At 51.2% G+C, this 41,492-nt stretch carries 62 protein-coding genes; 8 read left to right on the top strand and 54 right to left on the bottom strand.

The annotated features are described in order from the left end of the window. From QZ305_RS07400 to QZ305_RS07190, 44 genes are all read right to left on the bottom strand, one after another. Positions 1-676, bottom strand: a 676-nt coding sequence (locus QZ305_RS07400; protein ID WP_294731088.1) for a distal tail protein Dit, incomplete at its 3' end; no start/stop codon positions are given. Next, positions 676-4,992: a tape measure protein gene (locus tag QZ305_RS07395; RefSeq protein ID WP_294731087.1), complete on the bottom strand. Its 4,317-nt coding sequence runs from the start codon at positions 4,990-4,992 to the stop codon at positions 676-678. The genes QZ305_RS07395 and QZ305_RS07400, both read right to left, overlap by 1 nt. Further along, positions 4,982-5,281: a hypothetical protein gene (locus QZ305_RS07390; RefSeq protein ID WP_294731086.1), complete on the bottom strand. Its 300-nt coding sequence runs from the start codon at positions 5,279-5,281 to the stop codon at positions 4,982-4,984. The genes QZ305_RS07395 and QZ305_RS07390 overlap by 11 nt, the downstream gene beginning before the upstream one ends. Positions 5,282-5,337: 56 nt before the next feature. Beyond that, positions 5,338-5,727 carry a tail assembly chaperone gene (locus QZ305_RS07385; RefSeq protein ID WP_294731085.1) on the bottom strand — a complete coding sequence of 130 codons (390 nt, stop codon included), beginning with the start codon at positions 5,725-5,727 and terminating at the stop codon, positions 5,338-5,340. A 70-nt stretch (positions 5,728-5,797) separates the two neighbouring features. Further along, positions 5,798-6,346, bottom strand: coding sequence for a phage major tail protein, TP901-1 family (locus tag QZ305_RS07380; protein ID WP_294731084.1), 549 nt, complete (start codon positions 6,344-6,346; stop codon positions 5,798-5,800). Further along, the gene (locus QZ305_RS07375; RefSeq protein WP_294731083.1) at positions 6,343-6,717 is read right to left on the bottom strand and encodes a hypothetical protein; all 375 of its coding nucleotides are present in this window, start codon (positions 6,715-6,717) and stop codon (positions 6,343-6,345) included. The genes QZ305_RS07380 and QZ305_RS07375 overlap by 4 nt, the downstream gene beginning before the upstream one ends. Before the next feature lie 42 nt (positions 6,718-6,759). Then, positions 6,760-7,110 carry an HK97-gp10 family putative phage morphogenesis protein gene (locus QZ305_RS07370; RefSeq protein WP_294731082.1) on the bottom strand — a complete coding sequence of 117 codons (351 nt, stop codon included), beginning with the start codon at positions 7,108-7,110 and terminating at the stop codon, positions 6,760-6,762. After that, a complete protein-coding gene (locus QZ305_RS07365) occupies positions 7,107-7,394 on the bottom strand; it encodes a head-tail adaptor protein (RefSeq protein ID WP_294731081.1) in 288 nt (95 codons plus the stop codon). Before QZ305_RS07365 ends, QZ305_RS07370 begins: the two co-directional genes overlap by 4 nt. A 14-nt stretch (positions 7,395-7,408) precedes the next feature. Beyond that, positions 7,409-7,744: a phage head-tail connector protein gene (locus QZ305_RS07360; protein WP_294731080.1), complete on the bottom strand. Its 336-nt coding sequence runs from the start codon at positions 7,742-7,744 to the stop codon at positions 7,409-7,411. 3 nt (positions 7,745-7,747) lie between these two features. Beyond that, positions 7,748-8,704, bottom strand: a complete 957-nt coding sequence (locus QZ305_RS07355; protein ID WP_294731079.1) for a hypothetical protein — start codon at positions 8,702-8,704, stop codon at positions 7,748-7,750. 6 nt (positions 8,705-8,710) lie between these two features. Further along, complete coding sequence (locus tag QZ305_RS07350; RefSeq protein ID WP_294731078.1) at positions 8,711-9,319, bottom strand: DUF4355 domain-containing protein; 609 nt, start codon at positions 9,317-9,319, stop codon at positions 8,711-8,713. 87 nt (positions 9,320-9,406) lie between these two features. Next, positions 9,407-9,724 (bottom strand): ribosomal-processing cysteine protease Prp, encoded by a 318-nt coding sequence (locus tag QZ305_RS11800; RefSeq protein ID WP_367268824.1) that lies wholly within the window; start codon positions 9,722-9,724, stop codon positions 9,407-9,409. Continuing rightward, entirely contained in the window at positions 9,721-10,032 is a 312-nt protein-coding gene (locus QZ305_RS07345) for a hypothetical protein (protein ID WP_294731077.1), read from the bottom strand. The genes QZ305_RS11800 and QZ305_RS07345 overlap by 4 nt, the downstream gene beginning before the upstream one ends. A gap of 36 nt (positions 10,033-10,068) precedes the next feature. Continuing rightward, the gene (locus QZ305_RS07340) at positions 10,069-10,401 is read right to left on the bottom strand and encodes a YjcQ family protein (RefSeq protein WP_294731076.1); all 333 of its coding nucleotides are present in this window, start codon (positions 10,399-10,401) and stop codon (positions 10,069-10,071) included. A gap of 442 nt (positions 10,402-10,843) precedes the next feature. Beyond that, positions 10,844-11,002, bottom strand: coding sequence for a hypothetical protein (locus tag QZ305_RS07335; RefSeq protein WP_294731075.1), 159 nt, complete (start codon positions 11,000-11,002; stop codon positions 10,844-10,846). Between the two features lie 2 nt (positions 11,003-11,004). Then, the gene (locus QZ305_RS07330) at positions 11,005-12,360 is read right to left on the bottom strand and encodes a minor capsid protein (RefSeq protein ID WP_294731074.1); all 1,356 of its coding nucleotides are present in this window, start codon (positions 12,358-12,360) and stop codon (positions 11,005-11,007) included. Beyond that, on the bottom strand, positions 12,347-13,762 hold the full coding sequence (locus QZ305_RS07325; protein ID WP_294731073.1) for a phage portal protein: 1,416 nt from the start codon (positions 13,760-13,762) through the stop codon (positions 12,347-12,349). Before QZ305_RS07325 ends, QZ305_RS07330 begins: the two co-directional genes overlap by 14 nt. Positions 13,763-13,775: 13 nt before the next feature. Continuing rightward, positions 13,776-14,726 carry a PBSX family phage terminase large subunit gene (locus QZ305_RS07320; RefSeq protein WP_294731072.1) on the bottom strand — a complete coding sequence of 317 codons (951 nt, stop codon included), beginning with the start codon at positions 14,724-14,726 and terminating at the stop codon, positions 13,776-13,778. 131 nt (positions 14,727-14,857) lie between these two features. After that, positions 14,858-15,406 (bottom strand): NUMOD4 motif-containing HNH endonuclease, encoded by a 549-nt coding sequence (locus tag QZ305_RS07315; protein WP_294731071.1) that lies wholly within the window; start codon positions 15,404-15,406, stop codon positions 14,858-14,860. 83 nt (positions 15,407-15,489) lie between these two features. Then, complete coding sequence (locus QZ305_RS07310; RefSeq protein ID WP_294731070.1) at positions 15,490-15,915, bottom strand: phage terminase large subunit; 426 nt, start codon at positions 15,913-15,915, stop codon at positions 15,490-15,492. Continuing rightward, complete coding sequence (locus tag QZ305_RS07305; RefSeq protein WP_294731069.1) at positions 15,905-16,324, bottom strand: terminase small subunit; 420 nt, start codon at positions 16,322-16,324, stop codon at positions 15,905-15,907. Before QZ305_RS07305 ends, QZ305_RS07310 begins: the two co-directional genes overlap by 11 nt. Positions 16,325-16,607: 283 nt before the next feature. Beyond that, positions 16,608-17,423: a hypothetical protein gene (locus QZ305_RS07300; protein ID WP_294731068.1), complete on the bottom strand. Its 816-nt coding sequence runs from the start codon at positions 17,421-17,423 to the stop codon at positions 16,608-16,610. A gap of 88 nt (positions 17,424-17,511) precedes the next feature. After that, positions 17,512-17,946, bottom strand: a complete 435-nt coding sequence (locus QZ305_RS07295; protein ID WP_294731067.1) for a hypothetical protein — start codon at positions 17,944-17,946, stop codon at positions 17,512-17,514. A gap of 160 nt (positions 17,947-18,106) precedes the next feature. Then, entirely contained in the window at positions 18,107-18,307 is a 201-nt protein-coding gene (locus QZ305_RS07290) for a hypothetical protein (RefSeq protein ID WP_294731066.1), read from the bottom strand. Continuing rightward, a complete protein-coding gene (locus tag QZ305_RS07285) occupies positions 18,294-18,485 on the bottom strand; it encodes a hypothetical protein (protein ID WP_294731065.1) in 192 nt (63 codons plus the stop codon). The genes QZ305_RS07290 and QZ305_RS07285 overlap by 14 nt, the downstream gene beginning before the upstream one ends. Before the next feature lie 32 nt (positions 18,486-18,517). Beyond that, positions 18,518-18,688: a hypothetical protein gene (locus QZ305_RS07280; protein ID WP_294731064.1), complete on the bottom strand. Its 171-nt coding sequence runs from the start codon at positions 18,686-18,688 to the stop codon at positions 18,518-18,520. Between the two features lie 10 nt (positions 18,689-18,698). Continuing rightward, positions 18,699-20,054 (bottom strand): DEAD/DEAH box helicase, encoded by a 1,356-nt coding sequence (locus QZ305_RS07275; RefSeq protein ID WP_294731063.1) that lies wholly within the window; start codon positions 20,052-20,054, stop codon positions 18,699-18,701. Then, positions 20,041-20,367, bottom strand: coding sequence for a VRR-NUC domain-containing protein (locus tag QZ305_RS07270; RefSeq protein ID WP_294731062.1), 327 nt, complete (start codon positions 20,365-20,367; stop codon positions 20,041-20,043). Before QZ305_RS07270 ends, QZ305_RS07275 begins: the two co-directional genes overlap by 14 nt. 312 nt (positions 20,368-20,679) lie before the next feature. Beyond that, positions 20,680-22,944, bottom strand: coding sequence for a virulence-associated E family protein (locus QZ305_RS07265; RefSeq protein ID WP_294731061.1), 2,265 nt, complete (start codon positions 22,942-22,944; stop codon positions 20,680-20,682). A gap of 161 nt (positions 22,945-23,105) precedes the next feature. Next, positions 23,106-26,069, bottom strand: a complete 2,964-nt coding sequence (locus tag QZ305_RS07260; RefSeq protein WP_294731060.1) for a DNA polymerase — start codon at positions 26,067-26,069, stop codon at positions 23,106-23,108. After that, positions 26,062-26,616: an ssDNA-binding protein gene (locus QZ305_RS07255; RefSeq protein WP_294731059.1), complete on the bottom strand. Its 555-nt coding sequence runs from the start codon at positions 26,614-26,616 to the stop codon at positions 26,062-26,064. The genes QZ305_RS07260 and QZ305_RS07255 overlap by 8 nt, the downstream gene beginning before the upstream one ends. A 4-nt stretch (positions 26,617-26,620) precedes the next feature. Next, entirely contained in the window at positions 26,621-27,745 is a 1,125-nt protein-coding gene (locus QZ305_RS07250; protein WP_294731058.1) for a DUF2800 domain-containing protein, read from the bottom strand. Continuing rightward, on the bottom strand, positions 27,738-28,181 hold the full coding sequence (locus QZ305_RS07245) for a hypothetical protein (RefSeq protein ID WP_294731057.1): 444 nt from the start codon (positions 28,179-28,181) through the stop codon (positions 27,738-27,740). Before QZ305_RS07245 ends, QZ305_RS07250 begins: the two co-directional genes overlap by 8 nt. Before the next feature lie 14 nt (positions 28,182-28,195). Then, entirely contained in the window at positions 28,196-28,549 is a 354-nt protein-coding gene (locus QZ305_RS07240; RefSeq protein WP_294731056.1) for a DUF3310 domain-containing protein, read from the bottom strand. Continuing rightward, on the bottom strand, positions 28,546-28,827 hold the full coding sequence (locus QZ305_RS07235; RefSeq protein WP_294731055.1) for a hypothetical protein: 282 nt from the start codon (positions 28,825-28,827) through the stop codon (positions 28,546-28,548). The genes QZ305_RS07240 and QZ305_RS07235 overlap by 4 nt, the downstream gene beginning before the upstream one ends. 21 nt (positions 28,828-28,848) lie before the next feature. Next, a complete protein-coding gene (locus QZ305_RS07230) occupies positions 28,849-29,124 on the bottom strand; it encodes a helix-turn-helix transcriptional regulator (protein WP_294731054.1) in 276 nt (91 codons plus the stop codon). 23 nt (positions 29,125-29,147) lie between these two features. Continuing rightward, positions 29,148-29,387: a hypothetical protein gene (locus QZ305_RS07225; RefSeq protein WP_294731053.1), complete on the bottom strand. Its 240-nt coding sequence runs from the start codon at positions 29,385-29,387 to the stop codon at positions 29,148-29,150. Then, positions 29,371-29,772, bottom strand: a complete 402-nt coding sequence (locus tag QZ305_RS07220) for a hypothetical protein (RefSeq protein ID WP_294731052.1) — start codon at positions 29,770-29,772, stop codon at positions 29,371-29,373. Before QZ305_RS07220 ends, QZ305_RS07225 begins: the two co-directional genes overlap by 17 nt. Positions 29,773-29,999: 227 nt before the next feature. Beyond that, a complete protein-coding gene (locus tag QZ305_RS07215) occupies positions 30,000-30,173 on the bottom strand; it encodes a hypothetical protein (protein WP_294731051.1) in 174 nt (57 codons plus the stop codon). Beyond that, positions 30,170-30,361, bottom strand: a complete 192-nt coding sequence (locus QZ305_RS07210; protein WP_294731050.1) for a hypothetical protein — start codon at positions 30,359-30,361, stop codon at positions 30,170-30,172. Before QZ305_RS07210 ends, QZ305_RS07215 begins: the two co-directional genes overlap by 4 nt. Beyond that, on the bottom strand, positions 30,354-30,554 hold the full coding sequence (locus tag QZ305_RS07205; RefSeq protein WP_294731049.1) for a hypothetical protein: 201 nt from the start codon (positions 30,552-30,554) through the stop codon (positions 30,354-30,356). Before QZ305_RS07205 ends, QZ305_RS07210 begins: the two co-directional genes overlap by 8 nt. Before the next feature lie 3 nt (positions 30,555-30,557). Then, on the bottom strand, positions 30,558-30,746 hold the full coding sequence (locus QZ305_RS07200; protein WP_294731048.1) for a hypothetical protein: 189 nt from the start codon (positions 30,744-30,746) through the stop codon (positions 30,558-30,560). Next, positions 30,743-30,952, bottom strand: a complete 210-nt coding sequence (locus QZ305_RS07195) for a hypothetical protein (protein ID WP_294731047.1) — start codon at positions 30,950-30,952, stop codon at positions 30,743-30,745. Before QZ305_RS07195 ends, QZ305_RS07200 begins: the two co-directional genes overlap by 4 nt. Continuing rightward, entirely contained in the window at positions 30,945-31,094 is a 150-nt protein-coding gene (locus tag QZ305_RS07190) for a hypothetical protein (RefSeq protein WP_294731046.1), read from the bottom strand. Before QZ305_RS07190 ends, QZ305_RS07195 begins: the two co-directional genes overlap by 8 nt. A gap of 47 nt (positions 31,095-31,141) precedes the next feature. Between QZ305_RS07190 and QZ305_RS07185 the strand changes: the two genes are divergently transcribed. Further along, positions 31,142-31,570, top strand: a complete 429-nt coding sequence (locus QZ305_RS07185; RefSeq protein ID WP_294731045.1) for a hypothetical protein — start codon at positions 31,142-31,144, stop codon at positions 31,568-31,570. Here QZ305_RS07185 and QZ305_RS07180 read toward each other — a convergent pair. From QZ305_RS07180 to QZ305_RS07170, 3 genes are read right to left on the bottom strand one after another with little or no spacing between them, the layout of a single operon-like run. After that, positions 31,535-31,921 (bottom strand): hypothetical protein, encoded by a 387-nt coding sequence (locus QZ305_RS07180; protein WP_294731044.1) that lies wholly within the window; start codon positions 31,919-31,921, stop codon positions 31,535-31,537. The two genes, QZ305_RS07185 and QZ305_RS07180, sit on opposite strands and share 36 nt — an antisense overlap. Next, positions 31,918-32,085 (bottom strand): hypothetical protein, encoded by a 168-nt coding sequence (locus QZ305_RS07175; RefSeq protein ID WP_294731043.1) that lies wholly within the window; start codon positions 32,083-32,085, stop codon positions 31,918-31,920. The genes QZ305_RS07180 and QZ305_RS07175 overlap by 4 nt, the downstream gene beginning before the upstream one ends. Further along, entirely contained in the window at positions 32,082-32,339 is a 258-nt protein-coding gene (locus QZ305_RS07170) for a helix-turn-helix domain-containing protein (protein ID WP_294731042.1), read from the bottom strand. Before QZ305_RS07170 ends, QZ305_RS07175 begins: the two co-directional genes overlap by 4 nt. A 46-nt stretch (positions 32,340-32,385) precedes the next feature. Here QZ305_RS07170 and QZ305_RS07165 point away from each other — a divergent pair, with 46 nt between their 5' ends. Next, a complete protein-coding gene (locus tag QZ305_RS07165; protein ID WP_294731041.1) occupies positions 32,386-32,748 on the top strand; it encodes a hypothetical protein in 363 nt (120 codons plus the stop codon). Positions 32,749-32,972: 224 nt separating this feature from the next. Further along, a complete protein-coding gene (locus tag QZ305_RS07160) occupies positions 32,973-33,476 on the top strand; it encodes a hypothetical protein (RefSeq protein WP_294731040.1) in 504 nt (167 codons plus the stop codon). On the opposite strand, the gene QZ305_RS07155 is transcribed toward QZ305_RS07160, so the two are convergent. From QZ305_RS07155 to QZ305_RS07140, 4 genes are all read right to left on the bottom strand, one after another. Next, the gene (locus QZ305_RS07155; RefSeq protein ID WP_294731039.1) at positions 33,463-33,639 is read right to left on the bottom strand and encodes a hypothetical protein; all 177 of its coding nucleotides are present in this window, start codon (positions 33,637-33,639) and stop codon (positions 33,463-33,465) included. The genes QZ305_RS07160 and QZ305_RS07155 overlap by 14 nt on opposite strands. A gap of 77 nt (positions 33,640-33,716) precedes the next feature. Beyond that, positions 33,717-33,908 (bottom strand): hypothetical protein, encoded by a 192-nt coding sequence (locus QZ305_RS07150; protein WP_294731038.1) that lies wholly within the window; start codon positions 33,906-33,908, stop codon positions 33,717-33,719. After that, positions 33,905-34,684, bottom strand: a complete 780-nt coding sequence (locus QZ305_RS07145) for a phage antirepressor KilAC domain-containing protein (protein ID WP_294731037.1) — start codon at positions 34,682-34,684, stop codon at positions 33,905-33,907. The genes QZ305_RS07150 and QZ305_RS07145 overlap by 4 nt, the downstream gene beginning before the upstream one ends. A gap of 30 nt (positions 34,685-34,714) precedes the next feature. Next, entirely contained in the window at positions 34,715-34,915 is a 201-nt protein-coding gene (locus QZ305_RS07140) for a helix-turn-helix transcriptional regulator (protein ID WP_294731036.1), read from the bottom strand. Between the two features lie 130 nt (positions 34,916-35,045). Between QZ305_RS07140 and QZ305_RS07135 the strand changes: the two genes are divergently transcribed. Both QZ305_RS07135 and QZ305_RS07130 read left to right on the top strand, forming a co-directional pair. Continuing rightward, positions 35,046-35,690 carry a LexA family transcriptional regulator gene (locus tag QZ305_RS07135; RefSeq protein WP_294731035.1) on the top strand — a complete coding sequence of 215 codons (645 nt, stop codon included), beginning with the start codon at positions 35,046-35,048 and terminating at the stop codon, positions 35,688-35,690. Between the two features lie 622 nt (positions 35,691-36,312). Further along, positions 36,313-36,522, top strand: coding sequence for a hypothetical protein (locus QZ305_RS07130; RefSeq protein WP_294731034.1), 210 nt, complete (start codon positions 36,313-36,315; stop codon positions 36,520-36,522). 533 nt (positions 36,523-37,055) lie between these two features. Here the strand turns inward: QZ305_RS07130 and QZ305_RS07125 are convergent. The 3 genes from QZ305_RS07125 to QZ305_RS07115 are packed head-to-tail and all read right to left on the bottom strand — an operon-like array spanning position 37,056 to position 37,977. Next, entirely contained in the window at positions 37,056-37,343 is a 288-nt protein-coding gene (locus QZ305_RS07125) for a type II toxin-antitoxin system HicA family toxin (RefSeq protein WP_294731033.1), read from the bottom strand. A 3-nt stretch (positions 37,344-37,346) separates the two neighbouring features. After that, positions 37,347-37,757, bottom strand: coding sequence for a hypothetical protein (locus QZ305_RS07120; protein WP_294731032.1), 411 nt, complete (start codon positions 37,755-37,757; stop codon positions 37,347-37,349). Beyond that, positions 37,744-37,977: a hypothetical protein gene (locus tag QZ305_RS07115; RefSeq protein WP_294731031.1), complete on the bottom strand. Its 234-nt coding sequence runs from the start codon at positions 37,975-37,977 to the stop codon at positions 37,744-37,746. Before QZ305_RS07115 ends, QZ305_RS07120 begins: the two co-directional genes overlap by 14 nt. A gap of 153 nt (positions 37,978-38,130) precedes the next feature. Between QZ305_RS07115 and QZ305_RS07110 the strand changes: the two genes are divergently transcribed. From QZ305_RS07110 to QZ305_RS07100, 3 genes are all read left to right on the top strand, one after another. Then, complete coding sequence (locus QZ305_RS07110; RefSeq protein ID WP_294731030.1) at positions 38,131-39,264, top strand: tyrosine-type recombinase/integrase; 1,134 nt, start codon at positions 38,131-38,133, stop codon at positions 39,262-39,264. Positions 39,265-39,401: 137 nt separating this feature from the next. Then, positions 39,402-40,439: a peptidylprolyl isomerase gene (locus QZ305_RS07105; protein WP_294731029.1), complete on the top strand. Its 1,038-nt coding sequence runs from the start codon at positions 39,402-39,404 to the stop codon at positions 40,437-40,439. Further along, entirely contained in the window at positions 40,429-41,340 is a 912-nt protein-coding gene (locus tag QZ305_RS07100; RefSeq protein ID WP_294731028.1) for a hypothetical protein, read from the top strand. Before QZ305_RS07105 ends, QZ305_RS07100 begins: the two co-directional genes overlap by 11 nt. Positions 41,341-41,492: the final 152 nt, after the last annotated feature.

Here is a 41,492-nt window from a genome sequence, read left to right as displayed (position 1 = left end):
TATCATCCGGGGCAGCAATGAAATCAGGCAGCCCCAGCAGATACTCCGTCTGCTGGTAAGTCTGTCCGTCAGCTTCCTCCCGCTTTCCAAACTCCATTGCGCCATGTTCGGAGGCGATGCCGAGATATCCGTTTTCCTGATTCAGCTTGATTTCGTATCTGACCGATGCCGGGACGGTCCCGTTGTTGGTGATGGTCAGAGTGTTACCCGTGATGGGGATGGATTTTTCTGTGGTGGAGTACTTGAATGGGTCAGAGCAGTAGATTTCAATCTCACCCACCACTGACAGTCTGCCGGGGTCTGGATTCTCTCCGCCGATGGCAGTGCCGATGAAGTATTTATCAGGTTCATCATTGAAAATCACCTGCACCTGCTCGGCGTTGAGGATAGACATCAGTTTGTTATATCTTTCCCGGAACATCAAAGCTGTGGGAGCTGTCAGGGCATAGCGAACGGTAATGGTCCGGGAAGGGACATCCCTTCCCAGATAGGTATTACCGTCAATGCCAGGGATGGATTTCTCCCTGACTTCTTTTGTCAGCAGTTCCCTGCCGGAGACGTTCAGTGTCCGAAAGCCCGGGACCGTAGTATCCAGCCAGGTGCCGTTATACTTCACGGCCTCCGCCGGCACTGACTCTGTACCGGGCAGCTCGTTGATATCCACGAATTCGTACATCAATACTCTCCTTTCAGTTTCCTGCTCATCATGCTCTGTTTATCCAGTTCCTTCTGCATCGGCTTGGCTGTCGCCCGGGCGATTTCCCGACCGTCAACCTGCACAGATACAACTGGATTCACTTCCAGCTTCAGGCCATAGTTTTCATCCAGGCTCATGCTTCCGCCGCCTGCCATTGCAAGGCGCATCGGATCCGCAAGGCCGGAATAGTCCATCAGGTCACGGGCCGCACCAGTCACCCGTTTGGACATATCTTCAATACCGATTGCCAGACCCTCGCCCATGTAGCCACCGATTTCCATGAACACACGGGATGGTGACCTTACCACCGCTGCTTTTCTGGTAGCTTCGGCAGCGGCGTCGGCAAGTTGCGCTGCGATGCTGCGAACTCTGCCAAGCTGACTGGCCATACCGTTGGCAAGACCCATACCGATGTAGGCACCGGCGGAATACGCCGCGCCGTAGTAGCCGGATATTGCCGCAACCGCAGAAGCGCAGGCTGCTCTGGCGATGGAAGGCATTGGAGCCACGCCAGACCGAAGCCCATTGGCTGCACCAGTTCCAGCTGCTCTGCCGGCGGCTGTCATTGCCGATACACTGGCGGTCATGGCAGACACCATAGATCTGCAACCCGTCTGTACAGCTTTGGCAGCCCTGCTCATGCCGGAGGTGATGGAAGATACAACGCCGGACATTGCAGACCGGACAGCGGAGGTCATACCGCTCATCGCGGATACAGCTGCAGCTGTCAGAGAAGCAAAGGATACTGCGACTCTGGAAGCTGCGGAAGCCACAGCGCCGAGCCCGGAGGCGGAGCTGGAAGCTGCGGCACCTATGGCTGTAAATGCTGCAGATGCGGTCAGAACACCGGCGCCAGCAGCCTGGACAGCTGCCGTTGTCGTTGTCATGGCGCTGGTAAAGGCTGTCAGACCAACCATTGCCCCCATGAGTCCGGTCATGGCTGCTACAGCTGATGCAGAGAACTGTGTGATTGCATTGGCTGCCAGTGTCACCTGCGGTGCGCAGGCACCAACCTGCTGCAGCTGTGTGGTGATGCTGCTGAAATTCTGCATGGCCGCAATAGCACCAGTGGCAGAAGCCTGGATCATCATCAGACCTGTACCCAGCGCCTGCATCTGAGTTCCAGTGTCTCCGAGAGTCGCTCCGGCAGCGCCGATGGCCACAAGCTGCCCTGCAAGGGCTCCGAGACTTGCAACCATATCGAGCAGGTTCAGACTGGTGATCTTGACGACTCCATCTGCAAGCTTGTCGAATCCTCTGCCCGCATTCAGACAGGCGGTTCCAATCGAATCAATGACGCCAGCCACACCGGAAAGAATGTTGTTCACAGCATCCCCGAAGGACTGAATGACGTCGGCTACACCATCGAAGGCTGTTTTGATGCCTTCGCCGCACTTCTGGGCTGCCTCTCCAAAACTGTCCAGTGTTCCCTGGATCCCTCCGAAAATGGACTCAATGACTCCCTGTAGTCCTGACAGGATGGCAGGAACCTGAGCCACCAGGGTACTGAATGCCGCACAAACCGCCTGCACTCCCTGGGAGATGGATTCAACCATCTGTGCGAAAGCAGGAGCCGCGGGCATGATTGCCTGAACGATCTGTACGATGGCGTCTGTAATGATCTGCACCAGAGCGGTGATAATTCCACCAACCACTTCCACAAGCGGTGTGACTGCCTGGATGATGATGGCTACACTCTCTGCAATTGCTGTGGAGCAGATAGCAAACGCTTCAGCCAGCTGCGTAGCGAAAGGTGCGATAGCTACCAGAATGTTGGCGATGGCAACACCAACGGCTTCAACCACTGTGCCGATGGCATCACCCACAGCCTCAATACCCGGAGCTGCAGCAGCAAAGGCTGTTCCAAATGATTCAATGATCTGTGCGAAACCTTCGCCCTGGGAACCAATCAGCGCGATCCCGGCCGAAACCATGAACAGTGCTGCGCCAAATGCCAGCAGGTTGACAGGGTTGGCCATCTTCATAGCCTCACCGAAGCCTTCGAATGCCACCCCAATAGAAGCCCCGATAGACTCAATCACAGAACCAACGCCCTGCAGGGCAGACTTGATTCCATCGCCCAGGCCCATGAACAGGTCACCGAATGATGAAAGAATCTGAGCCACCTTGCTTTTCATAGCCTGTGTCTGCTTGACTGGTTCACCAGTGCCCTTTTTAAACAGTTTCAGGAAGCCTTCGAGGGGATTGAAGCTCTTCAGGAAGGAGAAGCCCTTGAAAGCTGCGATAGCCCCAGCCACACCTGTAACGACGTTGCCCAGAAAGTCTTGGTCCAGCCCGGCAATGAAATCCGCGACTGCAGAAGTCACATCCGCCAGTACGCTGATCAGCTGAACAAACAGATCCAGCAGCTTATCCATAGCTCCTGACCGGGCCATGCACATGAACATGTCATTAACGCATTGGCCAATCTTGCCGAAAGCCTCCGCCAGTTTGTTGGCAGTGCCTGTCTCCTTGAGCTTCTGGAACAGCTGACCGGCTATATCCAGCAGAGCCCGGAATTTGGCGGTCAAACCATTGACAATACCGGAAAGAAAGGACATGTCAATGGAACCGAGCATGTCCCCGAACTGCCCTGCAACCTTGCCAATAAGATTTCCCATATTCGCCAGCTGCATGGTCAGGTTCGGGAGGGCATTGTTCAGAAAGCTGTCAAAGGCACCCGAAAGTCCGGCTTTCAGTTTCTGTGCCCCTGTGATAAGGGGTTCAAAAAAGCCCGCCCCGTAAGAGGTGAGCTGAGTCAGGACCGTATACACAGCGGCGGAGATGCCACTCATCGAAGTGACGACGCCATTGGCGTCCTTCTCGATTTTGCCGAACACAGCGTTGATGCTGTTTTTCAGGCCGTCGATGGTTTTAGCAATGCTCATTCCTGATTTGCCCAGAGCCTCATCGACAGTCCCCAGCAGGTTCGCCATGTTTTTCTTGCCGGCATTGGCAAGGTTCTTCAGCGATGTACCGATACCTTCGATGGACATCCGAGCTGTATCCGCCATCTTGGAACCTGAGCCGGCAACCTTGATAAGCGCATCGTTGAACTGATCCAGAGAGATATTCCCCTTCTGGAGTTTGTCATAGAGCTCCTGTGTACTGCCGGAAGTGATGCCCAGTTCTTTGGCCACTTCAGTCAGGGCATACTTGCCTGCGGTCTGCATGGAGTTCCAGGACTGCATGTCAACCTTGCCTGCAGCCAGCATCTGTGTGTACTGGGTCAGGGCCCGGTCAGCGTCTTCCGTGGATGCGCCAGACGCCAGCATGGCGTTGTTGAAGGCAATGGCTGTATTTGCCCCTTTATCCATGTCGCCAAGCGTCAGGGTCAGGTTCTTCGCGTTGGCAACGATGCCGTCCAGCGTAGTCGGCAAACCGTCAATTCCATCGGACAGATTATTGATTGTCTTGGCTGCATCTTCTGCAGAGAACCCCATCTGCCCCATGACTTTCGGGAACTGCTGGAGCGTGTCGTATCTACTCACCGCTCCGTCAATGGATCCAGACAGTGCCGAGAACGCTTTCTGTCCAGCCGACTGCAGGAATCCAAAAGCAATGGTGCTGGTGGCATTGGAGAGGGCAGACAGCTTTTCCTTGACGGAGTTTACCTTCTCGTTGAAGGGACCATCCTTCGCATCAATGGTCGGTGCAGCGGTCTCTTTGGCCAGTGCCTTTACCTTTGCCGAAACTTCTGCAAGGGTGGCTTTTGCCCTGTCCTTGGCGTTGAGGATGACCTCGCCTGGATGCGAGGCAATCTGCTTCACCTTGTTAAAGACTTCTTTCACCTTGGCAGAAGCTTTGTCTTTGGCGCTCAGCTCAGCGACAGCCTTGACAGATTTCAATTCGTCGAGTGCTTTCTTTGCTGCCTGCGCCGGCTTTGAGGCATTGTCTTTAGCCTCCAGTTGGGCCTCGGCTTTGGTTGTACCCAGCTGCCTGGCTACATCCATAACCTTCTCGACTACTTTGGATGCTGAATCTTCCGCTGTAAGTTCGGCCTCGGCCGTCTTGCCGTCAACTGTGTCCAGTTCAGCTTTTGCCTCTTTGATCTCAGGACCTGCTCGGTTTTCAGCTTCAATTGTGGTCTCAACCTGCTTCTTACCGAGCTCGTCAGCGCTCTCAGCAACCTTCTTGATTGTCGCTGAGGCACCGGCATCCTGAGCTTTCAGGATGATATCCCCGACTCGATCTACAGCGCTCTTCACCTTGGCAATAGCCTGCGTGATCTTCTCAAGCGCTTTAGTGAGTCCGTCATCTCTCGCGGTCAGGACGGCTTCCACTTTATTGCTCACTGGTATTCCCTCCTTTCCGTAGTTTTAAGAACCGTTTCATGTTCTCTAGGCGAGGATTCATTGGTTTCTCCTGCCGTTTCTTTCTGTCTTTCCTGGACAGAGCCGCTTCATAATCAAACAGTTTTTCAAACCTGCCATAGATGAGCTTGCCTTTCCTGTCCCGCAGCGTCGCTTTGTTGTTTACAAAGGCCTGCAGATGGATCCAGAACTGCCTGTCGATGTTCTTGAGCTCCTGCGCTTCACACAGCAGCCGATACTCCTTCATATCCAGATTCAGTACCTGGTCCATGGTGTTGTATCCGAAATACCGAAAGCAGGTGACAGCAACCTCATCTATCAGCTGGTCTATGCTTTGATGTCCGGTTTCTCTTCCTTCTCTTCCTCGTTCTCCGGTGTCGGAGTCAGACCGAACTTCTTCAGACGCAGTTTGCAGACATTCGCTGCGAACAAAAAATCCAGCACCTCATTAACGAAGCCCTCGATGTCCTCGCACTCTTCCACGTAATTCTCGACGATGCCCTTTTCCAGCTTCGGGCTCTGACCGGTATTGAGCGCCAGCACCAGATCTACCAGTTCCCTCATGTCCCCAGCGTCGCGGATCTGGATAACTGTGTTGGCCAGGCCGATGTCTATTTTTTCGCCGGACGATTCCTTTACGGATTTAGACTCGATCTTGCGAAGAAAAGCAAAAGACGCTTTAAGCGGATATGTTTTATCTTTGATTGTCAGTTCCATGGTTTTTTCCTCCCACACATAGATCCATAAAAGTAAAAGGAGCCTGTGCAGGCTCCTTATGAAAATGATGCTATTCAGTATCAGTATCAGCAGCTTTGGCCACATCTGCGAAGGCATACAGCGCTGCTTCCTCCTGCTCACGGCTCAGAGTGACGTAACCAGACTGCGGATTGCCGAATACACCGATATCCAGAGACAGCTCAGCAAAGTCCTCCGAGTTGGAGCTCTTTTCGTAGTTGGTCAGATATCCGCGGTAGTAGTCAGCCGGGTACTTATCAGCGTTCTCACCGGTTCCCTTTTCTGCGGTGTTCACTTCCCAGATTTCCATCACCTCGCCGTTCAGCAGAGCCGTTTTCAGCTTGGCAATCATCGGATCCCCTGTGGTCAGGATAGAGGTCAGGGACAGCTCGATTTCTGCAGCACCCGGTACACGGATAGTCCCGTCTTTGGTGGCAACGGTATCGGCGTCCTTGGACATCGTGGTAGTACCTTCCTCCTGGAATGCCAGGACAGTGGCGGCCTCCTGTGTCCGGTCCGCCAGCCGGCGAAGGACATAGATGTTCTTGGCACCCTGAATGGGGTCGCCGGCAAACACCTGGAGATTGATTTTCTTGGTCATGATTTCTTCCTCCAATATTTGAATTCAAAAGAAAGAACCCCATGCATCAGGGGTTCTTTGGTTGTGTTGTCAGGAATGACCTGTTCGTCAGATCCGGACAGGCACCAGCCATAGCCAGGAGTGGCTGACAGCTGAGCGGCAAGTCTGCGGATGCTGAACATCAGGTTGGAGAAGTCCCCCCGTTTCCTCGGGTCGTTATGCCATACGTGGATATCCAGACTTGCCTTGCCGAAGAAGCCGCCTTTTACGCCGAACTCTGACAGATCCTGCGTATTGCCCATCTGGATAAAGGGATATGGTGTACCTTCTGGCACGATCAAATCACCATCCCAGACTTTACCGGGAAACGAATCTCTCAGTTTCACAAGCATTCCCGAATACAGTTCCTGCGCTGGACTCATTTCATCACCTTCTTACTTCAGGGACTCGATAATGTCTTTTTTCAAGTCTTTGATGAAGATATCCTTTTGGCTATCAAAAGCAGGTTTCATATACGGCTGCGCCTGCATATAGCGCGTTCCCAATTCTACATACTGGGAATAATCAGCCTGAGCCCTGACTGTGCCGGTCATGCCGTCTTTTGAAGTAGTAAAGCCAATAGAACCCTGTAAATGACCGGTGTCAACGGGGACTTTTCGCATAGCCTTTTCCTGAAGTTCTGTCGTATTACGCTCGACCGTATCCCGAATCTTCGACTTATCCGCCGCTTTGAGCAACTTCTTCTGGAGCTTATTCAGGCCTTTTACATCGCACTTAAGCCTCATGTACTCACCCGAGAAACGTAGAGGGTTTCCCTTATCCGATATCTGCGCACAGTGTCAATCTGGTATAGCTTCCCGTCGATACAGACTTTCTCAAACTGGAAGTCTGGTTTCTGCTGCAGCCGGACAGTTCTGGAATCTTCGCCCGCCTTACCGCCTATCAGCGCCTTTTCCTGCAAGCCTGTATCCGTTACGTCTGCCCATACGGTCTTTGACACCTCCACAGCATCTGCATAGTTGCCTGTCAGCGGATCATAAGCGCCGGGCTCCTGGTGAATCAGTTCCACTCGGGTGTCATATCTCACAGGAACTTCACCTTCCAATTCGCCGTGGTCTTCTGTGCCGTTTTCCAGGTCTCTATGTCCGCTGCAAAGCGGTCAAAGTCAGAATCCACAAAGTTCAGGGATTCACCGTCTTGAGTATGCGAGGACAGCCCTTCTGAGCCGATTCTGTTGTACCGGGCAGTGGATACCTCCAGCACGATATAGCCCAGAGAATCCGGAACCTCAGGGGATTCAAGCAGGGTCAGAAGACGGGACTCTGTCATCCTGATGATGAGTGTCAAGAGTTTGTCCTGACTCCCGTCTTCGATTCCTGCAAGCAGCCGGATATCGTCCAGATACGTCTCGGCTGCCATAGGCTAGGCTCCTGTACCCAGCTTTACCTTCACGACAGCCTTCTTGTTCACAGGCAGGATGTACTCACCGGTCTTGGCTGCTGCCTGGATCTCAACGCCGTCAAACGTGGTAGCCTCGATGGTCCGGGCAGTGGTGATGCCAGTGAATGCCTTGGCGATGCCGGTCACGTAGGCGTAAGCTACCTCACCGGTCTGGAAGTACGCAGTCGGAATCTGTTCGATGGTGAAGCCCTTGAACCGAACGATACCGTTCTCGTCGATGCTGGCTGCGGAGTGCTTGGCGGTGGTAGTCAGAGCGTGGTCTACCAGGGCGTTGTACAGATCCGGAGCTACCTTGATGACCTTGGTACCCACGATCTGGTTGTCGACGAAGTACTTGGTCAGAGCGTTGAACAGCTTCAGGATGTTGGCGTCAGTATAGGACGCCAGAGTCTCTGTCTGCCCAGCGCTGTCGGAAACGAACTTGCCGTGAGTCTTGTTATACCATTCGGTCTTCGCAATGGCCTGCTGCTCCTGACGGTCTACCAGTGCCTGCTCGAAGTTGTGGTTCACAGTGTAGCGGTCCAGACCTTCGTGGATAGTCCAACCGCCGGTATAGGGTACCGAGGTCTCTTTGTAGATGATCTCGGTCATATCCCCGAAACGAGAAGAGCCCGCAGAACCATCGCCAAAGACATTGTCTTTGTTGGTATCGTATGCTCCGCCTACTGCTACCGGAATATCAGTGGTTTTTACGCGGAACGCGGTTTCATTGTCGGAAACACCATCCAGCACCTCCAGACCATTGGCGAAGAAGTCGCCGAACACGGAACGGGCGCCGAATACTGCGTTCAGCATCTCCTTGAACTGAGACTGGAAGGAACGAGCGTTTCCCACAGTTGGTGCAGGTGTTACCGGGGATGCCGGAGTCTGGGTGTCACCCTCTGCAAACATCTGCAGGTTGAGAGTTTTTTCAGTCATAATTACCTACTTTCTGTACTTGCCAATTGCGGCTTCAAAATAAGAATCCTGCTGTGCTTTGCCCTGTCCAAAAGCCACTGGGGTCTTGCCTCTGGCCTTCTCCTGGGCAGCACGGGCATTGATGTCGTTGTGGATCTTCACGAATTTGTCAATCTGGGCCTGCGTTTCCTCGGCAGTATCCCCCACCACGAAATCCAGAAGCTCCTGAGTCGCGATGATCTTATGTGATTCCTCAAGAATCTTTGCGGCTGTTTTGGAAAGCTCGTTGCGCGCTGCTTCTCTTTCCAGCTGGGCGATACGGTTCTGCAGTTCGGACTTCTCCCGCTCTGCCTTTTCCGTCTCATACTGCTTTCGCTGTTCCTCGTTCATCTTCCGCAGCTTCTCCGCTTCCGTCACAGCGTCCTGTGCGGCTTTGGTTTTCTCTGCTTCCAGCAGCTTGTCGAACTCTTTCTGTTTTCTGGCCAGCTTTTTAGAGACGATCTCATCCACTTCTTTGTCGGTGTAAGTCTTCCCTTCCGGCTGTTCCGTTTCCTGTTCCGCTGTCGTTTCTGTTTCAGCAGCGGACTCATCCTCCGCAAACATCTGCAGATCAATGCTCTTATAGTTGTCTTTCATAAAACCTCCCACAGCTTTTACCGTCTTCAGGCTTGGACCGAAACCGCAGCTTTTTAAGTCATCAGGCTTGGACATATTTTTAGATGCTCAATACTCAGCCAGCTGAACGCAATCCGGATAAGCGTCCTGCAGACTCTGTACTCCCTGCCTGAAAGACTCAAGCAGAAGCAGCATCCGTTTATCAGTGATTGGTGTGAATTCCAGGACATGCGTCCCGGTATTAGTCAGGCTGTCTTTGACTCTGGCTTTCGTCAGGTTCCTGACGGATCCTGCCAGATTCTGCCACAGCATGGAAAAAGCCGAACAGACGATATCTCTGCCCGGCTCAGCATATCCGGCATGTCCGGATGCTTCCAGATGTATTTCATTCAAGCCCTGCAGCCTGAGTATCTTTACTTGTATCACATGGCATCGGCCTCCCTGAATGTCTGGAAAATCTTAGGACCCTGGCGGGCTATCCAGTCCACCATTTCCTCATTCATTGCCCAGGCACGGGCTTTGGATGTATCTGCCTGCAGCCCGCTTTCCGCCAGAAAGGCATGAACGATTTCGTGGCGCAGGACCTCCTTGCGTCGGAAGGACCTCTGCTCTTTGGTGTAGTCTGACATATCGTGAATGACGATACGCTTTCGGATGGCATCACACTCTCCATCACAGTCTTTCAGGGCCTTCGTGATGACTCTGTACTCGGTTCCAAGGATATTCAGCTTCATTCTTCCTCCCAAACAAAAAGCCGAGTCGGCTCCTTTTTAAACCACTGGAATCCAGTCTCTCATTTCTTTCAGAATATCGTATACCTTTTTCATCTGTGAGTTATTCTGTAAGAAATCCACGCCATCCATGGTGATTTCCATGCCATCAAGGTTCACCACCGCCAATCCTGATTTGGTGTTCCTGAATTTCGGGCCGGTGATCAGCCCCTTCTCACAGGCATTTTTCACTATACTCAGCCAATAGGAATCAGGAATTTTCAGTGTTTCCGGAGAAATGTCATCCAGCTGAACCCTTGTCCCGTCTTTCAAGTGGCCGTATAAATCATTCAGGACTATAAAAAGAATTTTAAAGTAATCATCTTTTGCCATACTCTGCTCTCCTTTCATAAGAAAAGAGTCCCTAAGGACTCTGATGCATTCTCAATTCTCAAGCCGGTTTATCGACTTCAGTCATGGTAGTGATAAGGACATTTTAGGCAGATATCTTTCCAATCTTCATGATTGAACATATCCTCTCTGGCAGTCCACTTAGGGGCGCCGTCCTCTAAAACACAGTGAACATCAAAGCATTCAGGATAATGAATGATTTCGCCGTTTACAAGTGGACAAGACATGTATTCCGCCTTCAATCGTGCATCCATTTCTCATATACCTCTATTGTTTTAAGTATACTCTCTGAGCAGTCCTTTGAGGAGTATGCGGTCCGTATTTGATTGTTTGCTCTATTCACATATACTACACCTTTCTTACTATAATAACGTTCGTAAGCTCCGTGTTTTCCTTCCATAAGAAAAGAGCCCGTGAAGGCTCTTTAGGCTTCTTCTAGTTCCTCAGCTTTAGCGTCTATAAGGGACCACGAATCCGTTACAACATCGGGATCAATAACAAGCCATCCATCTCCATACTCATCTACAATGGTTCCGTATACTCCAGTTGCTTTAACCCTTACATGATCATACATATTAAACATTGCTAACCTCCTACTGGGATACGATGCGCTGTCACCAGCTTAAATCTGTCTCCGTCCTCTCCCCAGACTACTTGGAATGGCCTTTTTTTATCTATGCCAAGATCCATGGTTATTGAAAATCTCTGACCATAATTTCCTTTGCTCCTATCATACGACGCATTTGTATATTGGGAAAGGATGTCAGTCTCTAGTTGCTTCCAGTCATTTTCTGTATACCCAACATCAAAAAACTCCTGCGCGTGCTTTGCACCGGGTTTTAACAAGAATTTTTTAATTTTATCTTCGTGAATATATCTATCCTTTTGAATACGGTTATGGTCGAAGCCGTCGAGATTTTTCCACTCCTCCCAGGTTAAGCCGTGCTCTTCGAAAGTCTCTGACCATTTGTCAAACAGATCCACGTCCTCATCAGTAATGCCATCGTCCTCCCTTTTCATGTACCCGGCAGTACTGCATCTGCAGTTTGGATGCATGGGCGGGGCGGTTTTACCGGATTGCATATCCTCCAGGTCAAAATGTTCGCCGTCCAGATCCTGACAATGGTGACAGCATCCGCTGTTAGCTATGAACGTATACTGGTTGAGCCCGGCACTTTTATAGCTGGCTCTATCGGCTTCTATCTGGCATCGATTAAGCTCGGTACGCATCAAGCGCTCTGCCTGCTTAGGGGCAACGTTGATTACTTTTCGCAAATCCCGGGCCAAAACTCTGGGGTTTTTTCCTAAAACCAGCCCATCTGTCATCAATTTGGTCATCTGCTTCTGGAGCTGGTCCTGCTGTGTCCCCCAGATACGTTTGGAGAATGTAGCCCCGTGAAAAGGTGCGTTTGCAATAACCTCTGCATTTTGAACGTTGTTGAGAACTGTATCCCCCAAAATCCCTGCCTGCCGTTCAAATTCTTCCACAGTGCGCTCAGTTAGAGCTGCCTCCAAAACCGATTCCGTTTTGCATTGGGCGTTCAGAATCCGCAGATTCATTTGGGACTGGAGCATTCTCAGGCGGTTGATTTTCATTGTGGCGTTGTAACGGGCCATCTCCTCGTTTGCCTGTTCAGAGAAGTATTCTTTGGCCCGGTCTGTTGTCCCCGCTTCCATATCGAGAGCAGCCATTCGACAGTAGTATTCAGCCCGCCGTGCATAGAATTCTATGTCTGTCGAATCCAGATACTTCCTTGCCTCTGTAATGTCCAACTGGCGACCTTCCCCAAAGCGTGAAATAAAAAGGTTGATCTGTTCTTCTATCTCATCCCCCAGATTCTGGTAGATTTGATAAAGCTCTTCAGACCAGCCTTTTTCTTCTTTTTCGCATTCCTTCAGCCACTCTTGCTCTCGTTTTTTCCAGTAATCAGCGCTGCTCATCTCCCGCGGTTTCCTCCTCGGTGTCGTCCGTAAGCTCTACTTCCCGGTGGCTGTTGAAATCCAGCAGGTCAGGCTGCGCTGCTTTTTTCTCTTTCTCCATTCGCTCCAGCTCCGCTTTCGGGTCTGGCACGAAGGACAGAAGACCAAGAGCTGTTTCCTGGGACGTAAGAGTCGTTGCCTGGACAGCTGTCTGGACTTCCTCAGCAATGTTGTTGGGGATGTTACGGGTGAACTGCAGGGTGATACCTTTCCAAGCGTCTTTGTCAGGTGTGTTGGTCTGCAGCTGGCAGAAGAGCTTGCACCGCTTCCGGATGGACTTGGAAATCTTCGTGTCGAAGGACTTGGCAAGATTGCTCATGGCCAGCAGCTTGTAGCTGAGAGACACCCCGGAGGTTGCAGATCCAAAGGATTCGTCAGAGATGTTGGCCACCTGGGAAATGGTGAAAATCAGCTCCTGCAGCCGGTCCAGCAGGTTCTCCTGCGTTCCATCAGCAGAAGGCTTTGTCAGATAGTCGGCATCAGCATTGGTCTCTGTGTCCCCGGTACCTTCCTTCACAAGGATCATGATGCGATTGATGAGAGCTTCCCTGGCGTTTTCTGGCGCCATGTCCGCCCCAACGATTTTCAGGATGGCTTCCGCAAAAGCTGCCACGTCGTTGGCTTTGTTGGACAGGACACGCTCGTAGGTCTCGCACAAGGCTCCTACAGGCTCGTACAGACCCATTCGCTCATCGTTGAGTCTCCACTCCACCACGTTGATTTTCCCGTAAGGCTGCGGCTGCTCGTCCGTGATACGGCCATCGTCGAAGTACACCCGGGTGTCTGCGGTCATGACTTCGCCATACAGGACCATCGTCTTGTCCGAAAGGCTCCGGGTATGGCTACCATACCGGATGGCGAACAGCGCCCGCTCTTCTATGCTGTTGTCGTACACAACGAAGCACTGAGAGGGTTTCAGGACGGACACGCGGGTGTTTCCGTCTTCGTCCTGATACATGTACTCGAAGGCATGGCCGTGAATACAGGTTTGCTTGATAAGCTCGCTGTTATGGTCATCGATCTCATTGGCCTCCTCGAAAGCCGCCAGAGATTCCAGGAAGGATTCATCTTCGTGCGTCACCTTGATGGGGATGCCGTAACCAAAGCCGCAGAAAGTGGATGTGATGTACAACGGAAAGTTCACTGCCATGCGATGGTCCGGTTCCCATACCGGTTTCGGTTCATCGTGAAAAATCGTGTGCAGTCCCCGGTACAGATTTTCCAGGTACTGATACCTCGGCATGAACTCCTGATGCTGCTGGATGAAATACTCGATTTTCTCCATGCTCAGGTCCTGAGCTTCTTCAGGTCCGCATCTAATGGGTGCCGGCAGCCTGAATGGTTGCTGTGATTTGTAAGCCATAGCTCATTACCTCCTAAAGCTTGAATGTCTTCATGACCGTCTTTGCGGCCCGTATGTAGTCTTCTGTGGCGTACCTCATGGCGTCCATGAGATGGTTGAAATCGTCCACCGGTTTGTTGATCGCTTTCCCATACCGGTCTTTGTCCCAGACATAGCAGGAAATCTCTGTCAGGAAGTTCCGGCAGCGGGGATGAATGATGATTTCAAAGTCCTGTAGGAACTGGATACCGTTCAGGATGGAGTCCTTGCCTTTCTTTGAAGGTTTAAGTCGCAGGCCATAACCATTCATTTCAGCAATGGACTTGGGCTCGGCACCATCAGCGGTTATCACTGTGGTGCTGGGCTCCATCTTCCGGATCTTGTCGGCAAAGCGCCGGTTTGATAGGCCTTTTTCGTAAATCTCATTCCAGACATACAGACGGCGGTTGGGCGTATCGATGTAGCCATCAAAAAAAGCGGCTGGATCATTGGTAAAACCAAAATCTATGCCGCAAACTCGTATGAACGGTTTGACCTGCTCAAGCGTGAATGCTTCCTCCCGCCAGTTCTCATATACCAGCCCGTCCACGATGCCCCAATTTCCCAGTCCAGCCACCTGGTACCGTTTCGGGTTCCGCGCCTTCATATCCTCGAACAGGCGCCTGTCTGCGGCGTCCAGCCACTCGTTGCAGGTGTAGTTGGTAGTCATGGCCAGAATGCTGCCATCAGCGCTGACAGGCGTCTGGCGGGTCTTGTAGACCGGATTCCCCTCACTGTCTTTCCCGACAATGTCATCGAAGAACCGGTGTTTCAGCCAGTGCCGGTCTGACCACGGGTTGAAGGTGATGGTCCACTGCTTCCACAGGCCGGCCGGCACTTCACCACGGATGGATTCATCAAGGATCTGGAAGTCTTCCTCCTTCAGGACCTCAAAGGCTTCTTCGCTTATTGTTACGGATAACCCGGCTCCGGCTACCCTCTTCATGTTTCCATGAAGTGCAGACTATATCTTCGCGTCCTAAGACGTGCTTCCCGTTTCGGCTCCCCTTGAAGCCTACTCTACTAACTAAAAAGAGGGTTAGCCCCTCTTTTTGCTTTCGATAGTCGTTGAACGTTCTATTTAACATTTTTATAGGACAAGCCACGAGTTACAAGACCGATTACCCTATTTGATACCCGAAATTTCCGTGATAACGCAACAGTGCCGAATTCCTTGCTATTTCTCACGTAGTGCTCTCGAATATATCTGACATCCTCCTCGCTCAGTTTAGATTGAGTATTTGTGGCTCCTTGGCTAGGTTTCTTAAGCTCAAGTTGATAAGCATGGAAAAGTTGGTCTTTTCTGTCCATCCACTCAAGATTATCTACACGGTTGTTTTCTTTATCCCCATCCTTATGGTTTACCGTTTCAAGGCCGTTCGGGTTAGGAATAAAAGCTTCAGCCACTAGTCTGTGAACTCTTCTTGTCCAGTCTATATTCTTCTTTTTGGAACTCAACCGAACTTTCAAGTACCCGTCTTTCGTCTTCGATTGAGCAAGGATTCGGTCCTCGTGCAGTGATGTTCCAATCCAACGCGAGAGGCTTTTTACCCGCCCAAAACTGCTGACTTGATATTCGCCTTCAAGCCCGTCGATATCTTTCCAGATTTCGCTGTCATTCTTCATAACATCGCTGTATCATGTCCGTTGTTTTGTTAAATAGTTTCGCTGCTGATTGCCCTCGTCTTTACGTTAGGGGGTTCCAGCAATTAGAGAAGTTTTACGTGACCCGATATGTTAAGCCACGCCCAGCATAGACAGCCACTCTCCACTGTGATGGAGGTGACTTTCAGCGGGTCATCCAGTCCCCGGAACAAAATCTTCTGCCCTGTGGGGCTGTAGACCATCTCCAGCGGTGACTGGCGGTTTATCCAAAGGTGAGAGACACCCAGGCGATTCTGCGCCCAGATCAGATCAGAATAGCTGGAATCCTTGAGTGTTCCGAATACCTTGCGGACTACCAGCAGGTTGGCCTGCGGGTGTTTCATCAGATTGTAGATGAACCACAGGGCCGTTGTCTTCGACTTCTTGCTGGCTCGGCTGCCCTTGCACACCCGATAACGCCCTCGGAAGTTCCAGAATGTTGCATACCCTTTGCCCACGATGTCGGGCAGGTAAATGTCTCTAGTCTTCAAGAGCGGATTCCCCCTTGAAAATCGGCACTTCCACTGTCACGTTCATGTTCTTCTCGAACAGGCCGTGATATTTGCCCAGCAGCTCAGCCGCTTTGTTCCGGTCCTTGGTATTGACCTTGAGATCCCTGATGCAGCCGTCCATCGTCAGCAGCTCATCCGTCTGCTGCCCTCTCATCACGTTCGTGAGGTACTCCAGTATTTCCTGCGCATCGGCGGTCTTCTCGTTCTGGATGTCCTTCAGGCGTCCCTGGATGTATTCTTTGACGTCCGGCCGCTCAAGGAGTCTTGAAGCCGCAGCAGCTGCAACCTGCTTTGTTTTAACGGTCCTGTAAACAGCCATATACGCCTTGGCCGCCTGAAGACCGTTTGCCAGGTATTCATCAGCGAACATCATTTGTCTGTCTGTCATAGCGGTCCTCCTTTCAGAACCTTCGGTCTGTCGAAGCCCAACCTCTGGAAAAAGAAGGAGCAAAAAACAGAGGCGGGGATTCCACAAACCGAAAAATGGGCAGAATAAAAGCCGGACAAGTCCATGACCTCATCCGGCTTTGATTGCTGCTCTGGTCGATTTCTTTCGACGATATCATTTTATCACCTTGAAAAGCGCACTAGTGGCATCTTTCAAAATACAGTTATCTACTGGGCGATTGCAGGGCGCAGTACGGTTTGCCATAGGCCCTGTTATTTCTCATCTATGAATCCAGTATTTCAGTAATCACATAACGAATCACCGTTTCGCCTACGGTATAAATGTCCATTTTGACTGACATCTTTGATTTGGCATTTAAATCAATATCCCCGGCTGAGAATCGGTTGAGCCAATCTTCATCAACTATCTCTGCCTCTATACTCTTTCCCAAGAACAAAAGCTCCCATTTACTTGTTGGCCTTTGAAAGTTCACTTTCCTAATACCAACTGTACTGGTAATTGTGGTCTTTTCTTCTCTCTGCGCTTCGAGGGGTAGCGCCTTAGAAGTAGCAATCAAATCGTCCTCGGAATAGACAATCGCGGAACGATCATCGTTGATGTCAAAATCAAACTCGATACCATCCCTACTAGAATCAGTTGAAACGGCTCTACTGATTCGGGCTAAACCCCTTTCAATTTTTTGATCATCCCGGTAGGCATAGTAGACTTCGTTGCTGATAGAAACGGAATTCCCATCTCCGGTTATAACCACATTCACTCCTTCCTTCTTCACACTTTCTGGGGGCTTACCATTTAAACATTTTCGCAGTTTTAGAAGCTCTTTAAGCCCTGCCAAAGCGCTAACCGCGTTATCCAGAAGTGGTAAAGTGTTCTGAACCAGACCAACTACCTCAACAAGCGTTATCGAAAAACTGCCAGGAGAAATACTATCAACTTCAAACGTTGTGTTAGACTCGGTATCTACATATTTCTTCAAACCATCCAGAGCGCTGTTTAACCCCTGCAAGGAACGAGAAAGAGTCTTGAGATTGATCTCCCTTTCCCCTTGAAAATGAATTATTAGTTTATTCTTATTCATATCCTTCCCTTTCTTTAAGGGAAGGATATCACTCATCGGGTTTTTAACCCATGCCTTACCGAGCAAATAACGCTGACGCAGGCTTTTTTCAGGTTATCGCATCCAGAGCCCCATACAAGTGTCGATACATGGCCTTTTTCTCAAAACCGAAGTCGTGGGCCACATCAGCTACAGGCCTGTGTCCATGATACAGCTCATGCATCATCTGCTGGTCCCTGAGATCCAGTCTGTCGATTTTCAGAGTCTGACGCAGTGCCAGTTCCAGAAAATCTATTTCCCGTTCCAGCTCATCTGCCCGCTCCATCAGGCCCAGGAACTTCTGGTCATCGTGCGTTGGGGAAACAGTGGTCGGCATCGGCTTGCTGGAATTCTCCTGCTCTGGTGTCAGTTCCGTCCCTGATTTGGACAGCCCTGTCATCCGGTGCCTGACAGCCAGCAGCTCCAGCTGCTTTTCATCTTTCTCCTTCTGAATCCTATATTTCTCTTTATAAGCGGAAATAAGCAAACGTGTAGATGTCTTCATTTGCGCCTCCTGTCTTAAACTTCCAAAACGAGTAATTGACTCGGGTCAATTTTAATCTTGCCCAACAGGGCCTGCATACCTCTATTGCGTAAAAAGAGACAAAAAAGAGCCCTGTTCAAGAGCTCTTTCCGGTTGAAGACCACCGATATATGCTCTCAAATTATACCGGACTCTGGTCGCTTTTCAATGTCCGGAAACGCTGGGATTCAGACATTGAACGGTTTTCCTGCTCAGTTTTGGCCTTCAAATCGAGGAAACCCCGATTAATCGCTTCTGCGCATTCTGTAAAGGCGCCCCCAATCATCTCAAGCCCGTAAGCCAGGCGATTGCACCATTCTTCCAAGTCTTCAAGCTCTCTCATTCCTTGCCTCCAACGCTTCCATGATTTCCTCGACAGTAAACGTCCGCAGCCTGCCATCAGGCAGGACCATATTCGGCACCCCGATGTAAGGAATGCACTCATCCTCATCAAGTCCAGGCAAATCGTCCTTGGTCACATAGCCGGAGACGTAGTTTGTGCAGATCCAATTTACTTCCATTTTACTTAACATAAGTTAACACCTCTTTAGCTTTATATCTTAAGCGACTCCAGCATCTCCAGGCAGGCTTTATAGGGTCCAAGGACCTTGGAGTGGTGAACCCACTCAGGGCCAGAGCAACTATCCATTGCGTGCTCCGTATCTGCTATCCTGTCAGACAGCCATTTATGCATGCGTTCATAAACGCTTTCTTCTTCATTCATAAGTTTTCTCCTAACGTCTAAGCGCCTCCAGCATGGACTGCTGCACATCAGACTTGCTGCCCAGTGCAGCCAGCATTGACTCGTCCACTGTATACTTCGCGAGCAGGTGGTAAATGACCACCTTTTCTTTTTGTCCCTGCCGGTACAGTCTTGCGTTTGCCTGCTGATACAGTTCCAGGTTCCAGTTTGGCAGTGAGTACCAGACAGCGATATGTCCGCCTGCCTGCAGATTGAGACCGTGTCCGGCACTCGATGGCTGCAGCAGCAGGAAGTCCAGTTCCCGGTCATTCCATCGCCTGAAAGCGTCTTTGGTTTCTCCCGGAAGACCGATGAAGCCTCTGTCATGAAGTTTCTTCAGGATCCGGTCTCTCTCATGCTTGAACCAGTAGAAAATCAGGACAGGTTCATGATTGGCGGCATCCATCAGATCCACAAGCGCTTCCAGCTTGTGGCCGTGCAGCGTGGCTGTCTGCTGGTCCTCGGTATATATCTGCCCTGAAGTGTACTGCAGCAGCTTCCCGCACAGTACGCCAGCGTTGGCTGCCAATACCTGCTGGTCCTCTCCGACTTCCAGCACCAGTTGCCGCTTGAAGTCACGATATTTCTTAAGGTCTGCCCCCAGGTTCACCGGCAGGTCTATCACCTGCAGATCCGGAAGGCTGGCATACTCTGCTGAGTCGATGCTCATGCAGATATCACCGATCCTGTCCTGTATGGCCTTCTCTGCACCCGGCTGCACCTTCCACTTGTATACCGTATATCCGCACATCTGTTCCGGCTTCAGATACCGCTGCCGGAACTGCGTCAGGGTCCTGCCAAGTCTTTCGCCACGGTCCATCAGGTAGATCTGTGCCCACAGGTCCGGGATACCCTTGGGCGTTGGTGTTCCCGTCAGTCCCACGAAGCGCTTGACCGATGGCATCACAGTCCGAAGAGCCTTGAACCGCTTGCTCTGCGGGTTCTTGAACGTGCTCAGTTCATCGATGACGATCATGTCCCACTTCCAGCCATCTCCGAAGTTGTCAATCAGCCACTGGGTGTTCTCCTTGCCAATCAGATAGACTTCCGCATCCCTTCGAACTGCTGCAGCACGATTGGCTGAAGTGCCGGAAATGATGCTGTACCGCAGGGTCCGTGTCTGCTGCCATTTCTGGATCTCATCCGGCCATGTGGTCTCGATGACTCTTTTCGGCCCGATGATAAGCACCCGCGACACCTCGAAAGTGTCATGCATCAGGATGCCCAGTGCTGTCAGAGTGGTGACTGTCTTTCCTGACCCCATCGGCAGGAACAGCCCTGCTGATGGATGCTCAAGGATCCAGCGGATTCCCCGCTGCTGATAGGGATGTGGTTCAAAGTTTTGCAAAATGGTTCACCTCCGGAAGCATCCCCCTGTCCAGGTACCGCATCAGCAGGTCGATGTCATGGCGTGATTCCAGCACATAGACTTTCACTTTCTCCTTTGCCATCCGTTCATGGACAGCCTTCTGCAGTTTCTCATCTGCCCGCTTTGCATGATGCGGCCGTTTCAGCTCCGCAAAGAACTGATGACCCTTGCAGGCACACCATCGGTCAGGGACTCCCCTGCGTCCCGGGGACGTGAATTTCCAGCACAACCCGTTCCGCTTCCCGACTTCGTTAACAAAATATTTTTCGATGTCTTTCTCAAGTTCTCGCATTCTCTTTCTCTTTCTGTGCGCATACACCGCATACAGTTTCGAGCATTTTTCTATAAGTAAATAGAGAAATGGGATAAATGGGAATTACAGAAAATACCCCTATGGGCTTTAACCCCATTTTTCCCATTTTCTACAAATTTTTAAAAATACTGTATGCACTGTATGCACTGTATGTTTTAGGTAGAAACCCCTACTGTTTAGTAGCTTTCAGCCGCATACAGTGCCTGCATACAGTCCGTTGTCACTGTATGCGGCATTGAAAGGGTCACTGTATGCGGAAACACCAGCAAACACAGTCACTGTATGCGGCTTTCAGGGCCTCAGAAACGCTCTTTGCTGACCATAAACATTGCCAAATTTCCTCTGTCCTTTTGACCTCTGCCACCCCAGTTTTAACAATATGTCACTAATTTCACGCTGTTCCATATTCGGGAAATTCCCCCGATTTCCCCCGAACACTTCCTGCCAGATTTCAAGCAGACAGACCTTGTCACGCTTGTGGGTCCCTTCCATGTCCCGCTCTTCCAGCCACATCTGTCTGGCTGTCACAGACATCTCATCCCACCCAACCGGCAGGTCCAGGTCAAGGAATTCCTCTATCTGTTCAAACTTCACGGACTTGTATGTGTAGGTCTCCTGCATCTGATTTGCTGCTTCTTCCAACTCTTCACTGAGGAAAAGAGTCTCCCCTTTGTGGTATCTGACCAACGCCTCTGCAAATATCTGGTCCCGGTCTTTTGGCAAATCCGTGAAGACGTCCCGGGTACCGCCTTTCTGAACGGGCACGATCCACCATCTGCGGTTACCACTCATGTCCCGCAGGAAATCGCTGCTGTTGGTGGTGGCGACAAAGATGCACTGCCGCCGGTACCTTCCGACTTTCTCCCCGTAGGCCTTGCGCAGCTTGTCATCCTGCTTTGTGAGGAACTGCTTCGTGCGTTCGATGTCTGACCGCTTGGCTGCACTCAGTTCGGCTATCTCGATGACCCAGCTGCCCTGTAATGCTTCATAGGCCTCCTTGCCCTGAAACGTATCCAGAGAATCCGAGAACCAGTCCTGATTGGGTACCAGCATCCGGAAGAAGCTGGACTTTTTCAGGCCCTGCTTACCGGCCAGCGTCAGGGTGTAGTCCATCTTGCAGCCAGGCTCATAGATGCGCTTCACAGCCGCCACGATGGCTTTGCGGGTAACTGCCCGGGTGTACTCCGTGTCTTCTGCTGCCAGATAATCCACCAGCAGCGTGTCCAGCCGTTCGGTGCCGTCCCACTCCGGAAGAGCGTCCAGCCAATCCCTGACCGGATGGAAAGCTCTGCGGGTATGGACGATGTCCCGGCCGTTCTTGACGACTCTCTCGCTGCGGATCCCGTAGTACTTTTCAAGATACAGACACAGCTCCTTGGTATCTGCGTCCCGCCACTCGATGCTGTGCGGGTCCCACTTCCACCAGGGCAGAGATGCGGACTTCTCTGCGAAGTCCTGAAACTCGTTGTATGCCCCGAAGCCATTCAGCTTCGTGTCGTGTTCCAGTATGGTGACCACGTTCTCGATGGTCTCTTCCAGCTTCCCTGTCTTCGGATGCCGCAGCAGGAGGCTCTGCCAGTCCTTGTTGTCCCGGGCATACTCTTCCTTGCTGATCCCGGTCGCATCGTCTTCCTGAGACTCTGCAAGCCGGTCGAACATCTCGGATGCCTGCATCTGCCGGACTTTCTCATCGCTTTCCGCCAGCTGCGCCATGGCTTTGTAAGACGGGAGATTGACACCCACCTGATTCGCCCGCCTGTGTTCATCCAGATGAGCGAACTTATGGATGCGCACCAGGTCGAAGGCATTGACGCAGTGCATGTCTCCGGCTGGATCCGTTGCGTGGTTGGAGTATGCCAGCGTGTTGCTGTCATAGATGACCAGACCGCCGGAGGAGGAACCGGCGGCATAGGTCCACCGGTCCTCTCTGTCGGTCTCTGTGTAGACTTCGGGAATGAACGTCCTGATGGCCTCCTGAATGGTATAGGCCCTGCAGAACCAGCCGATGATACCGCTCTTGGTCAACGGGTCTTCGGTCTTCTTCCCCGCTGTCTCCCGTTTTCTCTGTGCCCTGGAACTGAATGGCCAGCGGCTGATGTCATCCCATCTGTCGCCATAGCCTGCCAGCACTTCATCAGGATCCAGCAGCTCGCCGTCCTGCCGCTTCCACACGTACTCCCCATCCGAAGACGTGGAAGGCCAGAACATCATCCGACTGGGCTGGAACGTCGTGTCATCCGCCCACTCCATGTCTGTGTAATCCGCGCAGAGCTTGCGGGCCACGGCTTCGTATTCGTCAGGGTTCACATCTCGGCTCAAGGGCACAATCAGCCTGTACTTCGGTGTCCTTGGCGTATGTTTGTGCGTTGAGTACATGGCTGCAGCCCAGTCAAAGAGCGCCGTGAACCGCTCCCACATGTCATAGGATGCGTAGTCATAGTCCAGACAGATGGCAGAGCGGGAAAGGATGGTCCCTTTGCCCCGCTTGCCGTCCTGCAGGTCTCCCATGACGAAACCGCCCACGTCCTTGATGGCGCCCTGGTCATCTCGGGACATGGCCTTGTATTCTGCCTGTGTCTCTGCTGTCCGCCTCGTTTCAGACAGGCGGTCACACAGCTCTGACCATGTCACGGGTTTGTATTGATATGTCAGATCTGACCTGCGCTTGCAAACAGACATGGATAGTTTTCTGTCGTGCATGGTCGTCACCGCCTTTCTTAATCTTTCATGTAGTAGTCAGCCGTGAAGCCGGCTCCTTTCAGTTCCAGCCCCGGAGCCCAGCCGATAGACTGGGCCATGACATCCAGTATCTTCCGGAGCCAGTCCTCCCGTTCGTCTGACGGTACTTCCACGATGATCTCATCATGCACATGCATCAGGATACGGGCTTCCGGGGCATACTGCTGCATCCGGTCGATGGTCACAGCCAGACAGTCTCGGGCGATTGCCTGTACAACATTCTCGACAAGCTTGCCCCCGAAGGTGAAAATCGTCTCCCACTTGTGTGTCGTCTGGTTCAAACCGTCAAAAGCCAGATTGTCTCTGCCCTGCTTCGGGTTCATCTCATACCTGGGGTTCTGATAGATCAGGAGCCGCCCGGACGGGAGCTTGATACGCAGGCAGCCGTCGCCCATGGATGCTTTCATGCCCTTGGGGCCCTTCGCCACAGCACCGGCCATAGCCCGGGAGACCATTCGGTCCAGCGTCTTCCAGAGCTGACAGATGCGGGGCGACGCCTTGCGCCACTTGTCCACGATGTCCTGCATCTCTGTCTTCGAGAGCCCCATCTCGTCTGCGTGGAAGGCCAGCAGGGCTCCTACACCTCCACCATATCCGCAGTTGTGAACCAGATGTCCTTCTACTGTGTATCTGTGTCTTGGCCCTGCGTTGAGGATGTCATAGACATCAGTTTCTTCTGAATACCCTGCCAGTTTTTCCTTTTGTTTTTCACTGCATCCTTCGCTTCCTCTATGATCTCCTCCCGGGTCATTCCAGCTGACAGCTTCCGGGTGACCACACTTCTTGCATAAGGCCATTCCTTTGGATCCCAATCCGGGATTATTGAAAGACGACGATTCGCCTGATTCTGTTCCCTGGTCACCCAACGAAGATTCCCGGGTTCGTAATTCCCGTTCGAGTCTATCCTGTCCAGTTCCATGTTTCTGTCTGGCACTCCATAAGTCTCCAGCATATACAGACAGGCATCCAGTACTGTGGGAAAGTTGAACTTGATCCCCCGGGCCCCGTAATTCTTGTAATTTCCGTCTTTGGGGTTGGTACACCTCTGTTTGGCTGCCGTGAACCTTTTCTGAAGCCAGGCAGGGGCTTTTCTTGGTTGATTGCAATGCTGACATCCCTTGGATTTTCCTCTCGTCAGACTTGACCTCAGGATCCATTTGATTTCTCCGCATCCTCGGCACTGAACAAGTACATAAGCTTGACTCCATCCACGTTTTCCCCGATGCTTCCATCTTTTCTCTGGACTGATTATCTCCACTGAGCCGTAACGCTCTCCCACCATCCCCGGACATTGTGTAACATGCATTGCCTCTGGTGGATTCATCAAATCGTACTGGCTGCGTTTTCCCTTCGATGTAGACCATGTGGTCGGGAGTTGCTTTGAGTCCATCGTGTTCGATAACATTTCTTCGTCCTTTGTAGATAACTCCGTCATGAGATACCCACTCCTTTCCGTCCCAGACTTTCATTTGGGCTGTGACTCTTTCAATCGGAACAAGTCCCACATCTGTCAGGACCCTCTGTCCTTTTGCGATGCAAGCAAGTTCTGCCACCTTCCCCTGTTTGCGCAGATGTCCATTGACGCCATGCTTCTCCACAGGGACCTTGAACATCATTGCTGCAGATTCACAATAGATATCCCGGCCGCTGTGGAAAGCATCCAGCCGCCACTTTTCGTCTGCCAGCCAGGCAATGACCCGGGCTTCGATGGCTGAGTAGTCCGCCACTGCGAAAGCCATCCCGTCGGCTGGTATCAGGGCCGTGCGGATGAGAGTGCTGAACACGTCGTTTGGTGACGGGTAGCACATCTCCAGCAGCTCCCAGTTTTCGTCTTTCACCAGCTTCCGGGCGTCGTGAAAGTCCTCGAAGGCATTGCGCGGAAGGTTCTGAGGCTGCAGCAGCCTGCCCGCCCACCGGCCTGTCCGGGATCCGTAGAACTGCAGGATGCCGTGCATCCTCCCGTCCTGACAGGTCCCTGTCTGAATGACCTGGTACTTCTTGTTGCTGGTCTTCCCGTACTCCATACGAAGCCGGAGAAGCTCCTGAACGTCTGTCAGACTGGTGGAGGCGATGAGCTTGAGCAGTGTGTCCTTGTCCAGCTTGTCAGCCGTGATGCCGGCTCTGTCCTGCAGCCATGCTTTGATCTGAGTCGGCGAACCGACATTGATTCCTGCCAGCGTCTGCGCTGCTTCCTTGATGGCTTCGTTATGGCCAGCGCCGTATCTCAGGATGGAATCCACCATGCCCATATCGGTCCTGATGCCTGTGTCATTGATTCGCTGATCCGTCCAGTACCTCTCAAGCTCCAGCTGCGGCATCGGATAGATTTCTTCCAGACGCTTCTCGATGGCTATTTCCGTCACCACGTCCTGCTTGTTATATCGGATAAACGTCTGCCAGCCATCAGGGTCATGTTCAGGCAGATTGCGGGTCCTGCCACCGTTGGTCTTGGTGGGCTTGCAGGGGACACAGAACTCTTTGATGAGAGCCTTGCCGGTTGCCAGCTTCTGCTGGTCTTCCGCCAGTCCCAGCGCATCCCCCACCTGTTTCAGGCTCTGTGGCAGCCCGCACATAGAGCTGTGGACCATGGTGCAGTACCAGCCCGCGGGATCAAGAAACTGGAATTCCGGAAGTACAGCATCCCAGAATCCGTCGTTGATGAACTGTTTCGTTTTCAGATCGTGACAATAATGCGACAGGCAGACCCGCTCGAATGCTGCGTTATGGGCCTTCTTGATGACATCAGGGTCCTGCAGGTCCTGAAGAATCCACCACGGCAACTCACCCTCTGTCAGGTCCAGGACCATCACCGGCTCATCATCGTACGCATAAGCAAAGAGGAGGACCTGGAAGTCCTCACTCTCCGCATATTTGTACACACCGGCTTTGGCCAGATCCACGCTGCTGTAGGTCTCAATGTCCAGCCAGAGTGTCTTAGTCATACATGTCGTTTTCATCAATCTCGAACATGTCGTCTGCGGTCATCCGAGGCGCTCCGAATGGCTCCGCGTCCGCTACTTTCTGCACACCATTCAGCTGCAGTCCGATGCCCTTGTAGGTCTTGCTGTAGGCGTACAGGGAAACGTTCACGTTGCAGACGCAGCCGCCATAGATGGCGTTGTCATCTTCAGTCAGCGGGCTGTTATGGCGGTCCACCACCACAGGACGATTGCCGTTCTTGGGTGTAGCTACGACAGCCCCACGAAACCGGCTGTCATCGTATTTATCAGGATCCTCATCGCAGTCCTGAACGATCCCTTTGTTCCCTCCCAGGGGGCGCAGCCAGGGGGTCAGCTGTGCTTTCGTGAGCTTTTTGTCATCAATAGCTTTCTGGCAAATGGCATCATATTCCGCCTTCAGCTTGCGGTAGTTTTCGCTGTCCTTGGGGATGATGATGCTTGTCTGGTATTTGGTCTCTTCTCCAGAGTATTCAGCCTTCTTGAACAGGCTGGGGTAGCTGAGGGTTACGTTTTTCAGTGTTACGGGCATTGGTCTATTCTCCTTTTCCAAACATTTCTTCCGGGGTCGCATCCTGCCATTCAGGACGCTTGTCAGATTCCGGTACCAGGACCGGCTTGCCTTTCGGCTTTTCAAGGTATTTTCCGTAGTCAGAAGCGAATGTCTTCTTTCCTACAAGCTTTTCCAGATTCGTGATTGTCTGCAGCTCCTGAGGCTTCCACACCAGATCCGGACCGTATCCGGCTTCCCGGAGTGCGTCAGCCAGCAGGTTGGGTTCTCTGACCTTGCGGACGCTGCGGCCTTCCACCAGCTTGTAACCCGGGAACTTCGTCCCGGACCTGGCTTCTGACAGCGCGTGTTCCTGCAGCCCCTTGGCCCACTTGATGGCGTCATCCAGCTTCGGCAGATAGGCGGCTACCTCTTCCACACTCAGGAACTTCGGGTCCTGCTGCTTTTCCAGCACCTCGAACATCTCCTGTGCCCTGGTCCTGCAGACATCTCTGCAACGGCAGAAAGTACACCACTCACCACTATGAGCGGATCCTGTGCCGTCAAAGGCTTCCCGGGCTTTGGGCTTCACCGTCTCTCCCCAGGCCAGCAGGTCCTTGACTGTCAGCTCTTCTGTGCTGATGTGATCCAGCCGGGGCTGATAGATGTGAGTCATGACTTTGTCAAACTCATACACAGGCCAGTACCGGGCTACAGCGCCCAGCGCATACAGCCGCATCTGCGGGTTCTCCGGTGCATCCACCTTTACCCCCTTGCCGTATTTCAGGTCCACGATGTGCAGACAGTCAGTGCTGACGATGCAGGCATCCGATGTACCGAATCCTTCCGGGATCCATTCCGACAGGTCCAGCTGCACTTCCACGTTCAGTTCAGGGGACGACTCCTTCAGGCTGTTCATCAGCTCGATGACATAGTCCCTGTAACCGTCAGTGGCTTCCTGCATGACTTCGTCTTCACACTTGTACCTCTGCCGCCTTCCGGACTTCAGCCAGCCCAGCAGCTTCTTCTCAGCCAGTGCGTGGGCCTCTGTTCCTTCCGCCGCTGCAGGGCTGGAAGAGTCAGGGAAATGACTCTCCCGCTCCACAGATGCGGTGCAGTTCAGCCAGCGGTGACTGCCGGATGCTGTGACCTTTGCATGTACCTCAGGCACCTGTTGCCTCCTGGATCAGCTGTGCTGCCAGGTTGCGCTGAGCTCCATCCATTGCAGACAGCTTCGATACTCCAACTTTCGCAAGGATGCTCTTCACGGCTTCGTTACCATGTTTGCGCCCCAGGTCGATAGCCTTGGCGCGCAGGTCCTCCAGAGAGATGGCTTCTGCTTCTTCCTTGGGGGCAACCTTCGGCTCTTCTTTCGGTGCTGCTGCAGCATCCTGTTTGGCTTCCTGCTGTTTGGGCTTGGGAGCTGCTACAGCCTTTGCGATTGCTTCCTTGTCGATGGCAATCTCATTGCTCACGGGCCCCATGGCGTACTTCACTGTGGGCTGTTCCCACGGATGCAGGCCCCAGTCTACTTTCTGAGCCAGATCCAGCAGGAACGCATAGAATTCATCCTGAGTGCCTTCGCACCCGACATAGTATTTCGACATTTTCAACAGCTCCTTTACTCATTCTCCAGCGCCAGCCGCAGGTAGTTCATGGCTTTGTGCAGGTCAGAATCCCGACTCTCTCCAGCCTTCCGGCCAGCTCTGGCGACGTACTTCAAGACGTTCCCCAGACAGAAATCCAGCCCCCAGGCTTTGATGACTGCGATTGGTTCCGGGTCCAGTTTGTAATGGTCCGGGGTTTCGTGAGTGCTTTTCTTGGGAGTCTTGGGAGGCGTCAGAGTCACGCTGCCGTCTTCATTAATCTGGATTGCAGAAGCTCTCAGAGTCTGCGAAGGTTCCGGAGATGTTCGCAAATTATCGGGACTTTCGTGAAGATCCAACAGCAGGTCCTTTACTTTTTCGTTTGTCATTCCACTTCCTCCAATTTCTCTTTGATCGTGTCCTTGAAAGAAGCTGCTGCAGCCGCCAGTGTCGTCAGGTCGGTGACGATTTCGTTCTCAACGCTCTCCTTGAGCATGATGTCCAGGCACGAAGTCATAGCCTGGGAGATTTTTGCATAGTGTCCCATCGTCTCGTACCGGGGCTTTTCCAGCCCATTCCGAGAATCTGTGAACGTTCCCCGGTACCGGAGGATGCGCCATTCGTATTTATCCGCATCCAGCCAATAGTCGCTCGTGAGTTCAATCATTTTGTTTCCTTTCTTCTGCATTCAGCCATGCCGCTTGACGGTCCATCCTCCTGAGTCTTCATCGCTCATCAGCTTCCCGTCCTCCAGCCAGTAGCGAACGGAGCGGCGAACAGTGTTGTCGACACCGGGCCTTGTGGACCTGGGACCTCTAACACGGGTGTTGTCTTCTGTCTCCCTGAGTCTCTGTATCAGTCTTTCCGCGCCTTCTCCTGTGGTCTCCGCGGCAGAGATCCGCGAAGCAGAAGCACCGATTTCTATCGCCAGCTCCTGCTGGGTGTAGTTCCTTGCCTTCCGCATGTTGCGGAGTCGTTCCCCCGGAGTCATTCCCACTCCCTGGCGTAGGACTCCGCCCGCTGGAAAGCCTCCAGCATCTTCGTATCCGGCTGTATCTCAGTCCTGCGGATTCGGTTGTAAAGACTCAGCGCACCTTTCATTGAGTCAAAGTAAGCGACAACGGTTCTGTCCTTGACTAAGCTGTAAACTGGGGATTTTTTCCATTCCAGACACTGGATGGTAAACCCGCCATCCAGTGTCATCCTTCCGTCAGTAGGCACAGGCATTTCGTTCCTCCCTGAATCTGTAGGGGTCCGGGTCTGTCATATCCAGATGCAGCACCCCCTCTGCTTTGAGCTTATCGAGAGTCTTTACCTGTGCATGTGTGAGAGACACGCCTCTGATCAGCGAAGACCAGACGCATAGGCATCCGCTCTGCATACACAGCCAGGTCATGAAGTCACCGTAATAACTTCTGGGGCATCTCTGCGCCAGCTGCTCCCGGGTAATCCTTCTCTTCCTGCAGAGGTATCGAATCAGATACTCCTGATGGCTTGGCACTGCATAGTGCACAGAGCCGTCGGGATGGATTATCACTTCCAGATAATCCACGAAGTGTTTCTTGTGCTTCTGAACATCGAAGTCCGAATACACACTGTATTTATCTGTCATAGGTTTCCCTTTCGTTTGTGGAAAATCAGTGCCAGGCCCGTAATGCCGGCGAAGTGGTGCCACAGGCGGCTGATATGCTAAATAGGAGAACTGCGTAGAATATATATATGTAAACGGCACACTCTTACACCGCCTTTACTTCTCCCGGCCTTACCGACCTGACACTGTTGTGGTAAGATTTGGTTGGTTTAGTTGGGTCCTGCTATTCGCAGGACTTTTTTACGTACTCATTTCGACGCTTCCACAAAAAGCATCCGGTTCAGTTTCTTTTCCTCCGCCAGCAGCTGCTTCCGGAGCTTTTCGATTTTGGCGAAACCCGCACCGTGGATTTTTGCCTGGTACAGGTCATGGTGCCGCTGGGCAATCACTGACCGCTGCTTACTGATTTCAATTTCGTTCATTCTTCCTTCCACAGCTCCGCAGCTGGTAGCTTACGGTACAGATCCACACGGGCAAGTGCCGCCTGATAGTATTCGTCATAGAGTTCAAGCGGCTTGAGGTCATCTGTGGAAGCTCCTCCCCGCTGGTACTGCGTGTGCTCCCAGATGCGGTATCCGCCTTTCTCTTTGATGATCTGGTATTCAATCATGGTAGAGGTCCTCAATTGCGATTCGAGCATCGTTCAGCCGATGCACTGCATCCTGGACCTGCAGCAGGAATTCCTCTGTTGTGTTCAGAGGCATAGCCACGTTTGTCAGTTCCCGGCCGATATCATCCGTGAAGTAATCAATGATGGTCTCGAAGCAGTTCACGATTTTTACCAGGTTTTCTCCGTATTCCATTTCTTATCCTCCAAAAACCACCCGGCACACAGTAGGTGCCGCCAGCACTGCAGCCACCAGCAGTGGGATGCCGACATACATCAGGATGTCATCCACCAGTTCTCTTCTCTGCTGCCGCTCAGCCTCCTGCTGAGCAAGAATCTCCTGACGGTCAGCCTCTTGCCGCCAGTTGTCATAGAATTCCGGAATCATCGGCTTTCCTCCTTTTCCAACAGCTCTCGCAGCTTTGTCAGCAGGGGCAGCAAGGCAATTAAGCTCTCCACTATGTCCACCAGACAGCTCCCTGTATATTCCGGATCGCGCAGCTCTTCCTCTGTACGGGTGGCAGAACCCCACTCAATGACGAATTCCGCACGTTTCACCAGCTCCAGAAATTCTTTTTTGTCAGATTCAGTCATCTGCTTTCTCCTTCGCCTTATCTCTCGCTGCCTTCCAGGCTTCGAATCCGGCCAAGTTTTTCGGATCCGCATAGAAGTTCGTCAGCTTTTCAGCTGTGATGGCTCTTGCGAGCATGCTGGTCGTTCCAGCATCAAGTGTCATGATTTCCCCTTTCTGTTATCCTTTCTTTGAGAAAGGAGATTTTGATTATGGACCTATTAAGTCCTCGGCAATCAGCTATCCTGCATAGCCTTGAGCAACAAGCCCGGGATGACTATCCCCGTCTTTCTCCGGAGGATCAGAACGCCATTGATTACTTGAGTAAAATCAAATACATAGATGCCTTTGACTATTACGAGGACTACGATCCAGAGAAAAATGATATGGGCTACTTCCCATCCATATGGGGAATCAGTGAATCTGGCAGAGCTTACCTTGAAAACGAGCGTGTTGCTCTTGCCCACGAACAGAAGTACGAGGAAGAGCTTAAGCATCTTCGCCAGATTGCAGACCAAGCTCAGAAAGATGCCCTGTCAGCAGATATAGATGCTCGCCGTTCCCGTTGTATCGCCTGGATATCAGTTCTGATAGCGCTGGGAACTCTAGCTCTGGAAGCTGTTCAGTTCTTCTTCATCTAACATTTTCTGAATGCTCCGAAGCAGGCTCGTCACGAATGTCGGCACTTTGAGTTTGCTTGCATACATCTGCTGAGTCTCCGTAACAAGGAATGAATCCAGCTCATGCATCTCCCTGGATGTAAGCTTCTTTCCCACAAACAGTTTGAGGAAGGCCGCCAACCTGAAATAGGCTGAAATCCGTGTGAGATGGGCTACCGCCGCCCTGTTCTCCAGCGGGGCTTCGGGGATCTGTGGATAAGTCAGATCCTTCAGACAGGCTTTCAGCATGTGTTCACACATTCCGTAAGCCGTATCTACAAGCCTTTCTGCCACCTCAGTTGCCGCTGAGGGATTTTTCTTTTCTTCTGTCATTCCGCTGCCTCCTGTGATTCCAGGTTGTTCAGCTTGTCCTGAATTTCTTTGATAAGCTGACTGCTGATCTCGTCAGCCGGCTTGTCCTCTTTGGCCATGAAGTAGACGCGCAGGTAAGCTCCCAGGCAGTCCACAGCGAATCTTGTCTTTTCAATTTCAGTCATACTGCTACCCTTCCTTTCACTGCCTTGAGCGCATCCAGCGCCCGTTTGAGATTGCACACGTTCTGCCCCAGGTACTCCGTCTGGAACCGAGCCAGTTCTGCGCTGGGAATGACCGTAGCCTTCCCCGTCTTGATGCCCTGCAGGATTCCTGTTTCCAGCCAGGTGTTCACAGACTCCCGGCCGCAGTGCATCAGGTCCGCCACTTCCTCAATGGTGTAAGTGAGCAGCGGATTGAAATATGCTGTACTTTCCATGTGTGTCCTTTCTGTTATCCTTTCTGTAAGAAAGGAAATAGAGTCGATGAATGAAGATTTTTCAAACCTGAACCTTTTCTGGCCTGAAAGAATTCGATTGTATGTGCTTTACCGATTTCGAAGGAATGCTGATGTTTTGGGTCCTTACGAAACTGCTCTTCTCCAGGCAAAGCTTGTTGTAGTCCGCTATTCGTTTCATGACACCCTTGCAGATAAGACTCCCTCATCTGACCGCAAGGCCTATGTCACCACTCGTTATGTGCGGTATCTTCGCTGGAAAAAGAATCAGACGATCTCACGCATTTTTGGTTCGGTTCTTCTACCCTTTGTTGTGGCAGTCCTATCCACCATAGCCACACAACTAATACAGCAGTGGCTAGAATCAGCAGTATGCATGCCCATACCTTGAACCTGGTGTCTGCCTTGATACGCAGCATGTAGTCAGCACATTCAGGATTAGGCTCATGCGGACATCCCGGAGATCTGTCTTTGCACAGATGCAGACAGTAATTTTCCAATCCCTCGGTCGCCGCTGTGGGGCTTTCTTTTTCTTCTTCCATGTGTGTCCTTTCTAGGCGGTTGTGTCTTTCCTTTCGCTCAGATAAACTTGATTTGTGAAAGGAAGGTGATCATTTGAATTGCTTTTTCATAACTCCCATTGGTGAAGAAGGGAGCAAAACCAGAGAAGCAGCCGATGATGTTTTCCATGGATTGGTTAAGCCTGTTTGCGAGAAGATAGGCTATAACCCGATTCGTGCTGATCAACTGACTTCTACAGCTTTCATCGCCCAGGAAATTTTTGAACATCTGAACAACGATGAGATGGTGATCGCGGATGTGACCGACCATAACCCGAACGTTTATCTTGAGCTCGGCTATCGGATGCGTACCTACAAGCCTTTTGTAATTATTCGGAACGCAGAGACCTCGAATAATCGTCCGTTCGATATTGCGGGGATACGGAGTTTCGACTACAGACTCCGAGTTTCTTCTCTGAAAGAATTCCAGAGGAAGCTTGAAACTTTCATCCAATCAAATGCAGCTAATTCTGAAAACATTAGACTGGGCCTGGATGATGCATTTTCTGTCAGAAGAGAACCGAACGGCTCAATCAGCGTTAATCCTAGGAAGCTATAGTCAGCTTCAAATCAGGGAGTGTGCGGATCGCCTCATGCAGTTCGCATTCTTTTTTTATGGCTTGTCCAATACTTGAGCCGTTCATGCACGCATGCAGCTCATCAGACAGTTGCTTGATTTCCCTGATATTCAGAGATAAGGTGAGTGCTTTTTCCTTTTCCATATGTGTCCTTTCTTCAGAGTTTTTTAGTCAGATTCAGATCCAGGGAAGGTTCACTACAGAATCAACCCCATCTCCATTCAAGTAACTGAAGGATAGTGGCTCGCAATCTTACCAACCACTTCCTCAGGGTCCTCCAGGTAGAGTTCGTTCCTCTTCTGGAGGGTTTTTTGTTCAAACACCCGGTCTACTCCGAACCGGATTTTTTCCCAGTCCCTGTAGGTCAATCCTTTGAGTTCCCTAAGTATCCTGGACAGCTTTTCTTCTGTCATGCAGTTTTCCTTTCCATAACCGGCAGGATCCCCTCATCCTTGAGCAAGTCATAGATGAAGAGCCTGCCCTTCTGCGTCCAGTACGTGTGGACCCTGCTGTGAATCTCTCCATCTCGTCCCGCGTAAGGCTGAGTCTTTGTGGACGTGTAGCCTTTGTCCTGGTGCTTGGCATACAGCAGCCAGATATCACCCTGCTTGTACTGCACGCCCTTTTCATGCAGGAACCGGTTCATCCATACCGCCGACTTCCCGAAGTCCTTAGCGATCTTGCCGATGCTCAGCAGATCCTTGCAGTTGAGCACCACGTCGTAGTAGCTTGCCTTCGGCTGCAGCTCCGCGATCTGCTGAGCCTGCACCTGGTTCGTCAGCTCCAGCGCCTTCCTGCGCTCCCGCTCTTCCTTGAGCTGGGTGAAGGCTCTGATTGCCAGATCCGGATCATCCAGCAGCTGGTCAACCGCATACAACCCTGTCTTCCGGATAGCCGGAAGTACCTCACTGGTCACCCAGCGCTTGAAGCGCTTCGCCGTCGGCAGCTTGCTGGAGAGAATCAAGCTGTACAGCCCCGACTCGTTGATGACGATGGTCTCCTTCAACTGACGGCCATCGCTGAGCATTACTTTGTCCCTATCCTCCGTATCGGTGTGCCGGTTGATATCTCGACTACCGTTTTGGTACCCGAGAATCCCGGCAACGTCCTTCCCCACAAAGTGAGGCTCGCCATTGATAACGATTACCCGAATACTCGAGCAATCGAACTTGAACTCTGTGACTTCCATCACACCCCCTTATCTCCACGTTTTGTGGGGTCACTCGTCAAAAAAAATTTCTCCGGCTTTCACCCCGTAATAGTCTGCAATCCGCTTCTTTAACTCGTCACGAGGAACGCGGATTCCATTCTCCCAGTTGGTGACTGCGCTTTCAGTCACCCCAAGAGCATGAGCCACTGTTTTTACTGTTTTCATGCCTCTCAGCTCTCTGAGAGCAGTTCCAATTTCCTGTGGATCCATAGTTCATCTCCTTTCTAACCACGTTTTGTGGTGTCTTCATACTACAACTCCACATTATGTGTGTCAACACGTTTTGTGTTGTTTCTACACATTCCGTGTGGTAATTTGAGTCTGTAAAAGAGGTGAAATTATGGGTACCAGAACGATGGGTGAAGTTATCAAGGCTCTCCGTTTAGAACACGGATTAACACAGGAGCAGTTTGCAAAGGTCTTCCATATATCTCCCAGCACGGTGGGGATGTGGGAAAACAATAAGCGCTCTCCTAGTAACGAGATGCAGGACTCAATTGCAGACTACTTCAATGTTGATATGGACTTCCTGCATGGCCGCACACTTATCAGGAATAAAACCAGAGAATTAGGGACTCTCCCCACAAACATAATTCCAATCCCAGAAATGAAAAAAGTCCCCATGCTGGGGAGTGTAGCCTGTGGTGAGCCGATATACATGGATGAGGTCAGGGGCGAATACTTTCCCCTGGATTCATCCATCCATGCCGACTTTTGCCTTAAAGCACATGGGGATTCTATGACAGGTGCCCGGATCTATGACGGTGACATCGTCTTCATCCAGTCTTCGCCGATGGTGGAAAACGGGCAGATTGCTGCTGTGGCAATCGACGATGAGGCGACTTTGAAATACTTCTTCCAGTACGGAGACACAGTTGTGCTGCGTCCGGCAAACTCGAAGTACGAGGAGATGACCTATTCCCGGGAGGAGTTAAACCACATCCGAATCTTAGGGCGAGCGGTGGCATTCCAGAGCGCATTATAAAAAAGCCCGGGTTTCTCCGGGCTGTGTGAAATACAAACTGCGGGTGACCGCAGATTGAGAAAAGATATATTGTAACAACTCGGGCGCCCCCGTTGACGAAAATAGAAATTCCGAATATCATGGAGACACCAAGAACGGCGAGGATTCTACGGAACTCGGATGTGTAAAAAGGTCTCCATCGGAGACCTTTTTATGTTGGAGAACCATATATGACAAAACCGTTTTGAACAAAATTAACCCCACTCTGTACATACTGGTACCACTATGATATTATATTAGTGGGGATAGATAGAAAGGAGACGTGATGGATTTAGAGGAACTCAAAAAGGCCAGTGAAATTTTCTTCAATTTCACCAGCCCGATTGTGGCTCTGACCGTTGGATACTGGACGCTTAAGAAATCCCAGTCTAAGAAGCCCAGACCACCGAGGAAAAAGCCGAAACATCGGGGAGGATGACCTCCTCCCCTCCTCTTTATATCATCATTTGATACATATGAAAAAGAATATCTTGTATCTCCTGCCACTGATTGGTTTAACCTTAACCCTCAACCGCCACACATGGCTGTTTGGCATCCTGCTGTTCTGTGGGTCTCTTGCATTACTGAGAAAGGAGGAATAACTATGCCGCGTAAATCCAAAGAGGGTCAGCCCTTTGACCAGAACGAATATATCAAAGAGTGGTCCAAAAACAACATGGCCAGAATCTCCGGAAGCTACAAGAAAGAGTTCGTCCAGGAGTTCCGGGAAGCCTGCCAGAAGTTGGGCATAAAGCAGTCTGATGTATACCGTCAGGCGATGCAGGATGTGATAGATCGGGCAAAGAACAATTGAAGACACAGGCGTTCACTGATAAAATGTGAATACATTCAGGAAGAGATTATATCTGCTTCCATCGCTCCCGGCCTAGAGTAGGGAGTAAGGCTGCGCAGCCACACATGAGCCCCAGCGGCTCCAGCCCTGTGTTTCTATAGAGACGCAGGGCCTTTTATTATTAACCGGGTCGATTCTGACCCCTTTAGACAATAAAAAACGTTCCCGGAAATAGGAACGTTATATCTAGGCTCTGAGATTCAAAGACTTATTGATAGCATTTAAATCAATGTTGCTGGGCACAGAAGATAGTCGGGAGTCACCAGCCTTTAGCATTCGCATATAGTCCATGATAGTGATTCCGACAAACTCATCTGTATCAATGTCGCGGAAGAACACAAGATTATCCGGTTCTTCGTCACCTTATACGTTGGTCGAATCGTTAATTCTGACATACAACACATCGTAGGCGGAATCGTAGTCAATCTTCGGACTTTGCATATAAACATTTTAACAAAAAAATCCCGGTCAGTGCCACCTGAACCGGGACTTCCTTATCGAAGGATCCCTCTGTCTCTAAGCATTTGTAAATACTCGGGACCAGATATATTGCAATCCAGCATCTTGCAGAACTCTTTTGTAGACAACTTCAGCTGTTGGCTCATGGCTTTAAGAAGGTTATCTCCAATCTCTTGTCCGTTGTGACTGACCATTGTCCAAATCATCGTCTTTCCTCCGTCCTCGTTCATTAATTGATATTTGATATGGGAACCAGAGGTTTTTTTTTGAAATCCTTTCTTCTTCAATACGGAATCTACATCTCGCGCTTTATAAACAGTCATACTTCAATTCAGACGGACCAGGCTTTCTAATTTACGCTTGAAGTCAATGCCGCTTTTGTCGAACTCTGCATCCCGGCCTTGCACAAATGTATCCCAAAGGTAAGCGATACTCTCTCCTAACAGCTCGTTTAGTTCAGATTTCTTTTCGGCGAATAAATAAATATTCAGCTCTTCTATCTCAAGGAAGTAACCACCATCAGTTTTTTCAACTATTACAACGATAGGACGAGTGAACACAAAATCCTTACCTTCGTATGAAATACCATTAAACGTTTGGTATTCCTTACCCCTTACTTCAGGCTTATAGAACTGAATTTTGTTAAAAATATCCTCAACACACAATTGGACAAAGTTTTTTATCCATGGAGTAGAACTACTTGAAAACGTATTTGAAATGCTACTACTCAATTGCATTTTCGCTCTCCTCTTGCACTGACGGCATCTGAGTCATCATTTGCTGAAACATATTGACTGTTGCCATCGCAATAGGCAGGCTCACTCGAATCCTACCAACCAACTCTTTCGAGGCTTTCTCATCTTCGATTTCTGGTGTCTCTTTATAGTACGAAAAAATCACATCGGGTCCAGATGTTGTAATATTAACAGAATTTGCGTATTGTTCTTTGACCTTCATAGCGTAATCTCCTCTACGTACAGAAATATTATATCAGTTTGGAAAGACGGTGTAACCAAAGGAACGACTGAAAAGCGCCTGTGTCGAACTGATTAAGATTGAAATCTGTATTTGTTATAACAGGTAACAATTCTGGAAAGGATGGTTTTTATTATGAGATTTGACAAACGAGAATCCAAAAAGTCCAAATCCGGCTACACATGGCGGGTCACCTTCGACTACAAGGACCGATACGGAAAAAAGCAGCGGTACTCCAAATCTGGTTTCCCAACGAAGAAAGCCGCACAGATCCATGCGGCTGCCGTGCAGAATGACCTTGCTCAGGGACTGGTGGTGGATAACTCAGTACACACAGTGGATGAGCTTTTCCAGCAGATGGTCAAGTTGCCCGGATACTCTCCGAACACCATCAATCTGTACACCGATAACTACAACAAACACATCCTGCCTGTTCTTGGCAGCACAGACATCAAAGACCTTCATTTCCCGGAGCTGCAGAGCTTTTTCACAGATATGTCAGGCGTCGGCAAATCAGCTGTGGCAACTACAAAAACCGTTTTGACTGGTATCGGGAATCTGGCTGTCAAATCCGGATACATTCTCAGCTGGCCCATCAACTTGGTCCAGACATCAGGAGTGAGCCACAGCCGGAAGAAAACAGGCAGCAGCGACTATCTTTCTGAGACAGATTTCAAATCGTTGCTGAACCTGGTATCTCACGGAAAATACGAATTTACTTCCGGATCTAAAGGCATGTTCCTGCTGCTGGGCTATTATCTGGGACTTCGTATCGCAGAAGCCTGTGCCTTGACATGGGAGGATGTGGATTTCCAGAAACGGACAATCCGGATAAACAAACAGCTGACTTACACCAGACTGAAAGTCAAAGACTTTTATATCCGGGACATAACAAAGACCGAAAAATCCAACGCTGTCCTGCCGGCTCCTGAGCCTTTGATGGAAGCCCTGAAAGAATGGAGAGACTATAATCCGTATCCCCTGATTCTCTGCACAGAAGAAGGACGCTGGCTGCACCCGAGAAACACAGGCAACACGATCAGGGCGACAGCACAGAAACTGGGCTTTGATTTCCATCCGCACATGCTCAGGCACACCTACATCACAAACCTTGTTCTTGCCGGTACGGATCTAAAGACAGTTGCAGATTTGGCCCGACACACATCCGCTGCCATTTCCCTGCAGGTCTACACAGAAACCAATGATTTGCGCAAAGCGGAAGCCATCGCCAGAGCCTTTGAAGACGAGACTCCGAACATTCTGGCGTAGGTAAAATGCTCCAATTTTACTCCAAAAATGAAGGAACATCATCTAAAACCTCTGAATCCCCTTTATGTAAAGGGGATTTTGACGAGAGAATTGATAAAGTGTATAATTTAACGGTTGAATACGCAAGGAGGACAAGTATGTCTGATTGGATCAGATCGAACTGGTTCGTGGTCGTGATCATCCTGGCTCTGGCAGGTGCCACCGGGTATTTCATCTACGACGCCAACCGGAACAACGTCCAGGGCCGTCAGGCAGACGGCAAGGATGTGATCGCTTCCCTGGCAGACCGTGACATAACCGCCGACGGACTCTATGACCAGGGGGCGCCTTTTGACGGGCAGCTGCTTTACAATCTTTACAAGAATGCGGTGGTGTCCCAGTCGGTGCAGACCACTTCCGACCTGGAAAAGGAAGCGAAGGAAATGGAAAAAACCATTGACCAGAACGTCCGCAGCCAGAGTTCCGACAAATACAAGGAAGCCATTTCCGCCGAACTGGCCTCCTATGGCTTCGGCAGCTATGACGATCTGTATGATTACTGTCTGGTGAACGTCAAGGAAAAACAGCTGGACAGAACCTATGTGGATGCGCGTTTTGATGAACTGAAGGACTCCCTGACAGAGAAAAAACCCCGGACCGTTTCTCAGATCAAGGTCACGGTTTCGAATCCGGAATCCCTGAGCGATGATGAACAGAAGAAAATCGACAGCATTGACAAGGCGCTGGAATCCGGAACCTTTTCGGATGCGGCTACGGCTTTCTCCGATGACACTGCCACAGCCGACAAGGAAGGCTTCGCCGGCTATGTGGATTCCGATGACGCCGCCCAGGGCAATGGTGTGGTGGCAGCGGAAGCTGTCAGTGCAGCCCTGAACCTGAAAAAAGGAGAAGTGTCCGACTGGATCACAGTCACGGATTCCTCCACCGGGGCAAAAAGCATGGTAAAGATCACTGTGGACGAGGATGACCCGGCTGCAATTCAGAATTCCGATGACGAAGAAGTCCGGGACGAGCTGCTGTATGCACTGCTGGGAAGCGATTCAGGTCTGTCCATGCAGATCGTTCAGGAAGCTGCCAAAGAGCTGAAAATCACCTATCCTGACAAGGATACCCAGACCAAGCTGGAAACCTACATGAAGACCAGGACAGCCGGAGAATCAGAAGATGCAAAATAAGAAACTGCTGGCGGCTGCTGCCGCGGGACTGATGCTTCTGACAGGCTGCTCCGGCGCCACAGCCTCTGTCTCTGACCCGGATAAGGAACTGATGACTGTCGGCGATGTCACAGTCACCCGGGGCCAGGTGTACGACTGCATCAAGAAATCTACGGGCCCGAATCTGACCATGCAGATGGCTGAACAGGTGATCTATGACCGGGAAGTTCCGGTGGATGAGGAAATCCGCAAGGAAGCGCAGAACAACTACAATGAATATGCGAAGACCTCCGACGATCTGGAGGGATATGTGCAGAGCATGGGGTACAAGGACAAACAGGACTATATCGATAAAGTCCTGATTCCGGCGGTCCAGGCAGAGAAACTGCTGACAAAGTGGTTTACGGATGCCCAGGAGGAGATTGTGCAGGAATACAAACCTTCCAGGGCCCAGATCATCCAGACTGATTCCAGAGACTCTGCCGACAAGGCGCTGCAGGCCCTGAAGGACGGCAAGAGCGCCCAGGATGTGGCTGGCCAGTATGCAGCGGAAGGAACCTCCTATACCGGAACCGCGGCCATTGTCACCACCATGGATTCCGTGCTTCCCACCCGGCTGATCAACACGCTGTCCAGTGCGCAGAGCAAGGCCGGTGTGCTCAATGAGGTGTTTGAAAACGATGACCAGACCCAGTATTTCGTGGCGGTCCTTGTTTCCAACGACTACGACACCATCAAGGGCGATCTGGAAAGCACTCTGTCCGGTGACTCCACCGTTTCGGAAAAGTGTCTGGTCAGCTACCTGACCGAGACAGACTTCCAGGTCTATGATCAGGACATCTTCGACTACCTGCGGGTGAACTATCCCCAGTATCTGGTTACAAGACCGGATCTGATGGAAAGCGACGACAGCGACAACTGAGAGAACACAGCCGGCTGAAACGCCGGCTTTTTAATTTGAAAACAACCGAGATGTCGAAGCATTCCACTGCCAGAGCCACCAGAAATTTCCTTTGTAAAAGGCATAGTACCCCCTTTCCCCCAAAATCACATTGGAAATTCAGGCTGTGATAT

This window comes from uncultured Faecalibaculum sp., assembly GCF_910588395.1.
Lineage (GTDB): Bacteria > Bacillota_I > Bacilli_A > Erysipelotrichales > Erysipelotrichaceae > Faecalibaculum.
This window is presented reverse-complemented; position numbering and strand designations above follow the sequence as displayed.

Coding starts and splice junctions, on each gene's coding strand:
- QZ305_RS07390 (WP_294731086.1), bottom strand. CDS start 5,281: ATGGACCAGGTACTGAATCTGGATATGAAGGAGTATCGGCTGCTGTGT.
- QZ305_RS07385 (WP_294731085.1), bottom strand. CDS start 5,727: ATGGAACTGACAATCAAAGATAAAACATATCCGCTTAAAGCGTCTTTT.
- QZ305_RS07380 (WP_294731084.1), bottom strand. CDS start 6,346: ATGACCAAGAAAATCAATCTCCAGGTGTTTGCCGGCGACCCCATTCAG.
- QZ305_RS07375 (WP_294731083.1), bottom strand. CDS start 6,717: ATGCTTGTGAAACTGAGAGATTCGTTTCCCGGTAAAGTCTGGGATGGT.
- QZ305_RS07370 (WP_294731082.1), bottom strand. CDS start 7,110: ATGAGGCTTAAGTGCGATGTAAAAGGCCTGAATAAGCTCCAGAAGAAG.
- QZ305_RS07360 (WP_294731080.1), bottom strand. CDS start 7,744: ATGGCAGCCGAGACGTATCTGGACGATATCCGGCTGCTTGCAGGAATC.
- QZ305_RS07355 (WP_294731079.1), bottom strand. CDS start 8,704: ATGACTGAAAAAACTCTCAACCTGCAGATGTTTGCAGAGGGTGACACC.
- QZ305_RS07350 (WP_294731078.1), bottom strand. CDS start 9,319: ATGAAAGACAACTATAAGAGCATTGATCTGCAGATGTTTGCGGAGGAT.
- QZ305_RS07345 (WP_294731077.1), bottom strand. CDS start 10,032: ATGAAGCTGAATATCCTTGGAACCGAGTACAGAGTCATCACGAAGGCC.
- QZ305_RS07340 (WP_294731076.1), bottom strand. CDS start 10,401: ATGGCAAAAGATGATTACTTTAAAATTCTTTTTATAGTCCTGAATGAT.
- QZ305_RS07335 (WP_294731075.1), bottom strand. CDS start 11,002: ATGTTTAATATGTATGATCATGTAAGGGTTAAAGCAACTGGAGTATAC.
- QZ305_RS07330 (WP_294731074.1), bottom strand. CDS start 12,360: ATGAGCAGCGCTGATTACTGGAAAAAACGAGAGCAAGAGTGGCTGAAG.
- QZ305_RS07325 (WP_294731073.1), bottom strand. CDS start 13,762: ATGGCTTACAAATCACAGCAACCATTCAGGCTGCCGGCACCCATTAGA.
- QZ305_RS07320 (WP_294731072.1), bottom strand. CDS start 14,726: ATGAAGAGGGTAGCCGGAGCCGGGTTATCCGTAACAATAAGCGAAGAA.
- QZ305_RS07315 (WP_294731071.1), bottom strand. CDS start 15,406: ATGAAGAATGACAGCGAAATCTGGAAAGATATCGACGGGCTTGAAGGC.
- QZ305_RS07305 (WP_294731069.1), bottom strand. CDS start 16,324: ATGACAGACAGACAAATGATGTTCGCTGATGAATACCTGGCAAACGGT.
- QZ305_RS07300 (WP_294731068.1), bottom strand. CDS start 17,423: ATGAATAAGAATAAACTAATAATTCATTTTCAAGGGGAAAGGGAGATC.
- QZ305_RS07295 (WP_294731067.1), bottom strand. CDS start 17,946: ATGAAGACATCTACACGTTTGCTTATTTCCGCTTATAAAGAGAAATAT.
- QZ305_RS07290 (WP_294731066.1), bottom strand. CDS start 18,307: ATGAGAGAGCTTGAAGACTTGGAAGAATGGTGCAATCGCCTGGCTTAC.
- QZ305_RS07285 (WP_294731065.1), bottom strand. CDS start 18,485: ATGGAAGTAAATTGGATCTGCACAAACTACGTCTCCGGCTATGTGACC.
- QZ305_RS07280 (WP_294731064.1), bottom strand. CDS start 18,688: ATGAATGAAGAAGAAAGCGTTTATGAACGCATGCATAAATGGCTGTCT.
- QZ305_RS07270 (WP_294731062.1), bottom strand. CDS start 20,367: ATGCGAGAACTTGAGAAAGACATCGAAAAATATTTTGTTAACGAAGTC.
- QZ305_RS07265 (WP_294731061.1), bottom strand. CDS start 22,944: ATGTCCCGAGATGACCAGGGCGCCATCAAGGACGTGGGCGGTTTCGTC.
- QZ305_RS07260 (WP_294731060.1), bottom strand. CDS start 26,069: ATGACTAAGACACTCTGGCTGGACATTGAGACCTACAGCAGCGTGGAT.
- QZ305_RS07255 (WP_294731059.1), bottom strand. CDS start 26,616: ATGCCCGTAACACTGAAAAACGTAACCCTCAGCTACCCCAGCCTGTTC.
- QZ305_RS07245 (WP_294731057.1), bottom strand. CDS start 28,181: ATGTCGAAATACTATGTCGGGTGCGAAGGCACTCAGGATGAATTCTAT.
- QZ305_RS07240 (WP_294731056.1), bottom strand. CDS start 28,549: ATGACAAACGAAAAAGTAAAGGACCTGCTGTTGGATCTTCACGAAAGT.
- QZ305_RS07235 (WP_294731055.1), bottom strand. CDS start 28,827: ATGATTGAACTCACGAGCGACTATTGGCTGGATGCGGATAAATACGAA.
- QZ305_RS07230 (WP_294731054.1), bottom strand. CDS start 29,124: ATGCGGAAGGCAAGGAACTACACCCAGCAGGAGCTGGCGATAGAAATC.
- QZ305_RS07225 (WP_294731053.1), bottom strand. CDS start 29,387: ATGCCTGTGCCTACTGACGGAAGGATGACACTGGATGGCGGGTTTACC.
- QZ305_RS07220 (WP_294731052.1), bottom strand. CDS start 29,772: ATGACAGATAAATACAGTGTGTATTCGGACTTCGATGTTCAGAAGCAC.
- QZ305_RS07215 (WP_294731051.1), bottom strand. CDS start 30,173: ATGAACGAAATTGAAATCAGTAAGCAGCGGTCAGTGATTGCCCAGCGG.
- QZ305_RS07210 (WP_294731050.1), bottom strand. CDS start 30,361: ATGATTGAATACCAGATCATCAAAGAGAAAGGCGGATACCGCATCTGG.
- QZ305_RS07205 (WP_294731049.1), bottom strand. CDS start 30,554: ATGGAATACGGAGAAAACCTGGTAAAAATCGTGAACTGCTTCGAGACC.
- QZ305_RS07200 (WP_294731048.1), bottom strand. CDS start 30,746: ATGATTCCGGAATTCTATGACAACTGGCGGCAAGAGGCTGACCGTCAG.
- QZ305_RS07195 (WP_294731047.1), bottom strand. CDS start 30,952: ATGACTGAATCTGACAAAAAAGAATTTCTGGAGCTGGTGAAACGTGCG.
- QZ305_RS07190 (WP_294731046.1), bottom strand. CDS start 31,094: ATGACACTTGATGCTGGAACGACCAGCATGCTCGCAAGAGCCATCACA.
- QZ305_RS07185 (WP_294731045.1), top strand. CDS start 31,142: ATGGACCTATTAAGTCCTCGGCAATCAGCTATCCTGCATAGCCTTGAG.
- QZ305_RS07180 (WP_294731044.1), bottom strand. CDS start 31,921: ATGACAGAAGAAAAGAAAAATCCCTCAGCGGCAACTGAGGTGGCAGAA.
- QZ305_RS07175 (WP_294731043.1), bottom strand. CDS start 32,085: ATGACTGAAATTGAAAAGACAAGATTCGCTGTGGACTGCCTGGGAGCT.
- QZ305_RS07170 (WP_294731042.1), bottom strand. CDS start 32,339: ATGGAAAGTACAGCATATTTCAATCCGCTGCTCACTTACACCATTGAG.
- QZ305_RS07165 (WP_294731041.1), top strand. CDS start 32,386: ATGAATGAAGATTTTTCAAACCTGAACCTTTTCTGGCCTGAAAGAATT.
- QZ305_RS07155 (WP_294731039.1), bottom strand. CDS start 33,639: ATGGAAAAGGAAAAAGCACTCACCTTATCTCTGAATATCAGGGAAATC.
- QZ305_RS07150 (WP_294731038.1), bottom strand. CDS start 33,908: ATGACAGAAGAAAAGCTGTCCAGGATACTTAGGGAACTCAAAGGATTG.
- QZ305_RS07145 (WP_294731037.1), bottom strand. CDS start 34,684: ATGGAAGTCACAGAGTTCAAGTTCGATTGCTCGAGTATTCGGGTAATC.
- QZ305_RS07140 (WP_294731036.1), bottom strand. CDS start 34,915: ATGGATCCACAGGAAATTGGAACTGCTCTCAGAGAGCTGAGAGGCATG.
- QZ305_RS07135 (WP_294731035.1), top strand. CDS start 35,046: ATGGGTACCAGAACGATGGGTGAAGTTATCAAGGCTCTCCGTTTAGAA.
- QZ305_RS07130 (WP_294731034.1), top strand. CDS start 36,313: ATGCCGCGTAAATCCAAAGAGGGTCAGCCCTTTGACCAGAACGAATAT.
- QZ305_RS07125 (WP_294731033.1), bottom strand. CDS start 37,343: ATGACTGTTTATAAAGCGCGAGATGTAGATTCCGTATTGAAGAAGAAA.
- QZ305_RS07120 (WP_294731032.1), bottom strand. CDS start 37,757: ATGCAATTGAGTAGTAGCATTTCAAATACGTTTTCAAGTAGTTCTACT.
- QZ305_RS07115 (WP_294731031.1), bottom strand. CDS start 37,977: ATGAAGGTCAAAGAACAATACGCAAATTCTGTTAATATTACAACATCT.
- QZ305_RS07110 (WP_294731030.1), top strand. CDS start 38,131: ATGAGATTTGACAAACGAGAATCCAAAAAGTCCAAATCCGGCTACACA.
- QZ305_RS07105 (WP_294731029.1), top strand. CDS start 39,402: ATGTCTGATTGGATCAGATCGAACTGGTTCGTGGTCGTGATCATCCTG.
- QZ305_RS07100 (WP_294731028.1), top strand. CDS start 40,429: ATGCAAAATAAGAAACTGCTGGCGGCTGCTGCCGCGGGACTGATGCTT.